The sequence below is a fragment of the Actinopolyspora biskrensis genome (genome assembly GCF_013408175.1).
Lineage (GTDB): Bacteria > Actinomycetota > Actinomycetes > Mycobacteriales > Pseudonocardiaceae > Actinopolyspora > Actinopolyspora biskrensis.
The window spans coordinates 56380-114050 of the sequence record NZ_JACBYW010000007.1 but is presented as its reverse complement, the minus strand read 5'-3'; the positions used below and the strand labels follow the sequence as shown (position 1 = coordinate 114050).

At 69.6% G+C, this 57671-nt stretch carries 46 protein-coding genes and 1 tRNA gene; 24 read left to right on the top strand and 23 right to left on the bottom strand.

The annotated features are described in order from the left end of the window. Positions 1 to 47: 47 nt before the first annotated feature. Positions 48 to 2042, bottom strand: coding sequence for an acetoacetate--CoA ligase (locus FHR84_RS18270; protein ID WP_179536763.1), 1995 nt, complete (start codon positions 2040 to 2042; stop codon positions 48 to 50). A 157-nt stretch (positions 2043 to 2199) separates the two neighbouring features. Then, positions 2200 to 2904, bottom strand: a complete 705-nt coding sequence (locus tag FHR84_RS18265) for a dienelactone hydrolase family protein (protein ID WP_179536762.1) — start codon at positions 2902 to 2904, stop codon at positions 2200 to 2202. A gap of 384 nt (positions 2905 to 3288) precedes the next feature. On the opposite strand from FHR84_RS18265, the gene hisC reads away from it, so the two are divergent. Then, a complete protein-coding gene (gene hisC / locus FHR84_RS18260; protein ID WP_179536761.1) occupies positions 3289 to 4341 on the top strand; it encodes a histidinol-phosphate transaminase in 1053 nt (350 codons plus the stop codon). A gap of 6 nt (positions 4342 to 4347) precedes the next feature. On the opposite strand, the gene FHR84_RS18255 is transcribed toward hisC, so the two are convergent. The 6 genes from FHR84_RS18255 to FHR84_RS18230 all read right to left on the bottom strand — a co-directional run bounded on the left by FHR84_RS18255 (position 4348) and on the right by FHR84_RS18230 (position 9420). After that, on the bottom strand, positions 4348 to 5181 hold the full coding sequence (locus FHR84_RS18255) for a hypothetical protein (protein WP_246300764.1): 834 nt from the start codon (positions 5179 to 5181) through the stop codon (positions 4348 to 4350). 55 nt (positions 5182 to 5236) lie between these two features. Continuing rightward, the gene (locus FHR84_RS18250) at positions 5237 to 6298 is read right to left on the bottom strand and encodes an RNA-guided endonuclease InsQ/TnpB family protein (protein ID WP_246300763.1); all 1062 of its coding nucleotides are present in this window, start codon (positions 6296 to 6298) and stop codon (positions 5237 to 5239) included. A 204-nt stretch (positions 6299 to 6502) separates the two neighbouring features. Then, a complete protein-coding gene (locus FHR84_RS18245; RefSeq protein WP_343075322.1) occupies positions 6503 to 6985 on the bottom strand; it encodes a hypothetical protein in 483 nt (160 codons plus the stop codon). Positions 6986 to 7058: 73 nt separating this feature from the next. Beyond that, entirely contained in the window at positions 7059 to 7898 is an 840-nt protein-coding gene (locus FHR84_RS18240; RefSeq protein ID WP_179536760.1) for a L,D-transpeptidase, read from the bottom strand. Between the two features lie 528 nt (positions 7899 to 8426). After that, a complete protein-coding gene (locus tag FHR84_RS18235; protein ID WP_179536681.1) occupies positions 8427 to 9044 on the bottom strand; it encodes a hypothetical protein in 618 nt (205 codons plus the stop codon). A 291-nt stretch (positions 9045 to 9335) separates the two neighbouring features. Further along, positions 9336 to 9420 (bottom strand) — tRNA-Ser (locus FHR84_RS18230). 213 nt (positions 9421 to 9633) lie between these two features. Here FHR84_RS18230 and FHR84_RS18225 point away from each other — a divergent pair. Together FHR84_RS18225 and FHR84_RS18220 are read left to right on the top strand one after the other, a co-directional pair. Continuing rightward, a complete protein-coding gene (locus tag FHR84_RS18225) occupies positions 9634 to 10617 on the top strand; it encodes an ATP-binding cassette domain-containing protein (RefSeq protein ID WP_179536759.1) in 984 nt (327 codons plus the stop codon). Further along, positions 10614 to 11396: an ABC transporter permease gene (locus FHR84_RS18220; protein ID WP_179536758.1), complete on the top strand. Its 783-nt coding sequence runs from the start codon at positions 10614 to 10616 to the stop codon at positions 11394 to 11396. The genes FHR84_RS18225 and FHR84_RS18220 overlap by 4 nt, the downstream gene beginning before the upstream one ends. A 378-nt stretch (positions 11397 to 11774) precedes the next feature. Here the strand turns inward: FHR84_RS18220 and FHR84_RS18215 are convergent, their stop codons facing one another. Further along, a complete protein-coding gene (locus FHR84_RS18215) occupies positions 11775 to 13307 on the bottom strand; it encodes a M28 family metallopeptidase (RefSeq protein WP_218863226.1) in 1533 nt (510 codons plus the stop codon). Between the two features lie 286 nt (positions 13308 to 13593). Between FHR84_RS18215 and FHR84_RS18210 the strand changes: the two genes are divergently transcribed. From FHR84_RS18210 to FHR84_RS18185, 6 genes are all read left to right on the top strand, one after another. Further along, positions 13594 to 14574 carry an NAD(P)H-quinone oxidoreductase gene (locus FHR84_RS18210; RefSeq protein WP_179536756.1) on the top strand — a complete coding sequence of 327 codons (981 nt, stop codon included), beginning with the start codon at positions 13594 to 13596 and terminating at the stop codon, positions 14572 to 14574. Positions 14575 to 14960: 386 nt separating this feature from the next. After that, the gene (locus FHR84_RS18205; RefSeq protein WP_179536755.1) at positions 14961 to 15542 is read left to right on the top strand and encodes a bacterial proteasome activator family protein; all 582 of its coding nucleotides are present in this window, start codon (positions 14961 to 14963) and stop codon (positions 15540 to 15542) included. Between the two features lie 151 nt (positions 15543 to 15693). Then, positions 15694 to 16542, top strand: coding sequence for a galactan export ABC transporter permease subunit Wzm/RfbD (wzm, locus tag FHR84_RS18200; RefSeq protein ID WP_179536754.1), 849 nt, complete (start codon positions 15694 to 15696; stop codon positions 16540 to 16542). A 17-nt stretch (positions 16543 to 16559) separates the two neighbouring features. Then, complete coding sequence (gene wzt, locus FHR84_RS18195) at positions 16560 to 17387, top strand: galactan export ABC transporter ATP-binding subunit Wzt/RfbE (protein WP_179536753.1); 828 nt, start codon at positions 16560 to 16562, stop codon at positions 17385 to 17387. Continuing rightward, positions 17387 to 18316, top strand: a complete 930-nt coding sequence (gene glfT1 / locus FHR84_RS18190; RefSeq protein ID WP_179536752.1) for a galactofuranosyltransferase GlfT1 — start codon at positions 17387 to 17389, stop codon at positions 18314 to 18316. Before wzt ends, glfT1 begins: the two co-directional genes overlap by 1 nt. Before the next feature lie 455 nt (positions 18317 to 18771). Beyond that, the gene (locus FHR84_RS18185; protein ID WP_246300762.1) at positions 18772 to 21984 is read left to right on the top strand and encodes an arabinosyltransferase domain-containing protein; all 3213 of its coding nucleotides are present in this window, start codon (positions 18772 to 18774) and stop codon (positions 21982 to 21984) included. Between the two features lie 215 nt (positions 21985 to 22199). Here the strand turns inward: FHR84_RS18185 and FHR84_RS18180 are convergent, their stop codons facing one another. Continuing rightward, the gene (locus FHR84_RS18180; RefSeq protein ID WP_179536750.1) at positions 22200 to 22649 is read right to left on the bottom strand and encodes a GtrA family protein; all 450 of its coding nucleotides are present in this window, start codon (positions 22647 to 22649) and stop codon (positions 22200 to 22202) included. A 210-nt stretch (positions 22650 to 22859) separates the two neighbouring features. Here FHR84_RS18180 and dprE1 point away from each other — a divergent pair, with 210 nt between their 5' ends. From dprE1 to FHR84_RS18150, 6 genes are all read left to right on the top strand, one after another. After that, positions 22860 to 24197 carry a decaprenylphosphoryl-beta-D-ribose oxidase gene (gene dprE1, locus FHR84_RS18175; protein WP_179536870.1) on the top strand — a complete coding sequence of 446 codons (1338 nt, stop codon included), beginning with the start codon at positions 22860 to 22862 and terminating at the stop codon, positions 24195 to 24197. Further along, entirely contained in the window at positions 24194 to 24949 is a 756-nt protein-coding gene (dprE2, locus tag FHR84_RS18170; protein ID WP_179536749.1) for a decaprenylphospho-beta-D-erythro-pentofuranosid-2-ulose 2-reductase, read from the top strand. Before dprE1 ends, dprE2 begins: the two co-directional genes overlap by 4 nt. Before the next feature lie 336 nt (positions 24950 to 25285). Then, entirely contained in the window at positions 25286 to 28426 is a 3141-nt protein-coding gene (locus FHR84_RS18165) for an arabinosyltransferase domain-containing protein (protein WP_343075321.1), read from the top strand. Between the two features lie 278 nt (positions 28427 to 28704). Beyond that, the gene (locus FHR84_RS18160; RefSeq protein ID WP_218863222.1) at positions 28705 to 30396 is read left to right on the top strand and encodes an LGFP repeat-containing protein; all 1692 of its coding nucleotides are present in this window, start codon (positions 28705 to 28707) and stop codon (positions 30394 to 30396) included. A 209-nt stretch (positions 30397 to 30605) separates the two neighbouring features. Next, positions 30606 to 31442, top strand: a complete 837-nt coding sequence (locus FHR84_RS18155) for an LGFP repeat-containing protein (RefSeq protein ID WP_179536748.1) — start codon at positions 30606 to 30608, stop codon at positions 31440 to 31442. Between the two features lie 345 nt (positions 31443 to 31787). Then, positions 31788 to 32369 (top strand): DUF2017 family protein, encoded by a 582-nt coding sequence (locus FHR84_RS18150; RefSeq protein ID WP_179536747.1) that lies wholly within the window; start codon positions 31788 to 31790, stop codon positions 32367 to 32369. A gap of 134 nt (positions 32370 to 32503) precedes the next feature. Here the strand turns inward: FHR84_RS18150 and FHR84_RS18145 are convergent, their stop codons facing one another. Continuing rightward, positions 32504 to 32929, bottom strand: coding sequence for an SgcJ/EcaC family oxidoreductase (locus tag FHR84_RS18145; RefSeq protein ID WP_179536746.1), 426 nt, complete (start codon positions 32927 to 32929; stop codon positions 32504 to 32506). Between the two features lie 265 nt (positions 32930 to 33194). Next, positions 33195 to 33734, bottom strand: a complete 540-nt coding sequence (locus tag FHR84_RS18140; RefSeq protein ID WP_179536745.1) for a nitroreductase family protein — start codon at positions 33732 to 33734, stop codon at positions 33195 to 33197. Between the two features lie 68 nt (positions 33735 to 33802). Between FHR84_RS18140 and FHR84_RS18135 the strand changes: the two genes are divergently transcribed. Next, positions 33803 to 34324, top strand: coding sequence for a YbaK/EbsC family protein (locus FHR84_RS18135; protein WP_179536744.1), 522 nt, complete (start codon positions 33803 to 33805; stop codon positions 34322 to 34324). A 180-nt stretch (positions 34325 to 34504) separates the two neighbouring features. On the opposite strand, the gene FHR84_RS18130 is transcribed toward FHR84_RS18135, so the two are convergent. From FHR84_RS18130 to glf, 5 genes are all read right to left on the bottom strand, one after another. Beyond that, positions 34505 to 35203 (bottom strand): CAAX protease, encoded by a 699-nt coding sequence (locus FHR84_RS18130; protein ID WP_179536743.1) that lies wholly within the window; start codon positions 35201 to 35203, stop codon positions 34505 to 34507. A 199-nt stretch (positions 35204 to 35402) separates the two neighbouring features. After that, a complete protein-coding gene (locus tag FHR84_RS18125; protein WP_179536742.1) occupies positions 35403 to 36650 on the bottom strand; it encodes a decaprenyl-phosphate phosphoribosyltransferase in 1248 nt (415 codons plus the stop codon). Beyond that, positions 36643 to 37227 (bottom strand): phosphatase PAP2 family protein, encoded by a 585-nt coding sequence (locus tag FHR84_RS18120; protein WP_179536741.1) that lies wholly within the window; start codon positions 37225 to 37227, stop codon positions 36643 to 36645. Before FHR84_RS18120 ends, FHR84_RS18125 begins: the two co-directional genes overlap by 8 nt. Before the next feature lie 244 nt (positions 37228 to 37471). Beyond that, entirely contained in the window at positions 37472 to 39592 is a 2121-nt protein-coding gene (locus FHR84_RS18115; RefSeq protein WP_179536740.1) for a glycosyltransferase, read from the bottom strand. 1 nt (position 39593) lies between these two features. Beyond that, complete coding sequence (glf, locus tag FHR84_RS18110) at positions 39594 to 40781, bottom strand: UDP-galactopyranose mutase (protein WP_179536739.1); 1188 nt, start codon at positions 40779 to 40781, stop codon at positions 39594 to 39596. A 269-nt stretch (positions 40782 to 41050) separates the two neighbouring features. Here glf and FHR84_RS18105 point away from each other — a divergent pair, with 269 nt between their 5' ends. After that, positions 41051 to 42133: a peptidoglycan recognition protein family protein gene (locus FHR84_RS18105; protein ID WP_179536738.1), complete on the top strand. Its 1083-nt coding sequence runs from the start codon at positions 41051 to 41053 to the stop codon at positions 42131 to 42133. Between the two features lie 154 nt (positions 42134 to 42287). Here the strand turns inward: FHR84_RS18105 and FHR84_RS18100 are convergent, their stop codons facing one another. Further along, the gene (locus FHR84_RS18100) at positions 42288 to 43100 is read right to left on the bottom strand and encodes a Cof-type HAD-IIB family hydrolase (RefSeq protein WP_179536737.1); all 813 of its coding nucleotides are present in this window, start codon (positions 43098 to 43100) and stop codon (positions 42288 to 42290) included. Positions 43101 to 43310: 210 nt separating this feature from the next. On the opposite strand from FHR84_RS18100, the gene FHR84_RS18095 reads away from it, so the two are divergent. After that, a complete protein-coding gene (locus FHR84_RS18095; RefSeq protein WP_179536736.1) occupies positions 43311 to 44204 on the top strand; it encodes an LLM class flavin-dependent oxidoreductase in 894 nt (297 codons plus the stop codon). A gap of 185 nt (positions 44205 to 44389) precedes the next feature. Beyond that, positions 44390 to 45034, top strand: coding sequence for an endonuclease (locus FHR84_RS18090; RefSeq protein ID WP_179536735.1), 645 nt, complete (start codon positions 44390 to 44392; stop codon positions 45032 to 45034). A gap of 293 nt (positions 45035 to 45327) precedes the next feature. Here the strand turns inward: FHR84_RS18090 and serS are convergent, their stop codons facing one another. Next, positions 45328 to 46587, bottom strand: a complete 1260-nt coding sequence (gene serS, locus FHR84_RS18085) for a serine--tRNA ligase (protein ID WP_179536734.1) — start codon at positions 46585 to 46587, stop codon at positions 45328 to 45330. A 95-nt stretch (positions 46588 to 46682) separates the two neighbouring features. On the opposite strand from serS, the gene FHR84_RS18080 reads away from it, so the two are divergent. Together FHR84_RS18080 and FHR84_RS18075 are read left to right on the top strand one after the other, a co-directional pair. Beyond that, positions 46683 to 47759 carry a septum formation family protein gene (locus FHR84_RS18080; RefSeq protein WP_246300761.1) on the top strand — a complete coding sequence of 359 codons (1077 nt, stop codon included), beginning with the start codon at positions 46683 to 46685 and terminating at the stop codon, positions 47757 to 47759. Positions 47760 to 47766: 7 nt separating this feature from the next. Beyond that, entirely contained in the window at positions 47767 to 48117 is a 351-nt protein-coding gene (locus FHR84_RS18075) for a metallopeptidase family protein (protein WP_179536733.1), read from the top strand. Between the two features lie 220 nt (positions 48118 to 48337). Here FHR84_RS18075 and pheA read toward each other — a convergent pair whose 3' ends face one another. Continuing rightward, positions 48338 to 49264, bottom strand: coding sequence for a prephenate dehydratase (gene pheA / locus FHR84_RS18070; RefSeq protein ID WP_179536732.1), 927 nt, complete (start codon positions 49262 to 49264; stop codon positions 48338 to 48340). A gap of 247 nt (positions 49265 to 49511) precedes the next feature. Between pheA and FHR84_RS18065 the strand changes: the two genes are divergently transcribed. From FHR84_RS18065 to FHR84_RS18055, 3 genes are all read left to right on the top strand, one after another. After that, the gene (locus tag FHR84_RS18065; protein ID WP_179536731.1) at positions 49512 to 50111 is read left to right on the top strand and encodes a macro domain-containing protein; all 600 of its coding nucleotides are present in this window, start codon (positions 49512 to 49514) and stop codon (positions 50109 to 50111) included. Between the two features lie 308 nt (positions 50112 to 50419). Beyond that, the gene (locus tag FHR84_RS18060) at positions 50420 to 50944 is read left to right on the top strand and encodes a DoxX family protein (protein WP_179536730.1); all 525 of its coding nucleotides are present in this window, start codon (positions 50420 to 50422) and stop codon (positions 50942 to 50944) included. A gap of 96 nt (positions 50945 to 51040) precedes the next feature. After that, positions 51041 to 51676 carry a response regulator gene (locus FHR84_RS18055; protein WP_179536729.1) on the top strand — a complete coding sequence of 212 codons (636 nt, stop codon included), beginning with the start codon at positions 51041 to 51043 and terminating at the stop codon, positions 51674 to 51676. A gap of 43 nt (positions 51677 to 51719) precedes the next feature. Here the strand turns inward: FHR84_RS18055 and FHR84_RS18050 are convergent, their stop codons facing one another. The 3 genes from FHR84_RS18050 to cydB all read right to left on the bottom strand — a co-directional run bounded on the left by FHR84_RS18050 (position 51720) and on the right by cydB (position 57635). Continuing rightward, entirely contained in the window at positions 51720 to 52874 is a 1155-nt protein-coding gene (locus tag FHR84_RS18050; protein WP_179536728.1) for a GAF domain-containing sensor histidine kinase, read from the bottom strand. Positions 52875 to 52940: 66 nt separating this feature from the next. Continuing rightward, entirely contained in the window at positions 52941 to 56384 is a 3444-nt protein-coding gene (gene cydD / locus FHR84_RS18045; protein ID WP_425489963.1) for a thiol reductant ABC exporter subunit CydD, read from the bottom strand. 243 nt (positions 56385 to 56627) lie between these two features. Continuing rightward, positions 56628 to 57635, bottom strand: coding sequence for a cytochrome d ubiquinol oxidase subunit II (gene cydB / locus FHR84_RS18040; RefSeq protein ID WP_179536727.1), 1008 nt, complete (start codon positions 57633 to 57635; stop codon positions 56628 to 56630). Between the last annotated feature and the right edge of the window lie 36 nt (positions 57636 to 57671).

Below are 57671 nucleotides of genomic sequence, written 5' to 3'. Positions count from 1 at the left end.
TCACCTTTTGCGCACCAGCCCAGCCGGTGACCCGCCCATCCCCGGGATCAACCGGTTTCTTCGCCGCTCATGCGGATGAAGGGAGCCAAGGAGTCCGGGTTGCGCAAGGCGTCCATGCTCACCGCGCTCTCGGGAGCGGTTCCCGCGAGGATCTTCTTCACCGGAACCTCGAGCTTCTTCCCGTTCAAGGTGTGCGGCACCTCGTCCACCGGGACGAACCTGTTCGGCACGTGCCTGGGGGACAGCTCGTCGCGCAGCCCCTCCTTGAGCCGGGGGACCAGCGCGGACAGCTCCGCCCCTTCGGCCAGCACCAGGAAGCACAGCAGCTCCCCGTCCGTCTCCCCCGCCCCGGAGGTGTCGATGACCAACGAGTCGAGCACCTCGTCGAAGCCCTCGACCACGCGGTAGAACTCGGCCGTGCCCATCCGGATACCACCGCGATTGAGCGTGGAGTCGCTCCTCCCGTAGATCACCAGCGAACCGCGTTCGGTGACGCGCACCCAGTCCCCGTGCCGCCAGATGCCGGGGAACGCGTCGAAGTACGCCTCCAGCATCCTGCTGCCGTCGGGGTCGTTCCAGAAGTACACCGGCATACACGGCATCGGCTTGGTGAGCACCAGTTCACCGACCTCCTCGTGCAGCTCACCGCCCCGCTCCTCGTAGGCCGCCACGGAGGCTCCGAGCATCGGACAGGAGATCTCGCCCAGCCACACCGGAACATCGGGCGAAGCCCCCACGAAAGCGGTGCACAGGTCCGTGCCACCGGACACGCTCGCGATCTGCACGTCGCGCCCCACGGCATCGGCGATCCACCGGAACCCGTCCGCCGTGAGCGGGGCTCCGGTCGACCCCACGGTGCGCAGCGCGGACAGATCGTAATCCGTTCCCGGCGTCAGCCCGCGTTTGCGGCACGCCTGGATGAACGGCGCGGACGTGCCGAAGTAGTTCACCCCGTACCGCGCCACGATCTCCCAGAGACTGTGCGTGGCCGGGTACGTCGGGCTCCCGTCGTACAGCACCACGGTCGCACCGGTCAGCAAACCGCCGACGAGGAAGTTCCACATCATCCAGCCGGTGGTGGTGTACCAGAGGAACACGTCGCCCGGTCCGAGGTCGCAGTGCAGCCCGACGGCCTTGAGATGCTCCAGAACCATCCCGCCGTGCCCGTGGACGATCCCCTTCGGCAGTCCGGTGGTTCCGGAGGAGTACAGCACCCAGAGCGGGTGGTCGAAGGCGACTCGTTCGAAGGAGAGCTCGGCACCGGCATGTCGTTCGAGCATGTCGGACCAGTCCGTGGTTCCCGGCAACTCCGCGGCATCGTCGAGGTACTCGACCAGCACGGTGGCTTCCAGCCCGGGCAGCTGGTCCCCCAGCTGCCGGACCGTCCCGGTCACATCGAACCGACGCCCTCCGTACAGATACCCGTTCGTGGCGATCAGCACCTTCGGCTCGATCTGGACGAAACGATCGGCCACGGCACGCACCCCGAAATCCGGGGAGCAGGACGACCAGACGGCCCCGAGACTGGCGGTCGCGAGGAAGGCCACGAGCGTCTCCGGACTGTTGGGGGCCAGAGCGGCCACCCGGTCGCCCTGCCGCACGCCGAGTTCGACGAGACCGGCCCTGGCCGCGGCCACAGCGGCACGCAACCGACCGAAGGTGAACTCCTCGCCACGTCCGTCCTCCCGCACGAAGATCACGGCCGTGTCGTCCGCGTCCTTGCCGGGCCCGGCCGAGAGCGCGTGCTCGGCGTAATTCAGCCGCGCCCCCGGAAACCACTCCGCCCCCGGCATGGTCTCCGCGTTCAACACGCGCCGCCCACGATCGGAGAAGGACACACCGAAGAAGTCGGCCACCGCCGACCAGAACCCCTCCAGATCGTCGACCGACCACCGCCACAACGACCGGTAGTCGGGCAGGTCGAGTTCCCGCTGCTCACGCAGCCACCCCCGGAACCGAGCCATGCTGGTTTCGCTCACGCGCTCGGGCGAGGGCTGCCAGAGCAGTTCGGGCGTGCTGTCCGCGGAGGCGCTTGAAGTCATAACAGCTTCCTAACCCACTACCACCCGGTTGGGCTATAGGTAACGCCCGAGAGTTCGGAGTTCACGCCGGAGAGCTCCCGCCGGTGGTCCGTCGAGCCCCGTGAATCACGCCTCCCCGCGAGCGTCCACCGCGTGCGGTGGAGGTGGGGCCGGGGACTCACCTCAGGTGCAGGTCGAACCAGTTGCGCGCCCGCCGCCAAGCCTCCTCGGCCGATTCGGGATCGGTGTCGAAGCGGTGGTCCGTCCTCGGGTAGCGCACCACATCGGTGATCGCACCGGCTCCCGAAGCCGCCGAACGGAGCTTGTCGATCTCCTCCGGAGGTATGTGCGAGTCCATCTCGCCGTACATCCCCAGCCACGGGCAGCTGACCTCCTCCGCGATCTCGACCAGCGGGGGCAGCCCCGCGGAGAGCGGGGCGACGATCCCGCCGCCGCCCACGGTCACGGCAGCACCGAGTCTCCTGCTCGCGGCGACGACCAAAGCCGCGGTCCCGCCGATGTCGAACCCCATGATTCCCTGGCGATCACCGGAAACACCCCGATCCGCCAGCCAGACGAAGGCCGCGTCGGTATCGGCCAGCACGGACTCCCCGGAAAGCCCCCGAACCCGCTCGGCCACCCGCGGTGCCTCGGCGTCCGAATCGGGGTCCTCGGCCCCGTCCCCGTGGTAAAGATGTGGAGCCACCGTGAGCCAGCCCTCCTCCGCGAGGGCTGCCAGTATTATTCTTATCCGTTCGGTGACCCCTTTGTCCTCGTGCAGGACCACGAGCCCACCACGTACTACGTTTTCCGGTTCGGCGACGGTCAGTCGGAGTTGGGTGCCGTCGGTGAGCGCGATGGTGTCGGTCCTGGTTTCGATCATACTGCGAAGGGAACCATGCCGGGGTAAGCGCACGTCAACGCTGTGTGACGTAATGGAGTGACCGGACGGCGTGCGCAGCCGATTTTTCCTCCTTTCGGTCTAGTGACTCATAACAGAACTCCGCGTGGACGGCCGGTCGGCCGTCACGAGAGGCGGCGCCTCGGGAACGTCGCAGGACACCCGGAGCAGCGGCGACGGCGTGTCTCGGCGCCGGGGCGCCGAAGATCGCCAGCGAGCCGCCACGGCCGAACGGCACCACCGGGCCCGACGAAGTCCCACCGGGGAAAACCGGGAAAAACGGCGGTATTCCTGACGCGCCCGGCGGAGGGGATAGTCTCGGGTCGCGGCCGGAGAGGCCGTCGCGGAACGATCAAGGAGTGGTCAATGAGCGTGCGCGTCCGTGCCGACCTCGACAGCCTTCCCGCCTACGTGGCGGGCAGAACCGTGCCGGGTTCCACGAAACTGGCCAGCAACGAGGTCTCCCGGGGGCCGCTGCCGAGCGTGGTGGAGGCCATCACGCGCGCGGCGCACGAGGTGCACCGCTACCCCGATATGGCCGCGACCGAGCTCGTGGACGACCTGGCCGAACGCCTCGACGTGCCCGTCGAGCGGATCGCCGTAGGCTGCGGTTCCGTGGCGCTGTGCCAGCAGATCGTGCAGGCCATGTGCGTCCCGGGCGACGAGGTCGTTTTCCCGTGGCGCTCCTTCGAGGCCTACCCGATCCTGACGAGAGTCGCCGGGGCGAACGAGGTGCGGGTCCCGCTGACCGCGGAGAACGCCCTGGACCTGGACGCGCTGGCCGCGGCGATCACCGGCTCCACGCGCGTGGTCTTCGTCTGCACGCCCAACAATCCGACCGGAACGGCACTGCACGAGGACGAGTTGGTGGCGTTCCTCGACCGGGTTCCGTCCGATGTGCTCGTGGTTCTCGACGAGGCCTACCGGGAGTTCGTCGACGATCCGAAGGCACCCGACGGAGTGGAGCTCACACGCCGGTGGGACAACGTGGTGTCCCTGCGCACCTTCTCCAAGGCCTACGGCCTGGCCGGTCTGCGCGTCGGGTACGCGGTAGCACCTCCCGAGGTCGCCGAAGCGCTGCGCAAGGTCTACATCCCGTTCAGCGTCAACGCGGTCGCCCAGGCGGCGGCGGTGGCCTCGCTGGGAGCCCGCGAAGAGCTCGAACAGCGCTGCGCCGAAGTGATCGCGGAGCGGAAGCGGGTCGGGGACCGGCTGCTGGAACTCGGCTACCGAGTGCCGCCGACCCAGGCGAATTTCGTGTGGGTTCCCCTCGGGGAGCGGACCCGGGCCTTCAACGAGCACTGCCTGGAGAACCGCGTGGTGGTTCGCGCCTTCACCGGCGACGGGGCACGCGTCACGGTCGGCACTCCGCAAGAGAACGACGCCCTGCTCGAGGCGGCCGCTTCCTTCGCGGGCTGATTCCGCTCAACGCTCGGCCGTCTCCTCCACCGTGCTCCCGTGACCGGCTTCTTCGGCGGGGAGGGCGCCGTCCGTTCCGGGACCTCGCTCGCCCGCGGAGCGCGCGGACTTCCGCGTCGCGTCCTCCTCGTCCGGGAGGAGCCGCTCCTCCGTTCCGAGCTCCTCGGCGCCGGCCAGCCGCTGCTGGCCGCGCCTGCGGAAGAAGCGGAAACCGGGGATTCCCACGATGGCCCTGCGCACGTCGTACGAGACCTCCAGGAGTTCGTGGATCTCCGGGCCGACCCGGTCCAACGTGCGCAGGATCGGGAGGATGTCCGAAAGAACGTGTTCGGTCAGCACCGGCAACTCGTCGACCAGCCTGATGGCCGCGTCCACCTCCTTCTGCGAGAGCTCGTCGACGAACTTCTCCAGCATGGGGGCGGCCCGGTGCGCGGTGGGTTCGTAGACGGCGAGCAGCCCGTCCACCGTTCCGGTCGCGCGCTCGGCGCGTTCGACGGTCTCCTCCGCGCGGGCGGAGACGTTCTCGGCCTTGGAGACGACCGTGCCCGCCGAGGCCGAGATGTGCTCGGCCGCCGTCACCGCATCCTCGGCGGCACCGGCCACATCTCTGCTGTGCCGGACTATCCCTTCGGCCTCGTCCACCGTTCCCGAGACGCGTTCGACGAGTCCGTCCGCGCGTTCGACGATCTCACCGACCCGCTCGACCAGCCGCTCGGCCTCGTCGATCAGTCCGATCACCCTGCCGGGGACAGCGGCCGCTGATCCGGCGATGTTCACGGCGCGGCCCATGGTCGTCTTGGCCATCCCGGCGACCTCGCCCGGCGTTGGAATAGCGATCATCATGCGCCCACTGTGCCCGCTTGACGTCCTCACCGCCCTGGTGGGCGGTGATTTTCTACTGCGCCGGTGCGGCGCTTCGCTGGGTTCCTGCTTCGTCCCCGTCTGCCCCGGTGTGGGGTCTTACGTCGGGTCCACAGGCGTTTTGTCTCTCCGCCCGTCCAGCGGCGAGGATGTTGCGTGCTGCGTTGCGGTCGCGGTCGTGGGTCGCCCCACACGGGCAGGGCCAGGTGCGCACCGATAGCGGTTTGGTTCCGTCGACCCGGCCGCAGTCCGAGCAGGTCTGCGAGGTGGGTAGCCACCGGTCGATGATGACCAACTCGCGGCCATAGCGTGCGGCCTTTTCCTCCAGCAGCCGCCGGAACGTGCCCCAGCTGGCGTCGTGCACGGACTTGGCCAGTCGGGTGCGGGCCAGGCCGGACACGGCCAGGTCTTCCAGCACGATCGTTTGGTTCTCACGAACGATGCTGGTGGTGGCCTGGTGTAGCCAATCCTGCCGGGTGTCGGACACCTTCGCGTGGGCACGTGCGAGTTTCTTCCGTGCCTTGCGGCGGTTGTTCGAGCCGCGCTGCTTGCGGGACAGTGCCCGCTGAAGGCGTTTGAGTTCACGTTCGGCCCGGCGCAGGAAGCGCGGGTCGTCGATGACCCGTCCGTGCTGGTCGACGGCGAACGCCGACACCCCCAGATCCAGGCCGAGTTCTACGTCCTGGCCGTGTTCATCGACAGCGTCCGGCAGGGTTTCATCTCCTGCCTCGACCACGAAACTGGCGAAATACCGGTCGTCGGCGGTCTTGACCACGGTCACCGACGACGGAGCCGAGGGCAGGTCACGCGACCACGCGACGGGGACGGCGCCGATTTTGGAGACCCGTAGTTTCCCGGTGTCGAGCACGCGGAACCCGTCCGGCTGGAACCGGATGGCCTGCCGGTTGTCCTTGCGGGACTTGAACCGGGGCGCACCCACCTTCCTGCCCGCGCGTGCGCCTTTCAGCGAGTCGAAGAAATTCTTGTATGCCTGGTCGCAGTCGCGGACGGCCTGCTGCAACATGCTGTGCTGGGCGTTAGCCAGCCACGCGCGTTCCGGGGTTTTCTTGGCGTCGGTGATCAGCCGCTTTTGCAACTGCGTCCCGCTCGGGAACTTCTCCCCCGCCGCGTGGACACCAAAACGACCGGGCGTTGTGCCCGTCGAAAACGGGGCACAACGCCCGGTTCGCACGGGTGAGCACGGGGACCGGAGGTATCCGGGCGATCAGCGGAGCAGACCGGTCGCACCTGAGGTCGCTCCGGCAGCCCGCACCCACGAACCGCGTACTCCGCCGGGTCGTCAGCCGGTTACGGCCGCGTGCCCCTCGGGGCTCACCGGGGTGGGAGCGCTGGGCAGCTCCTCCTCGTCCTCATCACCCGGGTGCTGAGGCTTCTCGGGCTGCTTAGGCTCGTCCGGCTCACCCGGCTTCTCCGGCTTGTCCGGCTTGTCCGGCTTCTCGGGTTCATCCGGCTTATCCGGCTTGTCGGGCTCGTCCGGCTTCTCGGGCTCCTTCGGCTCATCGGGCTTGTCCCCGCCGGTCGAGGGGTGGTCCACCACAGGGGCGTTGACGCACTCCGCGGACTCCGGCGACAGGACCGAAGCGACGGCGCCGAGTACCGCGATGTCGTTTCCGCAGAGCTGGATCGGCGCGACACTGGCGTTGTTGCCGTTACCGACGTTGATCCCGTCGTTGTCGGCGCTGTCGGCGAAAGACGGAGTGCCCGCGAGCAGGAGACCCGCGGTCGCGGCCACGCTCCCCGCCAAGTATGTCTTCTTACCCACTCTTACACTTCCTTTGTCGGATACTTGCGGTTTTCCACTCGGCGAGTCACTCAGCGGCTCGCCATCCGCCCACTCAGCGCAGCCGGACAAGCGTTCCCAGCGGCAACGACCGCAACAAGGACAACGCGTCCGCTGGAACGCGGACACAGCCGTCGCTGCTCGCGGAACCGAAGACGCTCGGATCCGGCCAACCGTGCAACGCCACTGTCCCGGGACCGCCCCCGTAGGTCGTGAAGGTCTCGGAATGCGTGCCCAGCGGCAAAACGATCGGACTGTAGTCGTTCACCGTTTCCCGGATGGAGGCGAGGATGAAGGTACGTCCCTTCGGGGTCGGGCTTGCCTCCTTTCCCACACCGACCTCCCAGGAACCGATCTCGCGACCGTTTTCGAGCACCACCAGTCGGCGAGCGTCCACGTCGACGTTCACGACGTGTCGGGAACGCGCCTTGTGTACTTTGTCGCTCTCCGACCGGACCCAGCCGGTCGAACCGTTCGGCCGTGAAGGCAGCAGAACCCGCGCCCAATCACCGCGTTCGGCGACGATCGGGACCCAGGTGGGGGACTTGAACTGGTCGGCGGGCAATCGGGCGATCGCCTTGCCGCGCACCGAGTCGTACACCGCCGTGTCCTGCTCGACACGCAGCACCACACCGTCCGTCCCCTTTCGCGGAGCGGGGTCGGACGGCGCGTCGGGGGTAGTACCGAAGGTCGTCGCGTCCGGAAGCGCGGACAGGTCCACTGCGGGTGGAGCTGTGGATGGAGCGGCCGCGTCCACCGAAACCGGCTCGGACGAGGTGTCCGAACAACCGCCCAACAGCAGCACGAGGAGAACGGCGGGAATCGCCACCAGCCGACGTACCGGGGAAGGACCCCCGGAGACGGAACCGGGGAAGCCGATTCTCGCGAACTCCATCGAAAACGTCCTCGTTGCTGCGTCTGCCTTCGCGGTAAGCACCGATCCCCTCGCGAGCCGGGTCACCGACTCTCGAGTTCGACCCGTGACGGGAAACCGACCGGAAGAACGATCGGATTCCGAGCGAACATTAACCGATCACCACTCCCGAGCAACCGGGGACACGCCCACCTCACCCAACACCGAAGCCCCTCCCGGAAGCGTTCTTGACCAGCAAAAAAATCAACTCCCCGGAACGCGCGGAGATCAACAGGGAAAGTTTTTCGGGTAACCCACCGCAAAAATTCACCCTATCGAGCCATAAAACCTCACACCGCCGAATAGGTACCGAATTACTCACAAAAGTTCGACGGCGGACCGATTCTCACCCGTCCGAGCGAAAAACTGACCACTTCCAATCACACGGTGTCGTCCACGACGCTGCGGAACCAGCCGGAAACGCCTCCCCGGCACAGCACCGAGCGACGCGGACCCCCACGCCGTTTCCGGCTCCGCGCACCCCCCGGCAGCACCCGGGGAGCCGGAGGTTCAGGGGAGCAGCACCGGGTCGATCAACACCGCGGACTTGGCGCAGTCCCGCGGATTCGCGCGGACCGAGACCCGGAAGCCCGCACCGACGTCCGCGCGCAGCTCGGCCACCTCCCCGACCCGGACCGTCACGGGAGCCCCCACGGGCTCCCCGTCGACCCGCACCGCGAACGTGACCGGATCGCCGGAATCCGCGTAGTCGGTCAACCCCACCTCGGCGCGAAAAGTGCTCATGCCCCGGTCGATGTTGTAGCCGACGGCGTAACCGTCCGAGCAGCTGGTGTCCATCGTCAGCGCACGCGGGCGCTTCTCCTTGCCCACGGTGACCTCACCGCGTTCCCAGTACATCTCCCCGTCGTCCGGTTCGCGGTCGGCGAGATGGACCGTCTCCCCGGAGGTGGCCGGCTCCGAGTCCGGCGCCTCCTCCGCACTTCCGGAACCCCGCCGTCCGGGACTCCGCGTAACGGTTTCCGTCACCGTCGTCGACGTCGATCCCGCCGACGGCTCCTGCTGCTTCTGCTCGGCACGAGTCGTGAAGTAGACCGTGAAAGAACTGGTGACCAGCGTGACCAGAGCGGTGATGACCGCGGCGACGACGGCTCCGCGACGGCTGATCACGGCAGCCCGGACCGTGGCGTGCTCGTCGGCGCGCCCAGCACCCCGGCTACCACTGCTCCGAGACGGCCGGTACGTCGGCCGGCTCCCCTTCCGGAACCTCACGAACCGGAGAATACGTGGACCGGGGGCTCCCGTGTCCGGAATCGCGCAGAAATCCGGTTCTCGAGCGCGCGTTCACCACGACGGCACACGGCCGGAGGAACCGGCACGACCGGGCCCATCTCGACGAACAGCGGGAAAGCCCGGTGGTTCGTGCGCGCCACCGGACCAGTTCTCCCCTGATCACAACGGCGGAAGCGGCGGGATTCGAACCCGCGGGCCCTCTCGGACCGCTCGCTTTCAAGGCGAGTGCATTAGGCCGCTCTGCCACGCTTCCGGGGCCGTAGCGTAGCGGCCCGAGTCCAGCCGCACCAATGCCGGGGGCCGTGAGCGCGCGAACCGGCCACCTCCGCCTCCCCGGGAGGGCGAGCGCTCCGCGGCGGCTCCCCGGGCGCGAACCGGCGCGGGGGCGGAACCGACTTTCGGAGGCGGTGGGCGCACGTATACCTTCGACGGAGCGCACCTGCCACGTTCGCCGAGGGAGACGCCGGTGACAACTGCCGTCGACGTGGCCGATCTGGTGAAGCGCTACCCCAAGAGCAGGCACAACGCGGTGGACGGACTGAGCTTCCGGGTAAGGTGCGGTGAGATCTTCGGGCTGCTCGGCCCCAACGGAGCGGGCAAGACCACGACGGTGGGGGTGCTGACCACGCGGATCGTGCCCACCTCGGGCAAGGTCGAGATCGGCGGGGTCGACGTCGGCCGCGATCCGGTCGCGGCCAAGACCAAGGTGGCGGTCGTGCCCCAGCGGGTCAACCTCGACCGCTCCCTGAACGCGCGGCAGAACCTGCTGTTCCACGCCACCTACCACGGGGTGGGACGCTCCGCGCGGCACGCGCTCGCCGACGAGCTGCTCGACCGGATGGGACTGGCAGGCAAGGCCAGGGCCCGGGTGGACGACCTCTCCGGCGGGCAGTCCCAGCGCCTGATGATCGCCAGGGCGCTGATCCACCGCCCCGAGGTCCTCTTCCTCGACGAACCGTCCACCGGACTGGATCCGCAGGCCAGGCTGTTCCTGCACGACAGGATCGAAGACCTGCGCTCCGAAGGCATCACCGTCGTGCTGACCACCCACGACATGGACGAGGCGGAGAAGCTCTCGGACCGGGTGGGCATCGTCGACCACGGGAGGATGCTCACCGTGGACACCCCGTCCGAACTGATCAGATCGCTGCCCGGAAGCGGGACCATGGACGTCACGATCCGCACGAACGGCCTCACCCCCGAGGCGGCAGGCGGCACGCTCGCGGAGATCCCCGGAGTCCAGCGCGTCGAACGTATCGGGCGCCCGAGCGGCGAAGGCGGGGCGGCCGAGACCAGGCTGCGCCTGTACGTCGCCGGGGAGACGACCGAACTGCTCGGGCCCGTGGCGGCCCGGCTGCACGAACGGACCGTGACCGTCACCGACCTCGCTCTCGGCTCGGCGACTCTGGAGGACGTTTTCATCGATCTGACGGGCAGGGACATGCGGTGAGCACGACGACGACATCCCTCCGCGCGTTCACGGCCGTGCTGGGGCGGGACGTGTTCGTCACCGGACGCGAACTCCCGAGCTTTCTGGCCCAGGTCCTGGTGCAGCCGGTGGCGCTGCTGTTCGTATTCGGCAAGGTCCTGGGCCAGCTCGGCTACACCCAGCCCGGCTACGCCCAGATCCTGCTTCCCGGGATGATCGCGCTCAACGCGTTCCTGGTGGCGCTGCAGAACACCTCCTTCCCGCTCGTGCTGGACTTCTCCTACTCGCGGGAGATCGAGGACAGACTGCTCGCGCCGCTGCCGATCAGCTGGGTGGCCGTGGAGAAGATGCTGTTCGGGGCGCTGCGCGGCCTGTTCGCCGCCCTGCTCATGTTCCCGATCGGCCTGCTGATGCTGGGCCGGGTCAGCTGGGACCTGTCCGGCCTTCCCTTCGCCGTGCTGTGCATGGTGCTGGGATCGCTCGCGGGCGGGACCGTCGGGCTGACCGTCGGGGCGGCCGTGCCGCCCCGCAGGATCAACATCATGTTCGCCGTGATCCTGGCTCCGCTCATCTTCACCGGAGCCAGCCAGTTCCCCTGGGCGCAGCTCCACGATCTGCGCTGGTTCCAGATCGTGTGCGCCTTCAACCCGTTGACCTACGTCAGCGAGGGCATGCGGGGCGCCCTGCTGCCGGAGGTTCCGCACATGGCCCCGTGGGTCTGCGTGCTGGCCCTGCTGCTGGCCTGCTTGATCTTCGGGGCGGCCGGAATCAAGTTCTTCCTGCGGCGCGCCCTGGACTGAGCAGGCCGTTCCGCTCCCCGTCGTAGGTGGCTTCTTAGCCGTCACGTGAGCCGGCGCCTTGCTGCGTTGGGCCGCTCTTGAGTAGCCACCACGCGGCGAGCGGCCCCGCCTGGCAATGCATCCGACTCACGCACCGGAGCTTCTCGTCCTGCGCAGGCTGAAGCACCCACGACGAACGAACCCCTTTGCCGGAAGTTCCCAACGGGGTTTCGGCGGGTCGGGTTGCTCGGGCGGCGGAGGGCGGCTGCGCCGAAAAAGCCACGGGGTGGGACGCGAGGCGCCCCACCTCGTGGCCGTCGTTCACCGAGCCGCGCGGCTCGGTTCCCGCCCGCTCCGCCACTTCAGCGGAAGGGCGGGATCACTTCGACGAGAACCGGGTCACTTCAGCGGAAGCTGGCAGGAGTGCCCGTGCGACTCCCGCGCGTCGTGCAGCCCCATCGGTTCGGCCATGGCCGCGCGGCGCAGCTCGGCCCGCTGCTCCCGGCTCTGCATACCGTTGACCTCCTCGGTGGTCCGCGCGTAGTGCCCCACGACCTCGGACATCGCCCGCGTGTTGCGGATCAGCGCCCGGCGGTCGACGTTGTCGAGGTCGTCACCGGCCGCGTGGTAGTTGGGGTCGTAGGCCACACCGGCCTCACCGCCCCACTTCGCGGCCTGCTTCTCGGTCTTGACGCCCTCGGCTCCGGTGAACAGCCCGCCCGCGGGGATGCCCTCGGCGATGAACTGGCCGTAGTCGGAACGACCGTTGAAGTCGGTGCCCTCGATCTCGACTCCCTGGCGCTTCATCGCCTCGGTGAAGTCCTGCTCGATCTGCGCCGATCCGTGCGGCCCCGGCCCGGCGCCGACACCGTCCGAGTCGTCCCCGTCGTAGCTGAAGTAACCGGCGTTCGGCGAACCGATCATGTCGAAGTTCAGGTACATCGCGATGTCGAGCTGCTGCTGGAAGCTCAGCCCGTTGACGTACTCGGTGGAACCGATCAGGCCGGACTCCTCGGCGCCCCACCAGGCGAACCGGACCGCGTTGTTCACGTCGGGCTCGCCGCCCAGCTCCAGCGCGGTTTCCAGCAGCCCGGCGCTGCCGGTGCCGTTGTCGTTGATCCCCGCGCCCACGTCCACGCTGTCCAGGTGCGCACCGGCCATGACGACGTTGTCCTCGCGTCCGGTGCGGGTTTCGGCGATCACGTTCTCGGTGGTGATCTCGTCGAAGTTCGCCCGCAGGTCCAGTTTCGCGGTGGTACCCGCCTGGTCGACCAGCTCGGCGCCGGTCCGCTCGTCGACGCCGACCGTGGGGATGACCCCGGCGTCGGCTCCGCCCAGCGTGCCGTTGACCGGGCCCTCGGCGTTGTTGTAGATGATCGCCGCGTCGGCGCCCTGCTCGGAGGCGATGCGCTGCTTCGCGGCGAAGGTGCAGGCACCGCGCTTGATCAGCGTGATCTTGCCGGTCACGTCGGTGCCGTCGTAGTCGGAGGCCTGGCAACCGGTGGAATCGTCGACCGGAGTCACCGCCAGCGGGGCCTGGATCCCGTTCTCCGGTGTGGCGGGGGAGTACTCCAGTGCGTCCGCCTCGACCGCGTCACCGGCGACCTCGAGGGATATCGAGTCGAGCTCGTACTTGGTGTATTCGAATTCCGGGGTGGACACCTCGTACCCGGCTCGGCGGAGAGCCCCGGAAACGTAGTCCACACTGGCCTGGTATCCGGGTGTTCCCGAGGCCCGCGTCCCGTCGTTGCGGTCTGCGATGCGTTGCAGGGCGACCAGGTGCCGGTTCACGTCGTTGACGGTGGGGCCGCCTCGGGCACCAGTGTTGTGCTGCGGCAGGGCGGTGGCGGGCACGGCCGCTGCCGCCGCGACGGCACCGGCCGCGAACAGCGCCGGAACCAGTCGTCCTGATCGGAGTTTTCGCACTCTCATCATGCTCCCCGGATCGGGTGGTATGTGTTGAACAAGAGTCCATAAGGAATCCCCGGTCGAGTCAAGGCTCCACCTCCGGCGAACGGACACCGAAAGGCGCGGGACGGTTCGCTTCGGCACTGCCCACCGGGCTTCGGGAGGACATTTCCCGTTTTTCCCGCGAAAAAGCACGAAACAATATCGAAACGATACGATCACACGGAATTCTCGAGCACGGACTTCCGACACGCCGAGCCGCGAGCACCGCTTCGTACGACGAGGCGCTTCACGGCGCTACGGTCGGGGCATGCACGCGATCACGATCCGCGAACCCGGCGGCCCCGAGGTACTGGAATGGCGCGAGTGGACCTCCCCCGAGCCCGGCCCGGGGGAGGTCGCCGTCGACGTGGCGGCGGCGGGGATCAACCGGGCCGACCTGTCCCAGCGTCAGGGGGTGTACCCACCGCCCGCCGGAGCGAGCGAACTGCCCGGCCTGGAGTGTTCCGGGACCGTCGCCGAGCTCGGCAGGGGAGTCACCGGCTGGGAGGTCGGTGACCCGGTGTGCGCCCTGCTCGCCGGAGGCGGATACGCCGAGAGGGTGGTCGTGCCCGCCACCCAGCTGCTGCCCGTCCCCGTGGGCGTGAGCACTGTGGACGCGGCGGCGCTGCCCGAAGTCGTCTGCACCGTTTGGTCGAACGTCGTGCGGGAGGCGGGGCTGTCCCCCGAGCAGGTCCTGCTGGTGCACGGCGGGTCGGGCGGCATCGGAACCTGTGCGATCCAGATCGGCCGCGCGCTGGGCGCCAGGGTCGCCGCCACGGCGGGTTCGGAGGCCGCGCTGAACCTGTGCGCGGAGCTCGGAGCCGAGAAGACGGTCAACTACCGCGACGGCGACTTCGTCTCCGAGGTCAAGGAGATGGGCGGGGCCGATGTGGTCCTGGACAACATGGGCGCCTCCTACCTGGACCGCAATCTCAGCGCGCTGGCCCCGGACGGCCACCTGGCCGTGATCGGACTGCAGGGAGGCAGGCACGCCGAGCTGGACATGGGCAAGATGCTGGTCAAACGGATACGCATGTCGGTGCTCGGGCTGCGCGGGCGTCCCCTGGACGGCCCGAACGGCAAGGCCGACATCGTGGCCGACGTGCGGCAGCGCGCCTGGCCGATGGTGGAGCGCGGCGAGCTGCGCCCCCTGGTGCACAGCAGGTTCCCCATGCCCGAGGCGGCCCGCGCCCACGAGCTGCTGGAAGGCGGCGGAGTCCACGGCAAGGTGCTATTGGAGGCTCGCTGAGAGAGTCGCCCGGTTGTCGTAGGTGGTCGCTTGGCGGAACCTCTCGCGGGCTCTCGCTGCGGCGAGGCCCGACAGAGTTCTCAGGATGGAGGCTCGGGCCGGTTCCCCTGCGGCACAGCTGCGCCGCCCCGGGCAGGAGCTCCCAACGCGAGGCTCCCGTTCGACGCAGGTGCTCTGAGCCCAGGCAGTCGGCACCGCCGCGGGTTCTCAGTCGAGTGCCCGGCGAGGACGGACCCGACGTTGTGTAGTCGCTACCCGATGTCGGGGCACCCGCAGCCGGGCGCCGACTGAGGTTCCGCCACGCAACCATCCACGCAACCCGACCCGCCGCCCCTCGCACGGCACCGCCGAAAACCAGCGCCTGACCGACCGGTCACCATTGGGGGATGCACGGCAAGGACATCGACCCCGGACGGATGTTCGTGGTCGGCGACGAGAGCACACCGGTCGGCGCCGGGGCGGTCCCCCGCACGGGAGACGAGTCCTCCACCGCCGAGGCCGCCGCGGAGGTCGCGGGCGAACACTCGAACAGTGATCAGGATCTCGGTGAGCTCGTCGAGCAGCCCACCAAGGTGATGCGCATCGGGACGATGATCAAGCAGCTGCTCGAGGAAGTGCGTTCGGCCCCGCTCGACGAGGCCAGCCGCAACAGGCTCAAGGAGATCCACCGGTCCTCCGTGCGCGAGCTCGAGCAGGGGCTGGCCCCGGAGCTGATCGAGGAGCTGGAGCGGCTGTCCCTGCCCTTCACCGGGGAGGAGACGCCCTCCGACTCCGAACTGCGCATCGCGCAGGCCCAGCTCGTCGGCTGGCTGGAGGGGCTCTTCCACGGCCTGCAGACCGCCCTGTACGCCCAGCAGCTCGCCGCACGGACCCAGCTGGAGAACATGCGGCAGGGAGCCCTGCCCGCGGGTGAGGAGGAGGACACCGGCCAGTCCGGGTACGGAGGTTCGCCGGGGCAGTACCTCTGAGACCTTTCGGTCGAGTCCCCGCCGGGACGCAGCCTGTGCGGTGCGAGCACCGCACTCGACCCGTTTCACTCTTTCGGACGAATCGGGCGGGTGGTCACCGGAGGCGAATCCCGCGGCAAGTACACACACCCCGATCGGTACTCTGCACAGTGTGCAGGCGAGCAGCACGGTAGACCGACCCGCCGCGCCACCGGAAGTGTCCTCCCGGAGCTGGCGCAAGGCGTTCAACGACATTACCGAGGGCACCAAGCAGCGGCAGCTCTGGGCGCACCTGGGCTGGCAGGACATCAAGCAGCGCTACCGGCGCTCGGTGATAGGCCCGCTGTGGATCACCATCAGCATGGGCATGACCGTCACCGCCCTCGGTATTCTGTACGCGAAGCTTTTCGGACAGGATCTCGCCACACACCTGCCCTACGTGGCGGTCGGCTTCATCGTGTGGGGCTTCATATCCGGGTGCCTGACGGACGGCACCGAGGTCTTCATCCAGAACGAAGGTCTGATGAAGCACCTGCCCGCACCGTTGAGCGTGCACATACTGCGACTGACCTGGCGCCAGACGCTGCTGTTCGGCCACAACATGGTCATCTACTTCATCGTGCTGGCCATCATGCGGATGCCGATCAACCTCAGCGTGGTCCTGGCGATACCCGCGATCGTGTTGATGGTCGCGAACGGAGCCTGGGTCGCCACCCTGTTCGGAATCATCAGCACCCGCTTCCGGGACATCCCCCCGGTGATCGGCAGCCTGATGCAGCTGATCTTCTTCATGACCCCGATCGTGTGGAACGCGGAGATCCTCGAAGAGCGCGGCGGCAGCCTGAGCCTGGCCAAGATCAACCCGCTGTACCACTACATCGAGGTCATCAGGGACCCGCTGCTCGGTTCGGACATCGTGTTGACCAATTGGATCGTGGTCGGCGGTATTACCGTGGTCGGATGGATACTCGCACTACTCGTTCTGCGTAACTACCGGGCACGCGTCACCTACTGGATCTGATCGGGAGCCAGCCAAAAATGGTCAGCATCGATGTGTGGAACGCAGCAGTCGACTTCCCGATCTTCGACGCGAAGTCGCGCTCGCTGAAGAAGAAGGTACTCGGCAAAACCGGCGGTCAGATCGGCACCGACGCCAAGGTGCCGATCATCGAGGCTCTGCACGACATCAACATCTCGATACGCCACGGAGAGCGCGTCGCCCTCATCGGACACAACGGCGCGGGCAAGTCCACCCTGCTGCGGGTGCTCTCGGGCATCTACGAGCCGACCAGGGGCAGCGCGCGCATCGAGGGCAAGGTCGCCCCGGTGTTCGACCTCGGCGTGGGGATGGACCCGGAGATATCCGGGCGCGAGAACATCATCATCCGCGGCCTCTTCCTCGGCATGACCCGCAGGCAGATGGAAAAGCGCATCGACGACATCGCCGACTTCTCCGACCTCGGGCGTTATCTGGAGATGCCGCTGCGCACCTACTCCACCGGCATGCGGGTGCGGCTGGCGCTCGGCGTGGTCACCTCGATCGACCCCGAGATCCTGCTGCTCGACGAAGGGATCGGGGCGGTCGACGCCGAGTTCCTCGAGAAGGCCAAGAGCAGGCTCAACGAACTGGTCAAGCGCTCCGGGATGCTGGTGTTCGCCTCGCACTCCGACGAGTTCCTCGCCGAGCTGTGCAGTTCCGCCGTCTGGATGGAGAAGGGCCAGATCAAGGAGCAGGGGCCGCTGCGCGAGGTGCTGACGCACTACAAGGGCAAGGACCCCTTCGAGAACCTCAGCCCGCGCGCGCTGGCGCGGATGCAGGACGACGAATCCGACCCGACCGCCACCATCGGGAGCAACGAGGGCTGATGACGGCATCCGAACAACCCGCGCGGCTGCCCCCCGGAGCGGTGGTGACGGTGATCGTCACCAGGAACCGCGCGGAACAGCTGGCCGAGTCGCTGAAGGTCATCGCGAACCAGACCCGCCTACCCGACCACCTGGTCGTGGTGGACAACGGCCCGGAGCAGCCCGCTTCCGCGGTGGTGGACGAGTGCCCGATCCCGTCCACCTACCTCCCCTCCAGCCGCAACCTCGGCGGAGCGGGCGGGTTCGCCCTGGGGATGCTGCACGCGCTGGCCCTGGGCGCCGAATGGGTCTGGCTCGGCGACGACGACGGCAGGCCCGCCGACGACCACGCGCTGCGGATCCTGCTGGACGAGGCGGAGACCCGCGGGCTGGCCGCGGTCTCGCCGGTCGTGGTCGACATCGAGCGTCCGGACACGCTCGCCTTCCCGCTGCGGCGCGGTCTGACCTGGAAACGTCACCCCGAGCAGCTGCGCGACGGCGGGTCCGACGAGGAGTTCCTCGGCGGGATCGCCTCGCTGTTCAACGGGGCGCTGTTCCGCGCCGCGACGCTGGACGTGGTCGGGGTCCCGGACTACCGGCTCTTCTTCCGCGGTGACGAGGTGGAGGTGCACCGCAGGCTCGTGCGTTCCGGGCTCCCGTTCGGAACGACACTGCGCACGCGTTTTCTGCACCCGAACGGCTCCGCGGAGTTCAAGCCGATGCTCGGTGGGAGGTTCCACGCCCAGGACCCCGAGGACGCCACCAAGCGCTACTACACCTACCGCAACCGCGGCTACCTGCTCGCCCAGCCGGGGATGCGCAGGATCGGAGCTCTCGAGGTGATCCGGTTCGGACTCTACTTCGTGGGACAGCGCAGAAGCCCGCGAACCTTCCTCGAATGGTTGCGGCTGCTCCGGCTGGGCCGCCGGGAGCGCTTCTTCCGGCGGTGAGCCGCGCACGGAAGCGACGAAGAGTCCCGGGCGGGCCCGAGGACGGCCGGTGTGGCGTGTTTCGGCGCCGGGAGCGCCGGAAGAAGGGCCCCGAACCGGCCAACAGCTCGACCGCGGAGCACCGGTCGGCTCCGCGCGGGACTCCACGCTGATCGACGAATCGGACCTCAAGGACGATTCTCCCGTTTTCGCGCCGTTCGCGGCGCCGGAATTCCGGCTCACCCCTCAACGGAACGTGTCCGGATCCACAGCCCGGTGGTACCGAGGATCAGTCCCACCGAAGCGGCTACTATTCTCCACACGTGCTTAACGTCGGGCGGGAAGAAGGCGAGCGGCCAGATCCGGGGGGCAATCCCGACAAAAACGGTGGCCGTGAGGAACCTTCGCACACCAGAGCGTCGAAACGTCTCCGAATCGTCGCCGCCGTGCTGGGAATAGCCGGCACCATACTGTCGTTGTCGGTCCCGTTTCTGCCCGTGCAGCACGACATAACGAGTCTGCGGTGGCCAACGGCGCAGGGAACCGAATCGGTGTCGGCCCCACTGGTGATCTACTCACCGGTGGACCTGAACTTCACCGCGTCGTGCGCCTCCGCGCGGAGCCTGGACGACAGGACCGACGGGGCGGCGACGCTGCTCAGCACCAACCCCCCCTCCTCCGAGTACAGCAACCTGACGGGAATGGTGCTGCGGGTCGAGGACGGGACGCTGACCCTGCTGTCCAAGGGGCGCCAGCTCGGTACGGCCTCACTGCCCAGCGGTGGGGAATGCACCATCTCGGTCAGGTCCGACGCCTCCCGGACGGTGGCCAAGGTCGGGGACCAGACGCTGGCCAGCGTGCACGACCAGGACCGCAGGCCCCAGCTGACGGGGATCTTCTCGCAGCTGGACGACCAGCAGGACCCGATGGACGGGGTCTCCTTCCAGGCGCAGGTCGACACCCGCTGGTCCACGACCATCACGGCGCTCAAGCTCACGGTCATCGGTCTCGCGGTGCTGTGCTTCATCGGCTGCGTCATCGTGCTGCGCAAGTTCGACGCGCGCGCCGGACGCAAAGCGCCGCGCCTGGTGCCCAGTGGCTGGTGGAAACCGACCTGGCGGGACGTCTCGGTGTTCTCCGCCCTGGTGATCTGGTGGCTGTTCGGGGCGATGACCTCGGACGACGGCTACATCCTCTCGATAGCCAGATCCAGGGACAGCGCGGGCTACATCAGCAACTACTACCGCTGGTTCGGGGCCCCCGAGTCCCCGTTCGGCTGGTTCTACGAGCTCTACTCCCAGTGGGTGCAGATCTCCACCGCGACACCGTGGGTGCGGCTGCCCGCCCTGCTCATGGGGATCGTCAGCTGGCTGCTGATCAGCCGCGAGGTGCTCCCCCGCCTCGGCCAGCAGGTGCGGCGCAGCCGGGCCGCGGGCTGGGCGGCCGCCGCCGTGTTCCTCGCCTTCTGGCTGCCCTACAACAACGGGCTGCGGCCGGAACCGGTCGTCGTGTTGTTCTCGCTGCTGGCCCTGGCCTCCGTCGAGCGCGCCGTGGCCACGCGACGGCTGCTGCCCGCCGCTGTGGGGCTGTTCGGCGCCGCCCTGGCCCTCGGCGCCAACCCGCACGGGCTGATCGCCGTGCTGCCCTACGTCGTCGCGCTGAAGCCGCTGCTGCGGTTGCTGAGCCAGCGGATCCGGGAGTTCGGCTGGGCGCCGGTGCTCGCACCGATCTCGGCCTGCGGCTTCCTCATCCTCAACATCGTCTACTGGGACCAGACCTGGCAGTCGGTGCTCGAGTCGACGCAGCTGCGCGGTGACATCGGCCCGAGCCTGAGCTGGTACCAGGAGCTGAGCCGCTACTCGCTGCTGTTCAGCCAGTCGGCCGACGGGTCGCTGACCAGGCGCTTCCCCGTGATGCTCGTGATCCTGTGCCTGATCACCTGCGTCGTGGTCCTGCTGCGGCGGGGCCGGATCCGCGGTGCCGCGCTGGGGCCGAGCCGCAGGCTGCTCGGGCTCACGGCGCTGTCGTTCTTCGTGCTCATGCTCACCCCGACGAAGTGGACGCACCACTTCGGCGTGTTCGCGGCCGTGGGTGGTGCGCTCGCCGCGCTCACCGCGCTGGCGACGAGCAGCACCGTGCTGCGCTCCCGGCGCAACCGCGCCGCCTTCTTCGCGGGGCTGATGCTGATCTGCGCGTTCGCGGCCACCGGCCCGAACGCCTGGTGGTACGTCTCCGGCTGGGGCGTTCCCTGGTACGACAAGCCGCCCTCGCTGGCGGGGTACGAGGCCAGCACCGTGCTGCTGGTGATCGCGGGGATAGCTCTCGTGGTCACGTTCATCGAGCACCTGCGCATCGACGAGCACCGTCCGCACGTGATCACCCCGCCCAAGCTCGACCGCAACGGCCGGACCGGGCTCGAGGGCCGCAGCCGGGCGTTGCGGCTGGGGACCGCTCCGCTCTCGGTGATCTGCGCCTTACTGGTACTCGGCGAGGTCGCCACCTTCGGAAAGGTCGTCCAGGAGCAGTGGGGCAGCTACAGCCTCAGCTGGGACTCGGTCCGGCAGCTGGCCGGCAAGAGCTGCGGGCTCTCGGACTACATCTACGTGGAGAAGGACCCGCTCGCGGGCATGCTGTCGGTCTCCGAGAACCAACCGAGCAACCCCGAGCCGGACACGGAGGTTCCCGACCGGCTCTCCGAGAAGGAGACGCCGCGGGAGTACCTCGGCGCGAAGATGGAGGGGTACCGGCACAACGGGGTTCCTCCCGAGGAGGGCAACGGCCAGTCCGACACCGACTGGCAGCCGCCGTACGGACTCGGCACCGAGAACGCCCCGGTCTGGGGCAGCTACGACGAGCGCCACATGGGCACCGGCGAGCTGCGCACCCAGTGGTACGACCTGCCCGAGCGCGCCCGCAACGGCGAAGTCCCGATCGTGCTGGCGCTCGCGGGCAGCGTGACCGGGGCCAACAGCCTGTTCGTCGAGTTCGGCAAGCAGACCGACGAGGGCTTCAAGGTGATGGACCGCAGGCCCGTCTTCGCCAGCCCCATCCAGAAGTGGCGGGACGCGCGGATCAGCGTCGACGCCAAGGCCGAAGGGGCCGAGCAGGCACGCGTGGTCGCGATCGATCAGACCCTCGGCGAGGACGGCTGGCTGGCCGTGAGCGGGCCACGGGCGCCCCAGCTGACGAACATGACCCAGTTCATCGGCGACACTCCCACGTTCGTGGAGTGGACGGCCGCGTTCCAGCACCCCTGCCTGCGGCTTCCCGAGATCAGCCACGGGATCGCCGAGGTGCCGCGCTTCCGGGTCGCGGCCGGCGGTGCGCTGAACTCGGTCGGGCAGAGCTGGTCCTCCCCCGACGCGGGTGGTCCGTTCGGCTGGATGAGCCTGACCACCAGCATGCGGGAGTTGCCGACGTACCTGCGGGGCAACATCCACCGGGACTGGGGCACGCTCTACGCGGTCGACCCGTACGCGCCCGAGGCGTTGCCCGCGCAGGCGGCGATGCACATCGAGCACGAGACGCACTGGGGCACCTGGACCCCGGGACCGTTGAGCAGGCAGGTTCAGCTGCCCGGTGACGTGCCGAGTTCCGACGACCGCAACGACACCTCGCAGCGCGGCGGTTCGGGCGGTGACGACATCGGCTTCATGGACGGGTCCGACAACCAGCGCGGGGCCAACTGAGCGCGCCCCGCGGTCCGGCCCCGGCGAGCAGCCTGCCGGGGCCGGAATCGCGGCTCGGTGGGACGGCGTTCCGGCCGTTCGCACCGGGTCACCCGCCCGGGAGCGCGCCAGCTCGCCGGGTGGGTCCCCGGCCGCCGGGGCAGCCGGAACGGTGCACGGCTGTGCACTGGGCTGCGAACGGGACAGGGCTGCGAACGAGCGGGGGCGGCGGAGCGCTACTCCCGGAAGACCACCCAGCGCAGCAGTACGAAATTGATTCCGGTTCCGAGTCCCTGGCCGACGACCCAGCACAGCGACCACCGCAGCTGTGCCCCGTAGTCGAAGTCGAACGGGGGGAGCGTGAGGAACAGCAGCTGGTTGGTACCGATGTTGACCAGGAAGGTCACCAGGTAGACCAGCACGAAGGCTCCGGCCTTGGCCTTGGTGTTACCGGTGCTGGCGCCCGTGAAGGTGAGTCTTCGGTTCGCGACGTAGGAGGTCGTGGTTCCCAGCGCGAACGCCAGCGAGCGGGCCAGCCAGTTCGGGACCTCCAGGGCCAGCAGCGTCATGTACGAGCCGTAGTCCAGCAACGCACAGACGCCGCCGATGAGTCCGAAACGGATCAGTTGGTTGAGCAGCCCCAGCTTTTTTACCTCGGGTTCGGCGGTGCTCTCGGCCACGGCCACTCGTTCACCTCAGCTGTTGCGACGACATCGCGCGGGATCCGGGACGGGCGAGAACTCGGCTCGGCCACGACACCTGCTTCCCCCTGGCTTCAGGGGGCGAGTGTAGCCGCCCTCCGCAGGATCCGAACCGACACGGGTTCACCCGGCGGGTCGATGCCACGCAACGCCGATAGACTCCCTCCAGTGGGATCGGTTAAGGACGAGCACAAGATGCTGACGGGCTGGGGCCGCACCGCCCCGACCATGGCCGAAGTGGTCAGCACGCCGGACGTCGAGACCATCGCCCGCGCAGTGCGCGCGGCAGGCGACCGCGGGGTGATCGCCAGAGGGCTCGGCCGCAGTTACGGCGACCCGGCGCAGAACGCGGGCGGAACCGTCATCGACATGACCGCGCTGAACCGGATCCACTCCATCGACGTCGACGAAGCGATCGTCGACGTCGACGCGGGCGTGTCCCTGGACACGCTGATGCGGAGACTGTTGCCGCACGGCCTGTGGGTTCCGGTGCTGCCGGGCACCCGGCAGGTCACGGTCGGCGGGGCCATCGGCTCGGACATCCACGGCAAGAACCACCACTCCCAGGGCTCCTTCGGCAGCCACGTGCTCTCGCTCGAACTGCTCACCGCGGACGGCGAAGTGCGCACGCTCACCCCGGAGGGGGATTCGGCGGAGCTCTTCTGGGCCACGGTCGGCGGTATGGGGCTGACCGGGATCGTCCTCAGAGCGCGCGTTCGCCTCAAGCGGGTCGAGACCGCCTACTTCGTGGTGGACAACATCCGGACCAGGAATCTGGACGAGCTGCTCGAACACTTCACCGACGGTTCGGACGACAACTACACGTACTCGGTGGCCTGGTTCGACTCGCTGGCTCGCGGCGAGAACATGGGGCGCGCGCTACTCACCAGGGGAAATTCGGCCACTCTCGAGGACCTCCCGAAGAAACTGCGGAAGAACCCGCTCGGCTTCGACGCGCCGCAGCTCATGACGGCACCCCCCGTTTTCCCGAACGGCCTGGTCAACAAGTACACGATCACGGCTTTCAACGAGGTCTGGTACCGCAAGGCCCCCACGAAGTACGGCTCCGTACAGAACATCACGCAGTTCTTCCACCCACTCGATCTGGTCGGCGAGTGGAACCGGGTGTACGGATCGGCCGGCTTCCTCCAGTACCAGTTCATGGTTCCGTTCGGGCAGGAACAGGCTTTCCGCCGTTCGATCGACAAAATCAGCGCGTCCGGGCACGCCTCCTTCCTCAACGTGTTGAAGACGTTCGGCGAGGGGAACGCGGCTCCGCTTTCCTTCCCGAGCAAGGGGTGGACCCTCACCGTCGACATCCCCATCAGTCCCGGCCTGGAACGCCTGTGCCGTGAGCTGGACGAAACGGTGCTCGAGGCGGGTGGGCGCCTCTACTTCGCCAAGGAGTCCCGCACCACGCCCGAGATGATCGAACGCATGTACCCGCGCATCGACGAGTGGCGCAAGACGCGCGCCGCGGTCGACCCCCAAGGAATCTTCCGTTCCGATTTGGCCAGGAGGCTGAACCTGTGATCGACGCGGTTGGCAACCCCCAGTCCCTGCTGCTGCTCGGCGGCACCTCGGACATCGCGCTGGCCACGGCCGAGCAGTACGCGCGCCGGCGCCCGCTGCGCATCGTGCTGGCCGCTCGCCCCTCCGAACGGCTGGAGGCGGCCGCCGAGCGGCTGCGCGGGACGGGCAGCACGGTGACCACGGTTCCCTTCGACGCGCGCAACCCCGATACCCACGCCGACACCCTGGACAAGGCCTTCGCCGACGGCGACATCGACATCAGCCTCGTCGCCTTCGGAACGCTCGGCGACCAGGAAGAGCTGTGGACCGACGTGGAGGCGGCCAGGGAGATGGCCGAGATCAACTACGTCGCCCCGGTCACCGTGGGGGTGCTGCTCGCCGAGCGGATGCGCAAGCAGGGACACGGCCACATCGTCGCGCTCTCCTCCGTCGCCGGGGAGCGGGTGCGCCGCTCCAACTTCGCCTACGGCTCCTCCAAGGCGGGCATGGACGGCTTCTACACGGGGCTGACCGAGGCGCTCCGCCCCTCCGGGGTCAAGGTCACGGTCGTTCGCCCCGGGCACGTGAAGTCGAAGATGACCGAGGGGATGAAAGAGGCCCCGCTGGCTCAGACGCCCGAGCAGGTCGCGCGGATCATCGTCGACTCGGTGCGCAAGGGCAGGGAGCTGGTGTGGGCACCGGCCCAGTTCCGCTACGTGATGAGCGTGCTGCGCCACCTGCCCCGCGCGGTCTTCCGCAGGCTCCCTTTCTGAGGGAGTCCACGGCTTGATTTGCTCGGGTGGTTCCGTGGCGGAACCTCGGTCGGGGTCTCGCTGCGGGACCCTCGACATCGAGTAGCCACCTGCACAACGTCGGGCCTTCCTCGCGAGAGCACCACGGGAGAACCCGCGGCGGTGCCGACTGCCCGGGCTCAGAGCGCCTGCGTCGAGCGGAGCCTTGCGCTCGGGGAGTTCCTGACCGGCGGGTCGGTGCTGCGTGCCGAAGGATCCGGCGGTGCCTGCGCCCACCGGGGCCGCCGCGCGGCCTCCATCCGCCGATTCCGCAACAATACACCGCCAGTATCGTGACCGAATCGCAACAGGGATGCGGTGAACGAACCGGCCGGCCGGGAGATCACACTGGGTATGGGAGTCCAATCACCACCGGCACGACCACCACGGGGCGAGAACGCAAGCACACTGTCGACCGGCGTCTCCCGCCGCCGGGAATGGCGGATCGCACTGCTGGCCGGGCTCGCCGTGCTGCTCGGCGCGCTGGCCGTACTCGCACCGGTGCGCGTGGACGACCCCGTGCTCACGTGGCCGCAGCAGGGCGAGCGGGCCACCTCGACGGTCGTCCCGCTGTCGCCGTACCGACCGCTCAGCCTGAACGCCGAGATCCCCTGCTCCACGCTGCGGCAGGCCGGCGGTGCCGCCGCGGCGGATGAGCCCGCCGCGGCGCTGCGCACCCAGCCACCCCGCGGGCAGGAGGGGCTGCGCGTCACCGCGGCGGAAGGCACCGCTCGGTTCCACGTCTCCGGTGAGCGGGTCCACACCGAACCGCTCCCGGAGGGAGCGTGCTCCTACCGGGTGGTCGCCGACGACGCGGGCGTCCGCGTCCTGCGCGACGGCACCACGCTGGCCGAGCGGCCCGAGCTCCTCCCGCCGCAGGTGGCCGAGTTCTCCACCGCGGCGGAGGGCACTCCCCAGGCGCAGGGGCTGTCGGTGCGGCTGCACACCGACGCCCGCTACGAGTCGAGCCCGAGCGCGCTGAAGCTCGGACTGCTGATCGCGCACGCGTTGGCGCTGGCCGGGGTGCTCGTGCTCGCCTGGCGGCACTGGCGCGGGACCAGGTCGATGCGCAGGCTGCGGATGCCCCGGCTCGGCGCGGCCGACGCCGTGCTGGTGCTCGTCTCGGTGGCCTGGATCTTCCTCGGCCCGACGAACATGGACGACGGCTGGTACCTGATGATGGCGCGCAACGCCGTCGAGAACGGGTACATCGGCAACTTCGTCTACATGTTCAACGTCACCGAGAACCCGTTCGTGCTCAGCCAGTACCTGCTGCAGCTCTGGGGCGAGCTCGGTGGCTGGTCGCTGTGGTGGATGCGCGTGGTACCGACCCTGTGCGGGATCGGTACCTGGTTCCTGCTGCGCATCCTGCTCGCCACCGTGCTGGGCCGCACCGGCGGCAGGCTGCGGATCGTCCCGTGGGCGCTGCTCGTGGCGCACCTGGTCTGGTACCTGCCCTACGGGACCACGCTGCGCCCGGAGCCGGTGATCGTGGTGTGCGCGGCGGCCGCCCTGGTGTTCGCCGAGGCCGCGCTGCTGCGGCGGTCGGTCGGGATGCTGGCCGTGGCCACGGTGTGCGCGGTGCTCGGGGTGACCGCCTCCCCCACCGGGATCGCAGCCGCGGCGCCGCTGGTGCTGAGTCTGCCGTGGCTGCTGCGCTGGTTGCGTCGTCAGCCCTGGTCGGCCCGCATCGGGGCGGTGCTGCTCGCCGTCGCCTCCACCACCGTGGTGGTCCCGATCGGGTTCGCCGACGCGAGCCTCGGCGACGTGCTGGAGGCCTACGACGTCCACCAGTGGTACTACCTCTCGTTCTCCTGGTACCAGGAGTTCGAGCACTACAAGACCCTGCTGGACACGGCGGGCTGGGCGCGCAGGCTCCCGGTGCTGCTGACGCTCGCGCTGATCGCGTCGGTGGCCATCGCCAGCGGGCGGGTCAACATGGGGCGCGACCCGGTGCGCAGGCTGCTGCTGGTCAGCGCGGTCGCCAGTGCCGTGGCGCTGGCGATGATCGCCTTCAGCCCCACCAAGTGGGTCAACCACTTCCACGCGGTGGCCGCCGCACCGACCGTGCTGCTGGCCGCGGCCCTGGTCCGTTCCCCGTTGCCCCGCAGGGGCGCCCACGTGGCGTCCACGGCCGGCCTGCTGCTGCTCGTCGGTGTGGTCTCGCTGAGCTTCGCGGGCGGGACCTGGTGGGTCCCGTTCTCCGACGCGGGGCAGCGCTTCGGCAACCACCTGGACCCGAACTCGGACACGGCGAACACCCAGCCGCACTTCGAGTGGCTGTACCTGCGCAACCCCGCCGTTTGGCTGAGCGTGGCCGCGCTGGCGCTGGCCTGGGGGTACTGGCGCAGGCGGCGCGGGCTACCGGTGCTGCTCAACCCGGACCGCGCCGTGCTCGGGGCGGCGTCGCTGTCCGCGGTGGTGCTGCTGCTCGCCTCGTTCAGCTACGCCCCGATCGGGCAGTACCCGGGCTGGACGATCGCGCGTTCAGGGGTGAGGACGATGTTCGGGGACGGCTGCGGACTCGCCGACGCCGTCAAGGTGCAGCTGCCCGTGACACGCCAGCCGGAGAGCCCGGCGACCCCGCCGCGGTTGGAGGGCGACTTCCGCAACGACCGCCCCGTTCCGCTGGCCGCGCCCCCGTGGTCGGGACCGGCCACCGTCTGGCACGACGACGTGCCCGACGGGACCAGCACCGGGACCGGGGAGCTGACGACGGGGTGGTACCGGATCCCGGCGGAGAGCACGGGCACCCACGTCACGGTTCCGCTCGCGGGAGCGCTGGGCAACCAGGACCTGCGGGTGGAGTTCGGCGAGTCCTCCGGAGCGGACTGGCGGGTGACCGGTTCACGGCGGCTGGATCCGGACACGCGCATGCCGCTGGACGAGTGGCAGCAGCTGGCCGTCGAGCTCCCCGAGGGGGCGCAGGGGGTGCGCCTGGTGCTCGCGGACCGCACTACCGGGGCGAACTCGTGGATCGCGGCTGCCGAGCCACGGCTCACCTCGGAGAACCCGATCTCGGAGATCACCAGGGACCGGCCCGTGCTGGCCAACCACATCGGGGCGGCCGAGTGGCCGTGCGCCAACCAGGTGAAGGTGGACAACGGGCTGACCGGTACCCCGGTCGTGCGGATGACCGTCGACCAGCTGCTGCCGCCGGCCTGGCCGGACAACATCAGCAACCTGCCCTGGGGCGGTGCGTGGGAGCAGACCTCGCGCGAATGGGTGCAGACCAGGCTGCCCGCGCGATTGCGGCCGAGCGGACCTCCGCGCAAGCCCTGGGGTCACGTGTACGTCCTGCGCTACCCCCATCCGGTCGGAGAATTCGACCTGGAAGTGGGCGAGAAAACGCGGTGGGGCTGGAAACGGCTGCCCACCCTGGCGGACAACGATTATCCGAATATCCCGGACAACGCCGGAACCGATTCGGAGGAGAAAAGCGAGGACGACCAGGATTGACCCTCCGGGCGGCCGTTCGGACGAATTCTCGCCCGAAGGGGCGCCCGGACGCGGAATATCTCGCGGATTCACCGGAAGCACCTCGTTAAACCGCGGAGCACGTCGGGGACGAGCCTCCCGCGCGTCCCGCGGTACCACCGCAGAAGCTCCCGCTCCCCGCGGAAAAGGATTACTGTAACCCAACTCACCGCGTTACACCCGATTCGAGTCGTTTGCACGGGTAAATTCGACTTCGAAACGGTAACAAAACGAGACAGACACCCCCCTTTCGTTCGATCATGGATTTCAGACCGAAAGGGGAAAGAGTGCAGGTCAAGAATCTTGTGGGGCACGCCGTCGCGCTGAGCACGGCGGCCGCCCTGGTCACGGCCGCTCCCGCGGCGGCCGAGAACGCCGAGCAGAACGACTCCGGCAACCGGCAGCCGAGCTCCACGAGCTCTCAGCAGCCCGCGCCGTCGAGCGAGAGCTCGGAAGACACGAGCGAGAAGACTCCGGAGACCACGGAGGGCACGGCCGAGGGGACCTCCACCGAGGACTCCACCGAGACGAGCTCGGTCCAGGAGAGCACGACCGAGGAGAACTCGGTCGAGGAGAGCCAGGACTCCACGGTGGAGGAGTCCGCCACGGAGGAATCCACCGGTTCCACAACCTCCCGGAGCACCGCGAGCACCGGCGATCCCCTGCGGGGCCCCGTCTACGGGGAGATCCCGAACACGCCCGGTTCGGCGGACGCCGACGAGCAGCGCTCCACCGAGCGCGGCCAGGCGTCCACCGCGGAAGCCGGTGCCGGTGAGATCCAGGAGCGCTACGAGGGTCTCGACCAGCAGGCCAAGGAGCGCGTCGGGCAGCAGGAGGGCGACGAGGTCGTCGTCAGCGACTCGCTGCGCTACCAGGACTACTCCAACGCGCGGTTCTACTGGTCCCAGCAGTACGGCGTGAAGATCGTCTTCGGCGCGGTGCTGGACAAGTACATCCAGCTCGGCGGGCACGAGTCGCTCGGCGTTCCGTCCACGGACGAGCTCACCACCGGCGACGGAACCGCCTACAACGAGTTCGTCTACCACGACGCCAACGCCGAGACGACCAGTGCCATCTACGACCACTCCGAGGCGGGCACGCACGTCATCGTGGGTCCGATGCTGGAGAAGTGGCACTCCGTCGGCGGGCCGGACGCGCTGGGCTACCCGATCAGCGACACCTACCTGACCTACGACCAGCGGGCCACGTTCAACAACTTCCAGAACGACGCCACGATCTTCTGGACCGCCAACACCGGCGCCCACGTGCTCCGGGACGAGGTCCGGGACAAGTGGGGCCAGACCGGTGGGCCGAACGGTCCGCTCGGCTACCCGACCATCGACCAGGGGACCACCCCGGACGGCAAGGGCAAGTACAACCACTTCGAGAACAACGCCTCGATCTACTGGACCGCGGAGACCAACGCCCACGTGGTCCGGGGACTGATCCGGGACAAGTGGTCCGCCACCGGCTGGGAGCGCGGCCCGATGGGCTACCCGACCACCGACGAGTTCGTCGCCGGCGACAAAGTCGGCCGGTACAACATGTTCACCGGCGCCGACGGTTCGGGGGCGGGGATCGTGTGGAGTCCCGAGACCGGGGCGCACACCGTGCAGGGCTTGATCGCCCAGCGCTACTCGAACCTCGGTGGGCCGAACGGTGTGCTCGGCTACCCGACCACCGACGAGCGCAGCACCCCGGACGGCCGGGGCCGCTACAACCACTTCAACGGCGCGGGCGGCGCCTCGATCTACTGGACCCCCGGCACCGGGGCCCGCGAGATCTACGGCGGCATCCGCGACCACTGGGCGAGCCTGGGCTGGGAGAAGTCCTACCTGGGCTACCCCACCACCGGTGAGTTCGACATCGAAGGCGGTCGCAGGAACCACTTCGAGGGCGGCCACATCACCTTCTACAACGACACCGGTCAGATCGTGGACCGGCGCTGGTGAGCAACCGCTGACCGCGGGATCACGCCGGTGGGCGGTGACCGTCTCGGAGGGCCTTCCGGACTTCTCCCCGGAAGGCCCTCCGTTCTTCTCACGGACGGGTGAAAAAAGTAAGAGCAACGTGTGGAAAGCCGTGTCCGTTCCACAACTGACGTCCCCGTGGACGCACTCTGGGTTCGTCCGGAGCCATCGAGGCGAACAGGAGAGCTTCCGTGACTTCCCGAAAGGGTTCGATCTTCCGAAAAAGCGCGGCGAGCACCGCCACCCTGCTCGCGGCGACACTCTCGCTCGGCCTGTCCGGCACGGCCAGCGGTGACGTCGAGCAGCAGTCCGGTGCGAACGAGTCCAGCGCCGCCCCGGCACCGGCGGAATTCACTCCGATCGAGCAGAGATATTGGAGTGAACCGCACCTGCGCAGAGTGCTCGGCGATCCGGTGGACACCGAGTACGACACCAACGGAATGTCCTATCAGGAATTCCAGCACGGCTGGATGTATCACACCGAGGACACCGACACCCACGAGGTGCACGGCGCGATCTCGGACCGCTACGAGAGCCTGGGGCAGCACTCCAACTACGGCGTACCCATCACGGATGAGCTTCCCACCCCGGACGAGGTGGGGCGGTTCAACCACTTCGCGGGCACCGAGGCCATCGGCACCGCTTCGATCTACTGGACCGCGGACACCGGAGCGCACGGAGTCTGGGGGCCCGTGCGCGAGTTCTGGGGGCAGACGGGCTTCGAGCGGGGGTACCTGAACTACCCCGTGACGAACACGGCGGACACCCAGGAGGGGGACGGCGTCTACACCCACTTCAGGGGAGCCGACCACGCGGGCGCCTCGGTGTACTGGAACTCCGAGACGGGAACGCACTCGGTGCGCGGCACGATCCGCGAGCTCTGGCTGAGCATGGGAGCCGAGACCTCCTGGCTGGGCTACCCGGACTCCAACGAGTACAGCGTTCCCGGAGGGAAGCGCAGCGACTTCCAGGGCGGCTACATCTACTGGAACTCCTCCACCGGTGAGGCCACCGCTTACCGCTACTGAGCTTGATACCGGCGGATGGTGGTCCCGCGCGGATCCGGTGAGCTCACTCGGCGGAATGCGCGGGAGCCACTCGCCTTCCCGGTGGTCGGTTTCCGGAAAGGTTCTTTTCCCTCCCACTGGTGGCAGCGACGGGAACGGACGTTCCCGTTCCCGTCGAACACCACTTAACCAGGCGTTCCAACCGGAACACCGCCCGGGCGCCGAGCGATGTGAAATGTCTTCGGCCCGGTTTCCCCGGGCGGTGGCACCCGGGCGAGGAGCACTTCGGACGCGGTTGCGGGTTCCTGCAAGTCGGCTGCGAGAATCAACAGTGGATTCAGGGCCGGGGCGATGGGAGACTCGGATATGACCGTGAAGTGCTCCATTGTGGACAACATGCTGGTCGCTGAGTTCGATTCCACCATGTTCAGGTGGCTACGCGCTTCACTTCCCCGCTACAGGGACATAATCCAGGGGCGTCTGGACGAGTACCGCGAGTACGACTGGCTCTGCGAACAGCTCTCCCTCCCGTTGCCGGTCACACCGCTGGACTCCACGATGCTGCGCGCGCTGCGGGACAACTGGGGCGATCCGGTCGACGACGACGCGCTGCGGGACTGGATGGAAGCCGATCTGGTCAGCAGGCTGCGCGACGACGCCGAGCTGGTGCTGTCCACCCTGCCCGCCGAGGGTGAGCAGTTGCTGCTGCACACGGCCGAACAGGTCGAGGCGTGGTTCTGGGTGCTGGTCAACATGCGCATCGCCTACGGGGTGGAGCACGGTGTCCTCGGTCCGGGCTGTCCCCCGATCGACAAGCACTTCGACAAGACCGCGGACTGGAGCGACCCGCTCACCCCGGCGCGTTTCGCCGTGTGGTGGCTGCACCGGGTCGCCGAATCGCTGCGGCGGGTCTCCGGTCAGCCGCTGCCGGAGTACTCCTGCTACTGAGTTCCACCCGCAACGACTCTCCCCTCCGGTCAGCTGCCGGCACATGAACCGGTACGTCGGGGACGTCGGTCCGCTCTCGAGCCGCGTCGTCCGCGCGGGAGGCCCGCTGGAAGCGCACACCGGGAACGAGGCCGTCACGGTGTCACGCCGGACGCGATCCCCGTGTTGTGCATGGCGCAGAACCACCAGGATCCCTCCTTCTTGACCAGGACCCACGTGCCGATGCTCGCGCGCTGGTCGTCGCGAGTAACCACGGGCTGGCGAAGGAAGACCACGGCGACGCTCGGATCTGGGAAGGTGATGCGGTCGATCTCGTACCAGGTGCGAATGCCCTCGGCATGGTGCGTGAGACGTTCGCGGTGGTAGCGGTGGATCTCCTCCCAACCGTGGAAACGCTGCCCGTTGACCGCCGTGAAAACCACGTCGGAGGCGAATCGCTCGTCGAACTTCTCCGCGTCGTGCTCCGCGAACGCCTCCCGCAGCTCGGTGAAGATCCGTCTGATCGCGCGGGCGTCGTCCTCATCGCCGACCGCGTCGTGGGCTTTCGGACGATCCCTCATGATCACTCGGCCTTCCGGCGTCGGCTCGGACTCCCACGAGGTTCTTCGCACGACGTTCTGCCGGTGTTACACCGCCTCTCCACCCGTGGACCCCACCTTCGCCCGCGACTGTCGTTATCGGCTGGGCCCTCCGGAAGGCACCGAGGAGACCACCCCTGAGGAGCTCCCGCTCCCGAGTCCGTCGGGGACGCCGTGTTCCGAATCGAGCCCTGGACGGTCTCCGAGCGAGTACGACGATCACCCCGGCGGAGTCGCTCCCCGTGCCTCACTCACCCGACCAGATCCGGTCCAGCGGCAGCCTTCCGGCCGGGATCGCCGACCTCCCCGGCGGCCGCGGAGCGGGCCAGCCCAGCGCGATGCCGGTGCGCACCGACCACGGCGCGGCGAACCCGGCCAGCGCGCTCGCCCGGTCCGCGTTCTCCCGCGGGAAGAACGTGGCAGGGCACGAGCCGAGCCCGTCGAAGTGAGCCGCCGTCATGATCGCCTGCGCGATCCTGCCCCCGTCGAACTCGGCGTCCTGCCCGCTGTGGTCGAGCGCCAGCAGCACCACCACGGGCGCCTGGCTCAGGTGCAGCGCGTAGCTCCCGCACCGGCTCAGCCGCTCGCGCCGCTCCTGGTCCCGCACCGTGTGCAGCCGCCACGGCTGCCTGTTGCGGGCCGAACCGGTCCACCGCGCCACTTCGAGGAGCCGGCGCAGCTGCTGCTCGGTGACCTCCCGGTCGGTGAACCAGCGCGTGGCCCGCAACCCGCGCAACGTCTCCAACGGATCATCGGAATGGGCACCACGCCCGCTCGATTCGCTCACGAACTGAAGTATGGTGCGCTAACGTACAACCCGTCGCGACGGGTTGGCTCGGCAGCAGCCGAAACCGTATGGAGGTTCGCCACGTGCAGTCGGAGACGACGGTACCGCCGGAGACGATGCTGCCGGAGCGCAGCAAGCAGGTGGCCCGAGCACTGCGAGCTGCGGAGGTGTCCGGCGAGATCAGGGAGATGCCCGGCTCCACCAGAACCGCGGCCGATGCCGCGGCGGCCCTCGGCTGCGAAACCGGGGCCATCGCCAGCAGCCTCGTGTTCCTTTCCGACGAACAACCGGTGCTGGTGCTCACCAGCGGACGCCACCGGGTCGACACGGACAAGCTCGCCGAGAGCCTCGCGTGGTCCCCGCTGGAGCGGGCCAAGCCCGAACGGGTCCGGCAGGCCACGGGCCAGTCGATCGGCGGTGTGGCCCCGCTCGGCCACCCCGCGGAGCTGACCACGATCGTGGACAGCGCGCTGGCCGACTACCCGTGCGTGTGGGCGGCGGGCGGAACACCGCGCACCGTGTTCCCCACCACGCACGACGAGCTGGTGCGGATCACCGGAGGGCGTTCACTGGCCGTCGCCGATGAGTGAGTGAACGGGTTCGGCGGGGCGGTTCGCGTGGGTGGTTGCTCAGCCGTCACGTGAGTCGGCGCCTTGCGGCGCTGGGCCGCTCTTGAGTAGCCACGCCGCTCAGGTTGAAGCCCCCGATCCCAACGGAGCTCTTCGCCGGGCAACAACAGTTGCGCGTCATGACCATTACGGCATGCGGATTCACTGCGACTGGTGCGGTCCACCCAGTAGCGCTGGAGTGTACGACTGGGCGGCCAGCCACTTCCCGACCGGTGGGGAGATCCACCACACCAGCGTCACCAGATCCTCGTGGATCTCGTCCGGACTGCGCCGGGTCTTCGTACCGGGCACTCGCACACCGCCGATGATCGGCTCGCAGTGAGCAATGCGGTTCCGCAGCGCGTAGACGCGCCGGGCGAGGCGGTGGACCTCGTCACGCACGCCCGAGGAGTGGGGGAAGGCGTGCCGCAACGCAGGTCGCCACAACAACGCGTCGTACGAGCGGCGCTCCCGGAAAGGACGGCGGCCGGCATAGTCGCCGTGTCCGAGCAAATGAATCCAGAACCCCATCGGCAAAGCAGCGATTATCCGTCCGACCGGGTGCTCGCCAACGTCCTTGTGAGCCTTGGCGATCGCCTCCTGACCACGATCGTCGAGAAGCTGCCCCTCGGCCCACCACCGTGGCCCGTAGACCTGGGAAAGCTGGTCATGCAGCGCGTTGCGGAGCACCACTTCGACGATGCTGAGATCATGATGGTGACTGGAGGCCAACCGCGCTCCGTGCAGGTAGAGCTCGATCGGCGAGCATCCCCACTCTGGAGCCTGCCGCCGATAGGTCTCCAATCGCTCGGCGCTGAGCAACTCCGCCAACTCGGCGGCCGGGACAGCCTGCTCACTCATGGTCTGTCCGTTCTACCAGCTCCGTGTCCGCGCCAGCCGCGGAGTGCTACACTGGGTGTGCAGCCCCCCGGTTAGCCAGTACCAGCTTCTGGTACGCGCCGGGGGTATTTTTTGTTCCCCCGGCAAGCCCGGACACCTCCGCCGCGCCGATCCCGGCGCGGCCGGGAGACCGCACGCCGGGATCGGCGAGCACCGGCGCTCACAGGTAGAAGGCGAGGAACAGGCAGCCCGCGAGCACGCAGAACAGGACCAGCAGCACCTTGTCCTTGAGCGCGACCTCCTCGGGCTCCCCGGCCACGCCCTTGTCCACGTCCACGGCGTAGCGCAGGATCCCGATCACGAAGGGGATGATCGAGATGACTCCCCACCGGGAGTGGTCGTGGTTCTGGATCTCGTAGGCCCACTGGCTGTACGACATGATCATGATCGCCGCCGAGATGGCCCAGACGAACCGCAGGTACGAGGCCGAGTAGGCCCGCAGGGACTTCCGGATCTTGGCGCCGGTCTCGTTGGCCAGCTTCACCTCGGCGTAGCGCTTGCCCGCCACCATGAACAGCGAACCGAACGCCACGACGATGTAGAACCACTGGGTGATCACCAGCCCGGCCGCGGCACCACCGGCCACGGCACGCAGCAGGAACCCGGAAGCGACGATGCAGAGGTCGATGACCGGCTGGTGCTTGAGCCCGAAGCAGTAACCCAGCTGCACCCCGATGTAGACCGCCATGACGGCGAACAGGGGCATGCTGATCAGGCCGGAGATGACCAGCGACCCCACCAGCAGCAGGCCGCACACGGCGTAGGCGATCGGCAGCGGGACCAGCCCCGCCGCGATGGGCCGGTTGCGCTTGGTCGGGTGGGCGCGGTCCGACTCGACGTCGAGCGCGTCGTTGATGAAGTAGATCCCGGAGGCGGCCATCGAGAAGACCACGAACGCCACGGCCGCGTCCAGCAGGATCGGAACGTCCAGCAGCGCCCCTGCCGTGAACGGGGCGGCGAGCACGAGGATGTTCTTGACCCACTGCTTGGGGCGCAGCTCCCTGATCAAGCCGTTGAAGAGCCCGGCGGGCGTTCCGGCCGCCGCCGTCACCCTGGCGTGATAGGCGTCCGAGGACTTGTCGGTGCTGTCCGCGGACGTGGTGCCCCCGCCCGGTCCGGAGTCCTCCTCCAGCGCGGCGGCCTCACCACCGGCCTCCGAGCCGATGGCTCCCTCGGCGTCCGCTTCGACCTGCCCCTCGACCTGCCGCGTCAGTTCGGAGTCGGTTTCCACCGCGCCGTGGGAGGGGGCGGTACCGCCCTCCCGCTCCGTGGTCGCGGTCTCGGTGGCCACCCGCGTGCCGCCGGGGGCTCCCTCCCCTCCTGCGGACCGCTCGGAGCCCTCGTGCGAGCCCTGTCCCGTTGTGGGCTCTTCGCCGAGCTGAAACCCGGTCTCGTTCTTGTCAGCCACGGTTCCTCCGCCGTTCGATGTAGCGACGCACTCCCCACGCGACGGCCCCACCGAGTGTCGAACCCGCTGCCACGTCACTCGGATAGTGGACGCCGAGCACCAATCTGCTGACCATCATCGGCGGCACCAGCGCGGGAGTGAGCCGACGGCCGAGCACTCTGCCGTACAGCACGGCGGCCGTCGTCGTGGAAGTCGCGTGCGAGGAGGGAAAGCTCAGTCTGCTCGGGGTGCTGACCAGCACCCTGATTCCCGGATCGCCGGGTCTGCTGCGGCGCACCACCCGTTTGACCGCGATGGAGGCGCCGTGCGCCGCGGCTACCCCGGCCGCGGAGGCGATCCAGTCGGCGCGCCGCCCGCGGTCGGCCAGCGCCCCCACTGCTCCCAACACGAGCCACCCAATCGCGTGATCACCGAATTTGGACATGACTCCGGCGACCGTAACCACGGGTCGCTTGGCCAGCACGCCCTGCACCCGGCGTACCGCCACCGTCTCGGCCGTAACGGCCGGTGGCGGGTGTTCCTCCGCACCTCGCTCCGTCTCGGCGGCGGGGGGCGCGGTGGTCAGCTCTGCGTCCACTTCGTCTCCGGCTTCTTCTCGGGCAGGCCGTCGGTGTCCACCCGAAACCGGCGTTCCGGTCTCGGATCCGTGCTCTCGGCTGTAGGCGGTATTCGAATGTGGCGCCCCGGAGGGGCGACCGTCGGACCGCGGCCCGACGAACTCGCGCCGCGGCCCGGGACGGGTCACCACCCACCCCGGGCCACCGCGCTCTCCCGCTCCGTGACGTGCACAACCCTCCCGGGTCGCCTCACGCGGACTCAGCTCACTCGTACATCTGCTTCCACGCCTCGGGGCTGGTCAGCTCCGGCAGGGCGGCACGATACGCCTCCCGCAACCGCGACCACTCGCTCACCAGCCTGCGGTAGTCGGCTATGGCCCGAGTACCGAGCCTACGGAACTCCTCAGGGTCGCGACGCCGGAAGGCCGTGCCGCTGCCGTCGGCGGTGGAGACGGTGGCGCTGTCCAGGGCTCCGAGCAGGAACCAACGCGCGCTCGCCGAGGGGATGTTGAGCTGGGGACGCCGCTGCGCCTCGGAGTCGGGCTGCTTGAGGTTGTGCAGCAGCGCCTTCGAGGCCCGCTGGGCGATCCGCGTCGTGCGCACCGGGGGGTCCAGCAGCTGTTCGGCCAGCACGGGGTCGGCGGTCGGCGGGGGCAGTTCTCCGGCCGAGGAGAAGGTCTGCGCGTCGTCGTACTGCTCACGCAGCTTGCGGACCTCGGGAAGTGCCGTGCGCAGACTCTCGAACAGCCCTTCCGGACCGGCCAGGAAGTCCTCGACCGCCTTGAGCTGCACCGCCACGGTCGAGTACTCCATCGAGAACAGGTGCCGCAGGGTGAGCTTGAAGCTCTGCTTGAGCAGGTTCTTCTTGACGTCGTCGGGACTGTGCAACGCCGCGAGGATCAGCCTGTTGCGGGTGTGGAAGTAGGCCGTCCAGTCGGTGGCGTCGTTCTTGTCGCTCCACGGCATGTGCCAGACGGCCGCACCGGGCAGCGAGACCGTCGGATACCCCCGCTCACCCGCGCGGACGTGGTACTCGGCGTCGTCCCACTTGAGGAAGAGCGGCAGCGGCAGTCCGGTGTTCTCGATGACCTCGCGCGGGAAGAGGCACATCCACCACCCGTTGTAGGTGGAGTGGATGAGCTTGTGCAGCTTGCTGCTCTCGCGCAGCGGGTACTCGGCGAAGTCGTGGTCGGTGGCCGCCCCGGGAGCGGCACGCCACATCGCGGAGCCCAGGTCGACGACCTCGCCCATGGTGTGCAGCCGCGAGCGGGCCTGCAGGTTGAGCATGTGCCCACCGACGATCACCGGCTGGACGGCGGCCCTGGCGAAGGCGTTGGCCCGCAGCACCCCGTCCGGTTCCAGCGCGATGTCGTCGTCGAACAGCATCACCTGCTCGGCGTCGGAGTTGTACACCCCCTCGTACATGACGCGGGTGAAGCCCCCGGAGCCGCCGAGGTTCGGCTGCTCGATGACGTGCAGCTTGTCCCCGATCCTCCTGGCGGCCTCGTCGAAGCCGTCGGTGTCCCTGATCTTCTGCCCGCCCTGGTCGGCCACGACCACGCGCTCGACGAGATCGAGCACCTGGGTGTCCTCGCCGAGGGTCTGCAGGGTCTGCACGCAGTCGGCCGGGCGCATGGTGGTGGTGCCCACCACGACACGCTGCTTGGGCAGCCTGAGGTCGGTCGTCCAGGCCGCCTCGTCGAGGTCGAGCTCCCCTTCGTTGGTGAACAGGTCGAACCAGATCCAGCCGCCGTCCTCGAACGGTTTGAGCGAGACCCGGAACTCCAGCCACCGCCACGACTTCGAACTGGAAACCGGGGTGCCTTCCAGGTGCACGACGTCGCCGTTCGGCTTGGACCGGTACACGTCCAGCCGCCCGGTACCGCGGACCTTCAGGCGCAGGACCACCTCGTCGAGCTTGGTCCAGCGCTTCCAGTAGCTGGCGGGGAAGGCGTTGAAGTACGAGGCGAACGACACCCGCGAGTTACCGGGGATCCGCACCGAACGCCTGGACAGCACGGTGGCGCGCTGTGCGAGGTTCTCCGGCTCGTCCAGGTAGAGCGGACGCGCGTCGAGCGGGTCCTCGGCCCGCGGAAGCAGCACCCGCTGCAGGGTCTGCCCCGCCGCGACGCGCCGGTGCCCGGTCCGGACCGTGGCCGAGTCGCTGAGTTTGCTCTCTCCCGCCTCCGGCGAGGAGGGGGCGGCGCTCTCCTCGTCCGCCCGTTGCTCCGTTCGGTCCCCGGCGTCGACGCCCGGGACCTCCGCACCGGCCTGCGCGGAGGTCGGCTCCGCCTCCGCCGCCGGTGCTCCCGCTTCCGGGGCGCTCGGTTCCGATGGTTCCGACCCGGTCGGTTCCGATTCGGCTGGGGAAGTCCGGTCAGTCACGTCAGTCCTCCATCGAGCCGTCCAGCGAGCGGCCCTCGGTGAAGTAGGGGGAAACCTTGTTGTCGAACATGCTCAGGGCCGAACCGATCGCCATGTGCATGTCCAGGTACTTGTAAGTACCCAGCCTCCCGCCGAAGAGCACCTTGCGCTCCTTCGCCTCCTGCTTGGCGAGTTCGCGGTAGGTTTCCAGCTTCGTCCGGTCGGCGGATGTATTGATCGGGTAGTAGGGTTCGTCACCGCTCTCGGCGAACCGCGAGTACTCCCGAACGATCACGGTCCTGTCCTTCGGATAGTAGTCCCGCTCCGGGTGGAAGTGCCGAAATTCGTGGATCCGCGTGTACGGGATCTCCTCGTCCGCGTAGTTCAGCACCGGGGTTCCCTGGAAGTCACCGGTGTGCACCACTTCGGTCTCGAAGTCGAGGGTCCGCCATCCGAGCTCACCGGCCGAGTAGTCGAAGTACCCGTCCAGCGGGCCGGTGTAGACGATCGGCACCTCGGGCAGCTGGTCACGGACGTCGAAGTAGTCGGTGTTGAGCCGCACCTCGATGTTGGGGTGGTCGGCCATTCGACGCAACCAGGCCGTGTACCCGTCCACCGGGAGGCCCTCGTAGGTGTCGCTGAAGTAGCGGTTGTTGAAGTTGTACCGCACCGGCAGCCGGGTGATGTTGCTCGCGGGCAGTTCCTTCGGGTCGGTCTGCCACTGCTTGGCCGTGTACCCGCGCACGAACGCCTCGTACAGCGGCCTGCCGATCAGCGAGATCGCCTTTTCCTCGAGGTTCTTGGCCTCCGCGGTGTCGATCTCCGATGCCTGCTCCGCCACCAGCGCCTTCGCCTCGTCCGGGGAGAAGGCCCGCCCGAAGAATTGGCAGATCAGTCCGAGATTCATCGGGAACGAATAGATCTGGTCCTGGTACCGGGTGAACACGCGGTGCTGGTAGTCCGTGAAATCGGTAAAGAGATTCACATAGTCCCAAACCCGCTTGTTCGAGGTGTGGAACAGGTGCGCACCGTAGCGGTGCACCTCGATTCCCGTTTCCGGCTCTGCCTCGGAGTAGGCGTTCCCCCCGATGTGGTGCCTTCTGTCCAGCACCAGCACCCGCTTGTCCAACTGGCTGGCGGCGCGTTCAGCGATGGTAAGTCCGAAAAATCCCGAACCTACGATAATCAGGTCATAGCCTCCGAAGCTCACAGCCGCGAGGGTAGCGTCAGCCGCGCGAGGGTCCGAAACCGCGTTGTCACACGCTCGAGCGAGACGGCCCCGCCCGATCTTGCCCGGCGGACCTGCACAGGCCGGTCCCGGGCGGAACCGGGAACACGCCGGGCTTCCGGGGCTTCCGTGGCTCCCGTGGCTCCCGTGGCTCCCGGGGCGGACCACCCGGCGTTCACCGTGATTTCGCCGCATACTCCCCCGGGAACAGGTGAACGAGTCACGGACTATCCGCTCCAGCGAGGTGCCGCATGTTCCGCGAGCTCACCGCCGGAACCGTCGCGCTGGCCACGGCCGTGCTGCTGGCCACCGGGGTGACGGCCCCGGAAACGGCGCGGGCCACGACCCGCCAGGCGGAACGGACCACGGCCGAGCGGGTGGACCTGTCCACGGCCCCCACCGCACGCGGGCGGGGCGACACCCGCACGGTGCGGACCGACCGCCCGTTCAGCATGATCGGGCTCACCTGGAACGGCCCCGCCCCGGACCTGCTGCGCGTACGCGAACGGGCCGGGACGGACTGGGGCCGGTGGCACGCGCTCGAACCGCTCGGCGCCTCCCACGCTCCCGAAGCACGCGGACACGGAACCCCGGAGGGGGCCACCCGCGCCCGGTGGACCGGTCCCACCTCGGCGGTGCAGGTACGCGCCCGGCGCGGCGGCGCGGACGTGACCGGACGACTGCGGCTGATCGCGATCAGACCGGCCTCCGCGCCCGCGCCCGACGGCCCGGACGCGCGGGCCGCGCGCCCGCCCGTGGTCACCCGCGCCCAGTGGGGTGCCGACGAGAGCCTCATGCGCTGGCCACCGCAGCACGCGGAGACCACCCGGGCCGCCGTCATTCACCACACGGTGGAGACGAACGACTACACCTGCGCCGAGTCCGCCCGGGTCGTCCGGGGGCTGTACCACTACCACGCCGCGGAGCTGGGCTGGGGAGACATCGGATACCAGGTGCTGATCGACAAGTGCGGCACGGTGTTCGAAGGACGTACCGGCGGACTGGACGGCCACGTGGTCGGCGGCCACACCAAGGGGTTCAACGCGCAGACCTTCGGGGTGGCGCTGCTGGGCAACTTCCAGACCGCCCAACCGTCCGAACGCGCCCTCGCGTCGGCGGGGTCCATCGCGGGCTGGAAGCTCGGGACCGTGGGACGGGACCCGCTCGGGAAGGCGACGCTGGTCTCCGGCGGTGGCAAGGACAACAAGTACCCGGAGGGCACGTCGGTGACCCTGCCCCGGATCTTCTCCCACCGGGACGTCAGCGACACCGCCTGCCCCGGCCGGAACCTGTACGCACGGCTGGACGACATCCGCAGGCACGCCGCGGGGTAAGGGAGTCACGCCACGGAACCACCAGAATCCCTGCCAGGAACTTCCAGCGGAAGGCTCGGTTCAACGCAAGCGCTCTGAGCCCGAGCAGCAGGCACCGCCGCGGGTTCCGCCAAGTGAGCCGCCACGCAAAAAGACCCGCCGACAGTCCCGCACCTCACCACCAGCGGTCCAGCACGGCTGCCACCCCGTCGTCCTCGTTGCTCGCCGTCACCTCGTCGGCCGCCTGCCGAACGTCCGGGTGGGCGTTGCCCATGGCCACGCCGTGGCCCGCCCACTCCAGCATGGGGACGTCGTTGGGCATGTCCCCGAAGGCGAGGACGTCGGAAGCCGCGATCCCCAGCTCGCCCGCGACACGGGCCAGCCCGGACGCCTTGTTCACCCCGGGCGCCGACAGCTCCAGCAGCCCGGACCCGGTCGAGTAGGTGACCTGCAGCCTGCTGCCGACCAGCTCCTCCGCCACGACGGCCATCTGGGCGCTGGTCATGCGCTCGTGCAGCACGAGCAGCTTGCCCGCGGCGGAGCCCACGAGCTCGTCGGCGGGCACGACCCGCAGGTCCGGGTTCGGCCAACCGCTGTGGAACTCCGGCTCGGCGAGGAACTGCTCGTCGACGCGATCCCGGGCACCCCCGGTCGCGCGTTCCACCCCGAAGGAGCAGCCCGGCAGCGCCTCGCGAAGCGACTTGGTCACGTCCCGCAGCGTCACCGGGTCGACATCGCTGGAGTGCAGCACGGTGTCGGAGGCGGAGTCGTAGATCACCGCCCCGTTGGCGCACACCACGGTGCCCGCCACTCCCAGCGAGTCGGTGATTCGCGGCACCCAGCGCGGTGGACGCCCGGTCACCAGCACCAGCGGGGTGCCCGAGGCGTCGACGCCGCGCGCGCTGCGGGCGGTACGGGCGGTGACCCTCTCGGCCGGGTCCAGCAGGGTTCCGTCGATGTCCGAGGCGACGAGGCACGGTTGACGCACGTCTCCATAATGCCCGCGAAACGCCGATTTCGTAACGCGATCGTGGTCACCCCTGAGCCCAGCGACGGCCGGAGTGGGCCGTCTCACGTTGCGAACACCGTTCACAAGCGGGGTGTGACCGGAAAATTTCATAACACTGCCGCATGTACCTGTGCCTACGCCGCACCGACCTCTCGTAGCCGAGCCGGGTGAGCGTATACGGTCACGAGTGTGCGCGTTGGGATAGTGATTCTGCCCGAACATCGTTGGTGGGCCGCGGAACCGCTGTGGCGGATGGCGGAGGAGTACGGATTCGACCACGCCTGGACCTACGACCACGTGGGCTGGAGCTCACTGGTGGACAAGCCCTGGTTCGACGCGGTCCCCACCCTCACGGCCGCCGCGACCGTGACCTCGCGGATAAAGCTCGGAACCCTGGTGGCCTCGCCCAACTTCCGACATCCCGTGCACTTCGCGCGGGAACTGACGGCGCTGGACGACGTCAGCGACGGACGCTTCCTGCTGGGGGTCGGATCGGGCGGCTCGGGGTTCGACACGCGGGTGTTCGGCGGACGGGCGCTGTCCGCGAAGGAGCGCGGCCACCGCTTCACCGAGTTCATCGAACTGCTGGACACCATCCTGACCTCGGACAACGCCAGCTTCGACGGTGAGTACTACTCGGCAGTCGAGGCGCGCCGCGCCCCTGGGTGCGTGCAGACCCCGCGGGTGCCGTTCGTCGTGGCCGCCGAGGGCTCGCGGGCCATGCGGCTGGCCGCGCGGTTCGGGAACGGCTGGGTGACCACGGGGCGTCCTCCCGGCACCGAGGTGACCGACAGCGCGGCGTGGTGGCGTTCACTGCGGGACAACACCGAACGCTTCGACGAGGCGCTCCAGCAGCAGGGACGCGTTCCGGGCAGGGTGCCGCGCTACCTCAACGCCGACGCCGGAGCGTCCTACTCGCTGTCCAGCGTCGAACACTTCAGGGACGTGCTGGGCAGGGCCTCCGAACTCGGGTTCACGGACGTGATCGTGCACTGGCCGCGCACGGAGGAGCCGTTCGAGGGCAGGGAGTCGATCCTGGAGGAGATCTCCAACGAGGTGCTGCCCGGACTCAAGGAGCACTAGAAGGGTCGGCGGGGTTGGTTCGCTCGGCTGGTTCCGCGGGGGAACCCCAGCCGGGGGCTCGCTCCGGGAGCCGGCACATCGAGTGGCCACCACCGCCGCTCGGGGGACGTTTCGGCACGTTCCCCGAGCGGTAGCCCGTGAGTGGGAGGAGACCTTCCCGCTCGACGCATCGATGCGGAGGTGCGATGTCCCAGCGAGACACCGCCCGCAGGCTGCTGGAAGTGGCGGGCACCACCTACGCGGCCGAGGCCGGGATCCGGCTGCGCGACCAACCGGCTCCGCTGTACCGGCTGCTCGTGCTCTCGGTGCTGCTGTCCACCCGGATCAAGGCCGGGATAGCCGTGTCCGCCTGCCGCGAGCTGGCGGAGTTCGGAACGCCCGAGCGGATGCTGAACGCCACCTGGCAACAACGGGTGGACGCCCTCGGCAGGGGGCACTACGTGCGCTACGACGAGAGCACGGCCACCGCGCTGGGGGAAGGCGCCGAACTGCTGCGCACGAAGTACGGCGGGGACCTGCGGCGGCTGCGCCGCGACGCGGACGGCGACCTCGGGAAGCTGCGCGCGGGCCTGCGCGAGGTCCCCAGACTGGGACCGGTGGGCGCGGACATATTCTGCCGCGAGGCCCAGGAGGTCTGGCCCGAGCTGCGCCCCTGCTTCGACAAGAAGGCGCTCACGGGCGCCGGCCGGGTGGGACTGCCCGAGGACGGGCAGCGGCTGGCCGCCCTCGTGGACGATTCCGAGCTGGCTCGGCTCGCCGCCGCCTGCGTGCGGATCACCCTGGAGAAGGGACTGACCGAGCAGGTGACCCGGGAGACCGCCACGAGTTGACGATCTCTCCGACCCGGCTCACGTGCGTGGCCGGTCAGCCGTCACGTGAGGCGGCGCCTTGCTGTGTTGGGCCCGCTCTTGAGTAGCCACCTTCCGCTCAAGGGGCGCTGCCCGAACCAAGCGCTCTGAGCCTACGCAGTCGGCACCGCCGCGAGTCCTCGGTCGAGTGCCCGGCGAGGACTGTCCCGACGTTGTGCAGGTCGCTACCCGAGGTCGGGGCACCCGCAGCCGGGCGCCGACCGAGGTTCCGCCACGGAACCACCCACGCAGACCGCGCCGCCACAGACAAACCCTCAGGGGGTGAGGATCTCCCGTCCACCCATGAAGGGCTGAAGAGCCTCCGGCACCCGCACCGAACCGTCGGCGCGCTGGTGGTTCTCCAGAATGGCCACGATCCACCTGGTCGTAGCCAGGGTTCCGTTGAGCGTGGCCGCGAAGCGGTTGCCGCCCTCCTCGTCGCGGTGGCGGACGTTGAGCCGCCGCGCCTGGAAAGTGGTGCAGTTCGAGGTGGAGGTGAGCTCGCGGTAGTCCTGCTGGCTCGGGATCCACGCCTCGCAGTCGAACTTGCGCGCGGCGCTGTCCCCGAGGTCCCCGGCCGCGGTGTCGATCACCCGGTAGGGCAGCTCCAGCTTGCCGAGCATGTCCTCCTCGGCCGCCAGCAGCCGCTCGTGCTCCTCCCGTGCCCGCTCCGGGGCGCAGTAGACGAACATCTCCAGCTTGTTGAACTGGTGCACCCGGATGATCCCCCGGGTGTCCTTGCCGTAGGAGCCGGCCTCCCTGCGGAAGCAGGTGGACCACCCCGCGTAGCGCCGCGCCCCCTCGGAAAGGTCCAGGATCTCGCCCTGGTGGTACCCGGCCAGCGGAACCTCCGAGGTTCCGACCAGGTACAGGTCGTCCTCCTCCAGGTGGTAGACCTCGGAGGAGTGCGCCCCCAGGAAACCGGTTCCCTCCATGACCTCGGGGCGGACCAGCACCGGGGGGACGGTGAGCGTGAAACCCGAGGCCGTGGCGCTGGCGGCGGCCATGTTCAGCAGCGCCAGTTCGAGCTGGGCCCCCACCCCGGTCAGGAAGTAGAACCGCGCTCCGGACACCTTGGCCCCGCGCTCCATGTCCAGGGCGCCGAGGGCGGTTCCCAGATCCAGGTGGTCGGCGACCTCGAAGTCGAACTCCGGCGGGGTTCCCACGTGTTTGAGCACCACGTAGTCCTGCTCCCCGCCGGGAGGGGTCTCGGGCTCGATGACATTGGCGACGGCGCGCTGCGCGCGATCCAGCTCGGTCTCGGCCGCGGTCTGCTCCGCCTCGGCCTCCTTGACCCGGCCCGCGAGTTCCTTGGCACGGGACAGCAACCGCTCCCGTTCCTCGCCCGAAGCCTTGCCGACATCCTTGCCCATTCGCTTCTGCTCGGCACGCAGGTCGTCGGCACCGGCCACCGCGGACCTGCGCCGCTCGTCGGCGGCGAGCAGTGCGTCCACCAGGGAGGGGTCCTCCCCACGGGCGCGCTGCGAAGCGCGCACGGCTTCCGGGTCCTCGCGCAGCGTCTTCAGGTCGATCACGGCAGGTCAGCCTAGCTTGTGACGGGCCGGCGAGCGAGCCTGGGTGCTTCCACGGAGCTCCGGTGCGCAACTCCCCGCCCGGGCAGCACCCTTGCTTGAGCGCCCCGCACGAGGTGCAGGCAGTATGGAAGGTGATGGCCGAGTCCCCCGAACCCGCACAGCAGGACCAGCGGTCCGACTCGACGCGCCCCTCGGAGGGGAGACGCGCGCGACGCGACTCCGCGAGCGCCCGGCTGGTGATGATATCGGCCGTTCTCGGTGCTCTGCTGGTTTTCACCGTCGCAGCGGCGTTGAACTGGCCGTCTTCGGACGCCCCCCGGTCGGGGGTGGGTGAGCAGCGGACGAGCGCCGCACCGCCCCCGCCGTTCGAAGCCGCGGCGGGAACGTGTCTGAACTGGACCGAGCCGGACGCCAGTGACCTCCGCAAGGTGAACTGTTCGGAACCACACCTTTTCGAGATGACCGGAAAGAGTGAAGTGTGGGCGCGCTTCGGTCCGGACGCCCCCTTCCCCAGCACCGAGGTGTTCAACGAGATCAAGACGAAGCGCTGCACCGACGTGGCTCGCCGGTACCTCGACGACCGGTTCGACCCGAACGGCAGGTTCGAGGTCAGCGCCTTCCTCCCGAGCCGGGAGAGCTGGCAGAACGGCGATCGCACGCTGCACTGCGCGCTGCAACAGCCCGGCCCGGCGGGGAAGCTGTACAGGTTCAACGACGAGGTTGCCGAGCTCGACCAGTCCGACACCTACGAGGTGGGGACCTGCCTCGGCATCAGCGGCACCTCGCTGTCCTCCCCGGTGGAGTGCTCGGAGCAGCACTCCGTGGAGATCGTCGGCGTCGCCGACCTGAGCGAGGAGTTCGACGGGGGGTTCCCCGCCACGGAGGACCAGGACAAGTACCTGATCACCACCTGCCAGGAGCGGCTGAAGGACTACGCGGGCAGCAAGAACGCCGCCGAGGACAAGGGACTGGCGCTGTACTGGGACAACCTCGAGAAGCAGAGCTGGCAGGCCGGTTCCCGCAAGGTCAACTGCAAGGTCGCGGCTCCCCAGGAGGAGGACGACGGCTTCTCCCCGGTGACCGGTAGCGTGGCCGCCGAGGTGTCGATCTCCGACCAGCCCGCCCCGACCACTTCCCCCACCCCCGGCGTACCGGCCACCGGCACGAGGTGATGCGACAGTGCCAGTCGAGATGACCCGCCAGCGCTTCGAGGAACTCGTGGGCGACGCCCTGGACCGGGTCCCGGGCGAGCTCATGGCCGAGCTGAACAACGTCGTCGTGCTCGTGGAGGACCACCACCCCGAGGACGACTCGCTGCTGGGCCTGTACGAGGGGGTCGCGCTGACCGAGCGGGACAGCACCTACGGCGGGGTGCTGCCGGATCGGATCACCATCTACCGCGACCCGCTGCTGGAGATGTGCTCCGACGAGCGGGAGGTGATCGACGAGGTCGCCGTGACCGTGGTTCACGAGCTCGCGCACCACTTCGGCATCGACGACGCGAAGCTGCACGCCCTCGGTTGGGGGTGACTGCGGAGGAAGGGGGCGGCGGCCCGGCCGTGCGATGCATCCGACTCACGCACCGGAGCTCCTCGTCCTGCTCGGGCTCGAAGCGCCCACGCTGAACGGAACCTTCCACCGGAAGTTCTCGGGGCCTTCGGCGCGGGCAGCGCCGAAGCGCACCGCCCACGCAACCGGCTCCGCCGCTTCCCGCCAAGTGACCCGCCAAGCAAACCGAGCCGGGAAACCCTCAAGAATCCAGGCGTCCTGAGCGCACCCGCTCCAGCCAGGCCGCGGATTCCCGGAAGGCCTGCTCGGAGGCGGAGGGACGCGCGTTGACCGGCTCACGCCCCGCCTTGGGGAAGGACCCGAGGAAGCGCACCTCGGAGCAGCGGCGGTGCAGCCCGGCCAACGCGTCCCCGACGCGCGCGTCGGCCACGTGCCCGTCCAGGTCCAGGAAGAAGCGGTACGTGCCGAGCCCGTCCACCGTCGGGCGGGACTCGATGCGACTCAGGTTGATCCCGCGCAGCGCGAGCTCGGACAGCACCTCCCCCAGCGTGCCCACCTCGTCGTGCGCGACCACGGCGATCGAGGTCCGGTCGGCCCCGGTCGGCTCGGGCAGCGGCCCCGGGCCGCGGATCAGCAGGAACCGCGTCGCCGCGTCGTCCACATCGGCGACCCCGCGGGCCAGCGGGACCAGCTCGGGATGGTGCTGCGCGGCGACGGGGGCGACCACGGCCGCATCGGCCGAGCCCGTCTCGACCTCCTCGGCGGCCGCCGCCGTGGAGGAGGTCGGCACGGTTCCCGCTCCGGGGAGCCGTTCCGCCACCCAGCGGCGGACCTGGGCCAGGGCGTGCGGATGGCTGGCCACCGAGGTCACGTCCCGCGCCGAGCTTCCCCGCCGCACCAGCACGTCGAAGCGGACCGGCAGCACCGTCTCGGCCACGGCGACGAGGGGTTCTCCCGAGGCGAGCCCGTCCAGGGTCGCCGAGACCGCCCCCTCCACCGAGTTCTCCACCGGAACCCCGGCCGCGAACGCCTCGCCGCCGCGCACCGCGTCCAGCGCCGACCTGATGGACTCGCGGGGGACCAGCTCGGGGGTGGTTTCCTCCGTCAAGGCGCGGCTCGCCTGTTCGGCGAACGTCCCCGGCGGACCGAGATAGGCGATTCTGGGCACGCGCTCAGGTTACGGGCGTCACGCACCCGCCCGTCTCCCCCGGTCCCCGAACGGCTACCGGCGGGACGCCGTCCCCCGGCCCCGGACGTGCTTCCGCGCGGCCGGGGCGAAGCACGTCCCCCTCCCCGATGACAACCCTCTCGCGGAGCTCCCCACCGGAACGGGGGAAGGCGGTGGTGAAGATCATGCCCCCCAAGTGTGAGCTACCCAATTACGCGAACGTGGCATTTCCTGCGATGCTGTGTACGTGACCGCGGATTCGGAGCGCTCGAGACACGGGGCGGAGCCGGAGCTGCGACTGGTCCTGTGCGCATTGGACGAGCCGCTGGCCGCAGCCTGGAACGAGGTCGCCGACGGTCGGGACGGCGTCAGCGTGCATCACGGTTCGGTACTCGACAACCGAGTGGACGCCGTCGTCAGCCCGGCGAATTCCTACGGATGGATGCGCGGGGGCATAGACGCCGCCTACGCGAACGCGTTCCCCGATGTGGAACAGCAGGTGCGCAGTGCGGTGCTCGCCTACCACGGCGGTGAGCTCCCCGTCGGGGAGGCGCTGCTGGTGCCCACGGGTTCCCGGGTGCCCGCCTGGCTGATAAGCGCGCCCACGATGCGCGAGCCGGGGGAGAAGCTCCCGGCCGACACGGTGCACCCCTATCTGGCGGCGCGGGCCATGCTGCGGCTGTGGTCCGGCGCGGTGCTCGACAACGGGACCCCGGTCCGCCAGGTCGTCCGTTCCATAGCGCTGCCCGGGCTCGGAACCGGAGTGGGCGGGGCCGCGCCGGAACTGTGCGCGAAGCAGGTCGCCGCGGCCTGGGACGAAGTGTTCGTCCGGGCCCACAGCCGCTGATCCCCGCCCCGCCCGCGGTTCTCGTCCTCGGGGCTCGCTCGGTTGCGTCGCTCGTCGAACAAGCGGTGCAGCCGCTTGTGATCACCCGATCGACCGGCACCGCCGGGGGCTCGGTCACGGCTCTCGCGAGGGCGGCCCCGACGTGGGGTGATGCCTGCTCGATGTCGAGGATCCCGCAGCGAGACCCGGCTGGGGTTCCCCCACGCAACCACCCGGGCAAACCGGGCCGCCGCCCCTCTCTTCCGGTCGGGCGCGTGAGGATCCGAGAGCGTAACCTCGACACGTCGCCGGCTACAGGAGGTTCGCCGATGTTGGTCCGCAGGCTCGCGCGGCCGTTGTTGGCCTCGGTCTTCATCCAAGGTGGCATCGGAGCGTTCCGCGACCCGAAGGGCCATGCCCAGGGCGCGGCCCCGGTCGTGGAACGTGCCACCGCCCCGGTCCAGGGCACTCTCCCCGACCAGGTCCCCACCGACACCGAAACGCTGGTCAAGATCGACGCCGGGGTCAAGATCGGCGCGGGGGTGCTGCTGGCGCTCGGCAAGTTCCCCAGGTTCTCCGCGCTGCTGCTCAGCTGCAGTCTGGTCCCGACCACGCTGGCCGGGCACGCCTTCTGGGAGTACTCCGACCCGGAGCAGCGGGCGGGCCAGCGAATACACTTCCTCAAGAATCTCGGACTGCTGGGCGGGCTGCTCACCACGGCCGTGGACACCAAGGGCAAGCCCTCGGTCGGGTACCGGGCCCGGCACGGTGCGCACCGGGTGGCCGAGCAGACCCATCACGCCGTCGGCAACGGCAAGGGGCGGAAGGGCAAGTGCCACGTGCCCGGCAGGTGACACCGTCGAACGGCCCGTTCCGGCTGGGCGCGCCGCGTCAGCCGTCCGGGCCCCTGCCCGACGCACGACGGTTTCCTTGCCAGTAGCGTTGCGGGCGTGCCGGTACGTGTACTGCTCGTCGACGACCACGAAGTCGTTCGCAGGGGTCTGCGCGACCTGCTGGACACCGAGGAGGACGTCGAGGTCGTCGGTGAGGCCGGAGGAGTGGACGAAGCCCTCGTCCGCGCGGGAGCCGACCGGCCGGACGTCGCCGTCGTCGACATGCGCCTGCCGGACGGTGACGGGCTCGATCTGTGTCGCAGGCTGCGTGACTCGGACGCTCCACCCCACTGCCTGGTGCTCACGGCTTTCGACGACGAGCAGGCGCTCGTCGGGGCGATCAACGTGGGGGCTTCGGGGTACCTGCTCAAGCAGGTGCGCGGCCACGACCTGATCAACGCCGTGCGCGAGGTGGCCGCGGGGCGTTCGCTACTGGACCCGGTGACCACCAGGAGGGTGTTGGACCGCCTGCGCGAGGGGGTCGGCGGCGAACCCGACGAGCTCGGGAACCTGACCGAGCAGGAGCACCGCGTGCTGGAACTGATCGGGGAGGGGCTGAGCAACCGCGAGATAGCGGAACGGCTGTTCCTGGCGGAGAAGACCGTCAAGAACTACGTGACCTCGGTGCTGGCCAAGCTCGGGATGGAGCGCCGCACCCAGGCCGCGGCCTGGTACGCCCGCCACCGGGGCTGAGCCGCCACGCAACCACCCGAGCAACCCGAGCCGCCGAAGACCACTACCCCGCGGACAGGGGGACTTCCCAGGTCACGGCACTCCCGCTGTCCGGTGAGGACTCGATCGTGCAGTGCCCTCCGGCGGCCACCGCGCGTTCCTCCATGTTGCGCAGTCCGCGCTTGCTCACGTCGTGCGGTATTCCGCATCCGTCGTCGACGACCCGCAGCAGCAACCCCGTTCCGGTGCGGCGCACCCGCACCGACACCGCGCGGGCCCCGGAGTGCCGCACCACGTTCGACAGGGCTTCCCGCAGGGCGGCACGCGCGTGGTCGGCCACCACGACGGGCACGTCGTCGAGCTCGCCGTCCAGCTCCAGTTCGGGGGACCAGCCCAGCAGCTCCCCCGCGATGCGGACCTCCGAACGCAGCGAGTCCGCCAGTTCCGGAGGCTGCTCGGACCGTTCCGGGTCGGAGGAGGTGAGGGTGCGCACCGTGGCACGGACCTCGGCGATGGTCTGGTCGATCTGGTCGGTCACGTCGGTGAGCCGTTTCGCGTCCTCGTCGCCGAGCCGGTCGGACAGCCTGCGCCCCAGCACGTTCAGCTGCACCCCCGCCCCGTAGAGCCGCTGCACGATCACGTCGTGCAGGTCACGGGCGATCCACTCCCGTTCCTGGTAGACGGCGATGCGCTGTCGCGCCGTCGACCCCTCGGCCAGCACCAGGGCCAGCCCGGCCTGGGCGGCGAACGAGGTCAGCAGGTCGACGGTCACTCTCGTGAAGGGATCGGCGCTTCTCCTGCGGTAGACCGCCAGGGACCCCAGGCGGCGCTCGCGGGTGCCGAAGGGGGCCACGGCGAACGGGCCGTACACGCGCAGCGCCCGGGGGACGTAGGGCGCGGTCAGCGGGTCGTCGATGAGATCGTCCACGACCACCGGCACCCCGTTGTGGGCGACGTGGGAGGCGGCCGAGTGCGGGGAGAGCACCGCGCCGACGGGATCGGTCGGCGGGCCCGCGGCCTGGGGGCCGACGTAGGAGGCCTCGACCGTGAGGTTGTCCTGCTCGTCGCGGACCATCAGCAGGCCGAGGTCGGCCTCGGTGAGCGCGACGGCGCGGCGCACGATCAGGGGGAGCACGGCGTCCGGGTCCTCCGAGGCGAGAGCCGCCTGGGTGATCTCGGTCGAGGCCGCGAGCATCCGCCTGGCCAGCGTTGAATCCATGACAACCACGAGACTAGGCCCCGTGGCCCGCCGAGTCCGCTGCGCGGCGGTGAAAGACGAGCAAAGTCACAGGGACGGCTCGGTCCGGTTCCTCCCCACTCCGCGTTCGTCGTTGCTCCCCCGTTCGGCAGGGGCTCCTTCCTCCTCGACGCGCCCGCCCTCCGTCACGCGCAGCACCAGGTCGGCCTCGGCGGCCTCGCACTCCCTGTGCGTGACTCGCACGACCGTGCGCCCGCGCAGCTCGTCGCGCAGCCTCGTGGAGAGCTCGTCGGCCGTGTCCACGTCGAGGTGGGCCGTCGGCTCGTCGAGCAGCACCAGCTCGGGGCCGGGCACCAGCAGCGCCCGCGCCAGCGCGAGGCGTCGCGCCTGGCCACCGGAGGGCTGCGTCCCGCCGGTTCCGAGGACCTCGTCCAGCCGTCCGGCCCAGTCCGGCAACGCCGCCGAGCGCAGCGCGCCCGCCATCCGCTCGTCGTCGGCCTCCGGGTCGGCCAGCCGCAGGTTCTCCCGCACGGTGGTCGACACCAGCTGCGGGTCCTGCGGGCACCAGGAGACCCGCCCGGCCGCGTTCGCCGTCCCGACCTCGGGGGCCAGCAGCCCGGCCAGCAGCGCGAGCAGCGTGGACTTCCCGCGGCCGGACTCGCCGACGACGGCCACGTGCGTCCCCGGTGGCACGCGCAGCGTCACCTCCCGCAGCGCCGGGGCCGAAGCTCCGGGCCAGCGCACGTCCACCCCGTCCAGCCGCACCTCGCCCGCGGCGGTGGGCTCGTTCGGGAGGGCCGACCCGCCCGCGCGTGCGCCGGAGGTCCCCTCCCGGTCCGCCGCACCGTCCGGGACCGTTCCGCGGGAGTCCGCGAGCAGCGGGGCCAGCCGTTCCCGGGCCGCCCGCAGCGGTCGCCACCGCTGGGCGGCCGCGGGCAGTTCGGACACCGCCTCGGTCGCGGCCAGCGGGACCAGCGCCAGCAGCGGCGCGAGCTCGGGGGCGAGCCCGCCCCGAGCCACGGCACGCGCGGCCAGGGCGGTGCAGCCGACGACGGCGGTCCCCATGAACAGGGTGACGACCGCCCCGGCCGCTCCCTCTCCCGCCGCCACGCGCCTGGCTCTGGCCGCGAGCTCCGAGTCCGCCTCGGCGAGCTCGGCCCTGCGGGAGCCCGCGGCCCCGAACGACAGCAGCTCGGCCGCGGCCTCCAGCAGCCCCAGCACACGTGTGGAAACCTCGCGCCGTCCCTCCGCGACGGCGGCCGCGGCACGGCGCTGCACCGCGAGCGCCACCGCCGGACCGGCGAGCCCGGCCGCGAGCAGTGCCACTGCGAGCAGCGCTCCGGCGGAGGGCAGCACCAGGGCCTGCAGCACGACGGCCCCACCACCCACGCCCGCCGCGATCAGCGGGGGCACGAACACGCGGGGAACGAGGTCGCGCACGGTGTCCGTGTCGTCCACGAGCCTGGCGGCCCCCTCACCCCTGGCGAGCGCGGCCGCCCGGGCAGGTCCCAGCCGCACCAGCCCCTCCCAGAGCGCGCGGCGCAGCCCCCCTGCGAGCCGGAACGCCGCGTCGTGGGTGAGCAGCCTTTCGGTGTAGCGCAGCACGGCGCGCGAGAGCGCGAAGGTGCGCACCCCCACCGCCGCGACGCTCAGGGTCAGCACCGGTGGCTGTTGCGCCGCCCGCGCGATCAACCACGCGGAGGTCGCGGTCAGCGCCACCCCCGACATCAGGGAGAGCACTCCCAGCCCGGCACCTCCGAGACCGCGCGCGGTGACCAGGTCGCGGAGCCGCGCTCCCCCGTGGAGCTCCCCTTCCGGGGCACCCGCGGCCTCGTGCTCGCGCGCCTCCGGTTCTCGGGACCGCGGGCTCGCCCTCCGGTGGCTGGCCAGCACGACCACGGCCCCTGCCGAGGCCGCCTCGTGAATCGCGGTCTCGACCCGGCCCGCCGTGGCCGTGTCGAGGTGCGCGGTGGGCTCGTCGGCCAGCAGGATCCGGGCACCGCCGCGCAGCCGCAGCAGCGCACGGGCAACCGCCACCCGCTGACGTTCCCCCGTGGACAGCGTGTCGACCGGGCGGTTCCGCAGGTGCCCGGCCCCTGAGGAGTCCAGCGCCCGCTCCAGGTGGGCCGATGTTCCCGCGGGCTGGTCGGTCACGGCGAGCAGCAGTTCGTCCTCGACGGTTCCCCCGGAGAACACGGGGTGCTGCGGGATCCAGGCGAGCAGCGAGCGCCACCGGTCCGCGGCGGGGTCGTCTATCTCGACCCCGCCGTAGTGCAGGCTCCCCCTGTCCGGGGTGACGAATCCGAGTAGCGCGGCGATCGTGGTGGACTTGCCGCTTCCGCTCGGTCCGATCCCGGCGAAGCCTTCCAGGCGCAGGATCTCGCCGGGTCCGGCGGTGAAGCTCAGGCCGTCGGGGGTGCTGGTTCCGCGCCGGAGCACGCTGAGCCCGTTCACGGACAGCCGCGCGTCGGCGGGCCACTCGTCCGGCCACCGCCGCGCTCCCGGCTCGCGCTCGGGCCCGCGCGGGCGTTCGGCGCGGACCAGTTCGACGCGGCGCACCGCTTCCAGCCCGTCCTCGCTGGCGTGGTGGGCCGCTCCGGCCGCGCGCAGCGGCAGGTAGCACTCGGGCGCCAGCACCAGCACCAGCAACCCCGTTTCCAGGGGAAGCTCTCCGGAGACCAGCCGCATCCCGATGCCGACGGCCACCAGCGCCACCGAGAGCGAGGAGCACAGCTCCAGCACCAGCGCGGACAGGAAGGCGATGCGCAGGGTGCTCACCCCCCGGCGCCTGTGCTGCTCGCTGACCCGGCGCACCGCCTCGCCCTGGGCCTTCGCCCTGCCGAAGGCGGTGAGCACCGGCAGCGCGCGCACCAGTTCGTGCAGGTGGCCGGACATGCGTTGCAGGGAGTCGGCGGCACGTTTGGTCCGGCCTTCCGTGTAGCGCCCGACCAGCCAGGCGAACAGCGGGATCAGGGGGACGGTGAGCAGGATCGTCACGGCAGCGGGCCAGTCGGCCACCAGGATCCGCGCTCCGATCACCGGGGGGACGACCGCGGCGGTCACCAGGGCGGGCAGGTACCTGGTGAAGTAGGCGTCGAGCGAGTCCAGCCCCTTGGTGGCCAGTGTGGTCAGTTCGGCGGCGCCGTACCCGTCTATCCACTCCGGACCGCGCCGCAGCGCCGAGTCCAGCAGCAGGGCCCGCAACTCCTCCTTGGCGCCCGCGGCGGCCCGCGCCGAGACGCTCTCGGTCGCCCAGCTCAGCACGGCTCGCGCCAGCACCGCGCAGCAGAGCACGCCGAGCCGGGGCGCGATCCCGTCCGCTCCGAAGCCGCGCAGGACCACATCGGCCAGGGAGCTCGCCAGCGCCCACGCCTGCACCACGAGTGCCAGCGCGTTCACCAGGGCGAGCAGTCCGGACGCGGCGAGCGCGCGGCGGGTCGACGCGGACAGGTGCGGCAGCGCCCCGAGCGGGCCGCTGCTCAGCGCGGACGGATCGGCGTCTCCCGTTCGGGGGCGCACGGGGTTCGGAATTCTCAACCGCCCCTCCTCAAACGTTTTCCTGGCGGTCCCGCACAGCGGCTCCGGCCTGGTTTCAAAGCGGCGCAGCCGCGTACAACCAACCGAGCAGTCGGCACCGCCGCGGGTTCTCCCGCGGTGCTCTCGCGAGGAAGGCCCGACGTGGCGTAGGTGGCTACTCGATGTCGGGCACCCGGAGCGAGAGCCCGCGAGAGGTTCCGCCACCCGCACCGCCAAGCAAGCCGAGCCGCCGACTCGCTAAGGAGCGTGGATCGGGGGGATGTGCTTGGTCCCTATCCGCTTCCGGAAGACCCAGTAGGTCCAACCCTGGTAGATCAGCACGGCCGGGGTCCCGAAGGCCGCCACCCAGCTCACCACGGTCAGCGTGTAGGGGCTGGAGGCGGTTTCGGCCACGGAAAGCGACCACTCCGGGGTGATGGTGGACGGGAGCACGTTCGGCCACAGCGCGCCGAACAGGGTGACCACGGCTCCGGCCAGCGCGATTCCCTGCAGGGTGAACGCCTGACCGTCCCGGGACCTCGCCTGACGGGCCAGGGCGGCGAGTCCGGCCGCTAGGGAGATCAGCAGCGGGATCCAGGTCCAGCTCGCGCCCTCCCGCAGCTGCGCCACCAGCAGCAGCGCGACGAGCGGGGCCAGCAGCGGCACTCCCAGGATCAGCGCGAACCGCTGGGCGCGCGCCCGCACATCGCCCTCGGTCTTCAGGGCGAGGAAGGCCGCTCCGTGCAGCAGCGAGAACGCGAGCACTGACACGGCCCCGAGGACGTTCGGCCAGGTCAGGATGACCAGCGGGCTTCCCACCCTGTCGCCGTTGGCGTCCAGCGGGAGCCCGAACACGGTCGCCGACAGCATCAGGCCGACCATCAGCGGGGCCGCCCAGGAGGCCAGCACGATGACCGCGTCCCAGGACCTCCGCCACCGGGCGGTGTCCACTTTGCCCCGGTACTCGAAGGCCACTCCCCTGCCGATGAGCACGATCAGCAGCACGGTCAGCGGGAGGTAGGCGGTGCTGAACAGGGAGGCGTACCACCCGGGGAAAGCGGCGAACATGGAGCCGCCCGCCACGATCAGCCACACCTCGTTGCCGTCCCACACCGGACCGATCGTGTTGATCAGCACGCGGCGCTCGGCTTCCCCGCGCCCCAGGACCGGCAGCAGCATCCCCACCCCGAAGTCGAATCCCTCCAGGAAGAGGTATCCCAGCCAGAGCAGGGCGATAACGCAGAACCAGAAAGTCGGCAGATCCATCAGCTCACTCCGGCGGTGGTCGAACGGGGCGGCGCG

What these genes read in the sequence shown, in the direction of transcription:
- FHR84_RS18160 (WP_218863222.1), top strand. Translation starts at nt 28,705, where the DNA reads ATGGATTTCAGACCGAAAGGGGAAAGAGTGCAGGTCAAGAATCTTGTG.
- dprE1 (WP_179536870.1), top strand. Translation starts at nt 22,860, where the DNA reads ATGCTGACGGGCTGGGGCCGCACCGCCCCGACCATGGCCGAAGTGGTC.
- FHR84_RS18240 (WP_179536760.1), bottom strand. Translation starts at nt 7,898, where the DNA reads ATGGAGTTCGCGAGAATCGGCTTCCCCGGTTCCGTCTCCGGGGGTCCT.
- FHR84_RS18210 (WP_179536756.1), top strand. Translation starts at nt 13,594, where the DNA reads ATGCACGCGATCACGATCCGCGAACCCGGCGGCCCCGAGGTACTGGAA.
- wzt (WP_179536753.1), top strand. Translation starts at nt 16,560, where the DNA reads ATGGTCAGCATCGATGTGTGGAACGCAGCAGTCGACTTCCCGATCTTC.
- glfT1 (WP_179536752.1), top strand. Translation starts at nt 17,387, where the DNA reads ATGACGGCATCCGAACAACCCGCGCGGCTGCCCCCCGGAGCGGTGGTG.
- FHR84_RS18150 (WP_179536747.1), top strand. Translation starts at nt 31,788, where the DNA reads ATGACCGTGAAGTGCTCCATTGTGGACAACATGCTGGTCGCTGAGTTC.
- FHR84_RS18050 (WP_179536728.1), bottom strand. Translation starts at nt 52,874, where the DNA reads ATGGATTCAACGCTGGCCAGGCGGATGCTCGCGGCCTCGACCGAGATC.
- FHR84_RS18135 (WP_179536744.1), top strand. Translation starts at nt 33,803, where the DNA reads ATGGAGGTTCGCCACGTGCAGTCGGAGACGACGGTACCGCCGGAGACG.
- FHR84_RS18255 (WP_246300764.1), bottom strand. Translation starts at nt 5,181, where the DNA reads ATGATCGCTATTCCAACGCCGGGCGAGGTCGCCGGGATGGCCAAGACG.
- hisC (WP_179536761.1), top strand. Translation starts at nt 3,289, where the DNA reads ATGAGCGTGCGCGTCCGTGCCGACCTCGACAGCCTTCCCGCCTACGTG.
- FHR84_RS18060 (WP_179536730.1), top strand. Translation starts at nt 50,420, where the DNA reads ATGTTGGTCCGCAGGCTCGCGCGGCCGTTGTTGGCCTCGGTCTTCATC.
- FHR84_RS18105 (WP_179536738.1), top strand. Translation starts at nt 41,051, where the DNA reads ATGTTCCGCGAGCTCACCGCCGGAACCGTCGCGCTGGCCACGGCCGTG.
- FHR84_RS18265 (WP_179536762.1), bottom strand. Translation starts at nt 2,904, where the DNA reads ATGATCGAAACCAGGACCGACACCATCGCGCTCACCGACGGCACCCAA.
- FHR84_RS18270 (WP_179536763.1), bottom strand. Translation starts at nt 2,042, where the DNA reads ATGACTTCAAGCGCCTCCGCGGACAGCACGCCCGAACTGCTCTGGCAG.
- FHR84_RS18215 (WP_218863226.1), bottom strand. Translation starts at nt 13,307, where the DNA reads ATGAGAGTGCGAAAACTCCGATCAGGACGACTGGTTCCGGCGCTGTTC.
- FHR84_RS18145 (WP_179536746.1), bottom strand. Translation starts at nt 32,929, where the DNA reads ATGAGGGATCGTCCGAAAGCCCACGACGCGGTCGGCGATGAGGACGAC.
- cydB (WP_179536727.1), bottom strand. Translation starts at nt 57,635, where the DNA reads ATGGATCTGCCGACTTTCTGGTTCTGCGTTATCGCCCTGCTCTGGCTG.
- FHR84_RS18130 (WP_179536743.1), bottom strand. Translation starts at nt 35,203, where the DNA reads ATGAGTGAGCAGGCTGTCCCGGCCGCCGAGTTGGCGGAGTTGCTCAGC.
- FHR84_RS18205 (WP_179536755.1), top strand. Translation starts at nt 14,961, where the DNA reads ATGCACGGCAAGGACATCGACCCCGGACGGATGTTCGTGGTCGGCGAC.
- FHR84_RS18090 (WP_179536735.1), top strand. Translation starts at nt 44,390, where the DNA reads ATGTCCCAGCGAGACACCGCCCGCAGGCTGCTGGAAGTGGCGGGCACC.